Origin of the sequence: Acidovorax sp. GW101-3H11, assembly GCF_001633105.1 — a bacterium.
In the GTDB taxonomy this organism is placed as follows: Bacteria; Pseudomonadota; Gammaproteobacteria; order Burkholderiales; family Burkholderiaceae_C; genus Acidovorax.
On record NZ_LUKZ01000033.1, the window covers coordinates 32,148 to 88,298 of the forward strand.

Annotated in this window: 53 protein-coding genes and 1 tRNA gene (1 of these 54 cut by a window edge); 26 read left to right on the forward strand and 28 right to left on the reverse strand. The window is 65.1% G+C overall.

The features are described from left to right. Positions 1-158: 158 nt before the first annotated feature. Positions 159-1,373 (reverse strand): XRE family transcriptional regulator, encoded by a 1,215-nt coding sequence (locus A1D30_RS25050; RefSeq protein ID WP_082836592.1) that lies wholly within the window; start codon positions 1,371-1,373, stop codon positions 159-161. Then, positions 1,354-2,025, reverse strand: a complete 672-nt coding sequence (locus A1D30_RS22930; protein WP_063463046.1) for a hypothetical protein — start codon at positions 2,023-2,025, stop codon at positions 1,354-1,356. Before A1D30_RS22930 ends, A1D30_RS25050 begins: the two co-directional genes overlap by 20 nt. A gap of 374 nt (positions 2,026-2,399) precedes the next feature. Here A1D30_RS22930 and A1D30_RS22935 point away from each other — a divergent pair, with 374 nt between their 5' ends. Beyond that, complete coding sequence (locus A1D30_RS22935) at positions 2,400-2,786, forward strand: hypothetical protein (RefSeq protein ID WP_131798524.1); 387 nt, start codon at positions 2,400-2,402, stop codon at positions 2,784-2,786. A gap of 126 nt (positions 2,787-2,912) precedes the next feature. Beyond that, entirely contained in the window at positions 2,913-4,574 is a 1,662-nt protein-coding gene (locus tag A1D30_RS25055) for an AAA family ATPase (protein WP_157891351.1), read from the forward strand. A 293-nt stretch (positions 4,575-4,867) separates the two neighbouring features. Here the strand turns inward: A1D30_RS25055 and A1D30_RS22950 are convergent, their stop codons facing one another. Beyond that, complete coding sequence (locus A1D30_RS22950) at positions 4,868-5,101, reverse strand: helix-turn-helix transcriptional regulator (RefSeq protein WP_063463050.1); 234 nt, start codon at positions 5,099-5,101, stop codon at positions 4,868-4,870. A gap of 119 nt (positions 5,102-5,220) precedes the next feature. Between A1D30_RS22950 and A1D30_RS22955 the strand changes: the two genes are divergently transcribed. The 5 genes from A1D30_RS22955 to A1D30_RS22970 all read left to right on the forward strand — a co-directional run bounded on the left by A1D30_RS22955 (position 5,221) and on the right by A1D30_RS22970 (position 8,854). Further along, positions 5,221-5,718 carry a DUF1643 domain-containing protein gene (locus tag A1D30_RS22955; RefSeq protein WP_063463051.1) on the forward strand — a complete coding sequence of 166 codons (498 nt, stop codon included), beginning with the start codon at positions 5,221-5,223 and terminating at the stop codon, positions 5,716-5,718. Positions 5,719-5,876: 158 nt separating this feature from the next. Beyond that, complete coding sequence (locus tag A1D30_RS26270) at positions 5,877-6,305, forward strand: hypothetical protein (protein ID WP_206779313.1); 429 nt, start codon at positions 5,877-5,879, stop codon at positions 6,303-6,305. Continuing rightward, a complete protein-coding gene (locus A1D30_RS22960; protein ID WP_063463052.1) occupies positions 6,302-7,636 on the forward strand; it encodes a site-specific integrase in 1,335 nt (444 codons plus the stop codon). The genes A1D30_RS26270 and A1D30_RS22960 overlap by 4 nt, the downstream gene beginning before the upstream one ends. After that, positions 7,636-8,556 (forward strand): hypothetical protein, encoded by a 921-nt coding sequence (locus A1D30_RS22965; RefSeq protein WP_063463053.1) that lies wholly within the window; start codon positions 7,636-7,638, stop codon positions 8,554-8,556. The genes A1D30_RS22960 and A1D30_RS22965 overlap by 1 nt, the downstream gene beginning before the upstream one ends. 7 nt (positions 8,557-8,563) lie before the next feature. After that, a complete protein-coding gene (locus A1D30_RS22970; RefSeq protein WP_063463054.1) occupies positions 8,564-8,854 on the forward strand; it encodes a hypothetical protein in 291 nt (96 codons plus the stop codon). Between the two features lie 12 nt (positions 8,855-8,866). Here the strand turns inward: A1D30_RS22970 and A1D30_RS22975 are convergent, their stop codons facing one another. The 11 genes from A1D30_RS22975 to A1D30_RS23025 form a co-directional block, all read right to left on the reverse strand. Further along, positions 8,867-9,433, reverse strand: coding sequence for a nucleotidyltransferase family protein (locus tag A1D30_RS22975; protein WP_063463055.1), 567 nt, complete (start codon positions 9,431-9,433; stop codon positions 8,867-8,869). Positions 9,434-9,603: 170 nt separating this feature from the next. Further along, complete coding sequence (locus A1D30_RS25720; RefSeq protein ID WP_131798526.1) at positions 9,604-10,929, reverse strand: hypothetical protein; 1,326 nt, start codon at positions 10,927-10,929, stop codon at positions 9,604-9,606. A gap of 209 nt (positions 10,930-11,138) precedes the next feature. Further along, positions 11,139-11,226 (reverse strand) — tRNA-Ser (locus A1D30_RS22985). A 19-nt stretch (positions 11,227-11,245) separates the two neighbouring features. Next, positions 11,246-11,929 carry an urease accessory protein UreG gene (ureG, locus tag A1D30_RS22990; protein WP_063463057.1) on the reverse strand — a complete coding sequence of 228 codons (684 nt, stop codon included), beginning with the start codon at positions 11,927-11,929 and terminating at the stop codon, positions 11,246-11,248. Continuing rightward, positions 11,926-12,636 carry an urease accessory UreF family protein gene (locus A1D30_RS22995; protein WP_063463058.1) on the reverse strand — a complete coding sequence of 237 codons (711 nt, stop codon included), beginning with the start codon at positions 12,634-12,636 and terminating at the stop codon, positions 11,926-11,928. The genes ureG and A1D30_RS22995 overlap by 4 nt, the downstream gene beginning before the upstream one ends. 119 nt (positions 12,637-12,755) lie before the next feature. Next, the gene (gene ureE / locus A1D30_RS23000; RefSeq protein ID WP_063463059.1) at positions 12,756-13,406 is read right to left on the reverse strand and encodes an urease accessory protein UreE; all 651 of its coding nucleotides are present in this window, start codon (positions 13,404-13,406) and stop codon (positions 12,756-12,758) included. Positions 13,407-13,470: 64 nt separating this feature from the next. Continuing rightward, positions 13,471-13,959, reverse strand: a complete 489-nt coding sequence (locus A1D30_RS23005) for a GNAT family N-acetyltransferase (RefSeq protein ID WP_063463060.1) — start codon at positions 13,957-13,959, stop codon at positions 13,471-13,473. A 7-nt stretch (positions 13,960-13,966) separates the two neighbouring features. Beyond that, positions 13,967-15,685 carry an urease subunit alpha gene (ureC, locus tag A1D30_RS23010; protein WP_063463061.1) on the reverse strand — a complete coding sequence of 573 codons (1,719 nt, stop codon included), beginning with the start codon at positions 15,683-15,685 and terminating at the stop codon, positions 13,967-13,969. Between the two features lie 93 nt (positions 15,686-15,778). Then, positions 15,779-16,084: an urease subunit beta gene (locus tag A1D30_RS23015; RefSeq protein WP_063463062.1), complete on the reverse strand. Its 306-nt coding sequence runs from the start codon at positions 16,082-16,084 to the stop codon at positions 15,779-15,781. Positions 16,085-16,253: 169 nt separating this feature from the next. Beyond that, positions 16,254-16,868, reverse strand: coding sequence for a HupE/UreJ family protein (locus A1D30_RS23020; protein ID WP_063463063.1), 615 nt, complete (start codon positions 16,866-16,868; stop codon positions 16,254-16,256). Between the two features lie 36 nt (positions 16,869-16,904). Beyond that, entirely contained in the window at positions 16,905-17,207 is a 303-nt protein-coding gene (locus A1D30_RS23025) for an urease subunit gamma (RefSeq protein ID WP_044397060.1), read from the reverse strand. A gap of 150 nt (positions 17,208-17,357) precedes the next feature. On the opposite strand from A1D30_RS23025, the gene A1D30_RS23030 reads away from it, so the two are divergent. Together A1D30_RS23030 and A1D30_RS23035 are read left to right on the forward strand one after the other, a co-directional pair. After that, complete coding sequence (locus tag A1D30_RS23030) at positions 17,358-20,966, forward strand: ATP-binding protein (RefSeq protein WP_063463064.1); 3,609 nt, start codon at positions 17,358-17,360, stop codon at positions 20,964-20,966. Between the two features lie 17 nt (positions 20,967-20,983). Further along, the gene (locus A1D30_RS23035; RefSeq protein WP_063463104.1) at positions 20,984-22,051 is read left to right on the forward strand and encodes a response regulator; all 1,068 of its coding nucleotides are present in this window, start codon (positions 20,984-20,986) and stop codon (positions 22,049-22,051) included. A 92-nt stretch (positions 22,052-22,143) separates the two neighbouring features. Here the strand turns inward: A1D30_RS23035 and A1D30_RS23040 are convergent, their stop codons facing one another. Next, the gene (locus A1D30_RS23040; RefSeq protein WP_063463065.1) at positions 22,144-22,830 is read right to left on the reverse strand and encodes a DUF3334 family protein; all 687 of its coding nucleotides are present in this window, start codon (positions 22,828-22,830) and stop codon (positions 22,144-22,146) included. Between the two features lie 193 nt (positions 22,831-23,023). Here A1D30_RS23040 and A1D30_RS23045 point away from each other — a divergent pair, with 193 nt between their 5' ends. Further along, on the forward strand, positions 23,024-24,208 hold the full coding sequence (locus A1D30_RS23045; RefSeq protein ID WP_063463066.1) for a DUF917 family protein: 1,185 nt from the start codon (positions 23,024-23,026) through the stop codon (positions 24,206-24,208). 87 nt (positions 24,209-24,295) lie between these two features. Beyond that, entirely contained in the window at positions 24,296-25,336 is a 1,041-nt protein-coding gene (locus tag A1D30_RS23050) for a sensor domain-containing diguanylate cyclase (RefSeq protein ID WP_063463067.1), read from the forward strand. A gap of 9 nt (positions 25,337-25,345) precedes the next feature. On the opposite strand, the gene A1D30_RS23055 is transcribed toward A1D30_RS23050, so the two are convergent. Both A1D30_RS23055 and A1D30_RS23060 read right to left on the reverse strand, forming a co-directional pair. Next, entirely contained in the window at positions 25,346-25,810 is a 465-nt protein-coding gene (locus A1D30_RS23055; protein ID WP_063463068.1) for a (2Fe-2S)-binding protein, read from the reverse strand. A 20-nt stretch (positions 25,811-25,830) separates the two neighbouring features. Then, entirely contained in the window at positions 25,831-28,101 is a 2,271-nt protein-coding gene (locus A1D30_RS23060; protein ID WP_063463069.1) for a xanthine dehydrogenase family protein molybdopterin-binding subunit, read from the reverse strand. Between the two features lie 347 nt (positions 28,102-28,448). Between A1D30_RS23060 and urtA the strand changes: the two genes are divergently transcribed. The 6 genes from urtA to urtE all read left to right on the forward strand — a co-directional run bounded on the left by urtA (position 28,449) and on the right by urtE (position 35,350). After that, entirely contained in the window at positions 28,449-29,711 is a 1,263-nt protein-coding gene (urtA, locus tag A1D30_RS23065) for an urea ABC transporter substrate-binding protein (RefSeq protein WP_063463070.1), read from the forward strand. Positions 29,712-29,812: 101 nt separating this feature from the next. After that, positions 29,813-31,396, forward strand: a complete 1,584-nt coding sequence (gene urtB / locus A1D30_RS23070; protein WP_063463071.1) for an urea ABC transporter permease subunit UrtB — start codon at positions 29,813-29,815, stop codon at positions 31,394-31,396. 20 nt (positions 31,397-31,416) lie between these two features. Then, positions 31,417-32,556, forward strand: coding sequence for an urea ABC transporter permease subunit UrtC (gene urtC, locus A1D30_RS23075; RefSeq protein WP_063463072.1), 1,140 nt, complete (start codon positions 31,417-31,419; stop codon positions 32,554-32,556). Then, positions 32,553-33,428, forward strand: a complete 876-nt coding sequence (gene urtD / locus A1D30_RS23080) for an urea ABC transporter ATP-binding protein UrtD (RefSeq protein ID WP_063463073.1) — start codon at positions 32,553-32,555, stop codon at positions 33,426-33,428. Before urtC ends, urtD begins: the two co-directional genes overlap by 4 nt. Before the next feature lie 876 nt (positions 33,429-34,304). Further along, positions 34,305-34,607 (forward strand): hypothetical protein, encoded by a 303-nt coding sequence (locus A1D30_RS25935; RefSeq protein WP_157891353.1) that lies wholly within the window; start codon positions 34,305-34,307, stop codon positions 34,605-34,607. A gap of 50 nt (positions 34,608-34,657) precedes the next feature. Next, on the forward strand, positions 34,658-35,350 hold the full coding sequence (gene urtE / locus A1D30_RS23085) for an urea ABC transporter ATP-binding subunit UrtE (protein ID WP_063463074.1): 693 nt from the start codon (positions 34,658-34,660) through the stop codon (positions 35,348-35,350). A 4-nt stretch (positions 35,351-35,354) separates the two neighbouring features. Here the strand turns inward: urtE and A1D30_RS23090 are convergent, their stop codons facing one another. Next, positions 35,355-36,230: a phosphatase PAP2 family protein gene (locus tag A1D30_RS23090; protein WP_109791015.1), complete on the reverse strand. Its 876-nt coding sequence runs from the start codon at positions 36,228-36,230 to the stop codon at positions 35,355-35,357. A 278-nt stretch (positions 36,231-36,508) separates the two neighbouring features. On the opposite strand from A1D30_RS23090, the gene A1D30_RS23095 reads away from it, so the two are divergent. After that, positions 36,509-37,573 carry a diacylglycerol kinase family protein gene (locus tag A1D30_RS23095; protein ID WP_063463075.1) on the forward strand — a complete coding sequence of 355 codons (1,065 nt, stop codon included), beginning with the start codon at positions 36,509-36,511 and terminating at the stop codon, positions 37,571-37,573. 12 nt (positions 37,574-37,585) lie between these two features. Continuing rightward, positions 37,586-38,380, forward strand: a complete 795-nt coding sequence (locus A1D30_RS23100) for a metallophosphoesterase (RefSeq protein ID WP_063463076.1) — start codon at positions 37,586-37,588, stop codon at positions 38,378-38,380. 113 nt (positions 38,381-38,493) lie between these two features. Here the strand turns inward: A1D30_RS23100 and A1D30_RS23105 are convergent, their stop codons facing one another. Beyond that, positions 38,494-39,678 (reverse strand): porin, encoded by a 1,185-nt coding sequence (locus A1D30_RS23105; RefSeq protein ID WP_063463077.1) that lies wholly within the window; start codon positions 39,676-39,678, stop codon positions 38,494-38,496. A 298-nt stretch (positions 39,679-39,976) separates the two neighbouring features. Next, positions 39,977-40,720, reverse strand: coding sequence for a TetR/AcrR family transcriptional regulator (locus A1D30_RS23110; RefSeq protein WP_082836594.1), 744 nt, complete (start codon positions 40,718-40,720; stop codon positions 39,977-39,979). Between the two features lie 170 nt (positions 40,721-40,890). Between A1D30_RS23110 and A1D30_RS23115 the strand changes: the two genes are divergently transcribed. From A1D30_RS23115 to A1D30_RS23130, 4 genes are all read left to right on the forward strand, one after another. Then, the gene (locus A1D30_RS23115; RefSeq protein ID WP_063463078.1) at positions 40,891-41,883 is read left to right on the forward strand and encodes a tripartite tricarboxylate transporter substrate-binding protein; all 993 of its coding nucleotides are present in this window, start codon (positions 40,891-40,893) and stop codon (positions 41,881-41,883) included. Positions 41,884-41,917: 34 nt separating this feature from the next. Then, entirely contained in the window at positions 41,918-42,751 is an 834-nt protein-coding gene (locus tag A1D30_RS23120; protein WP_063463079.1) for a cyclase family protein, read from the forward strand. After that, entirely contained in the window at positions 42,748-43,791 is a 1,044-nt protein-coding gene (locus tag A1D30_RS23125; RefSeq protein ID WP_063463080.1) for a fumarylacetoacetate hydrolase family protein, read from the forward strand. Before A1D30_RS23120 ends, A1D30_RS23125 begins: the two co-directional genes overlap by 4 nt. A gap of 362 nt (positions 43,792-44,153) precedes the next feature. After that, positions 44,154-45,236 carry an adenylate/guanylate cyclase domain-containing protein gene (locus A1D30_RS23130; RefSeq protein WP_063463081.1) on the forward strand — a complete coding sequence of 361 codons (1,083 nt, stop codon included), beginning with the start codon at positions 44,154-44,156 and terminating at the stop codon, positions 45,234-45,236. Positions 45,237-45,264: 28 nt separating this feature from the next. Here A1D30_RS23130 and A1D30_RS23135 read toward each other — a convergent pair whose 3' ends face one another. Next, complete coding sequence (locus A1D30_RS23135; RefSeq protein ID WP_063463082.1) at positions 45,265-45,993, reverse strand: haloacid dehalogenase type II; 729 nt, start codon at positions 45,991-45,993, stop codon at positions 45,265-45,267. A gap of 253 nt (positions 45,994-46,246) precedes the next feature. Between A1D30_RS23135 and A1D30_RS23140 the strand changes: the two genes are divergently transcribed. The 3 genes from A1D30_RS23140 (at position 46,247) to A1D30_RS23150 (ending at position 49,396) form a co-directional block, all read left to right on the forward strand. Continuing rightward, entirely contained in the window at positions 46,247-47,470 is a 1,224-nt protein-coding gene (locus A1D30_RS23140; protein ID WP_063463083.1) for an MFS transporter, read from the forward strand. Positions 47,471-47,630: 160 nt separating this feature from the next. Next, positions 47,631-48,857 carry an alanine transaminase gene (gene alaC, locus A1D30_RS23145; protein ID WP_063463084.1) on the forward strand — a complete coding sequence of 409 codons (1,227 nt, stop codon included), beginning with the start codon at positions 47,631-47,633 and terminating at the stop codon, positions 48,855-48,857. 161 nt (positions 48,858-49,018) lie between these two features. Continuing rightward, positions 49,019-49,396, forward strand: coding sequence for a DUF4288 domain-containing protein (locus A1D30_RS23150; protein WP_063463085.1), 378 nt, complete (start codon positions 49,019-49,021; stop codon positions 49,394-49,396). Between the two features lie 44 nt (positions 49,397-49,440). Here the strand turns inward: A1D30_RS23150 and A1D30_RS23155 are convergent, their stop codons facing one another. From A1D30_RS23155 to A1D30_RS23185, 7 genes are all read right to left on the reverse strand, one after another. Continuing rightward, positions 49,441-49,668, reverse strand: coding sequence for a hypothetical protein (locus tag A1D30_RS23155; RefSeq protein ID WP_131798527.1), 228 nt, complete (start codon positions 49,666-49,668; stop codon positions 49,441-49,443). A gap of 23 nt (positions 49,669-49,691) precedes the next feature. Beyond that, positions 49,692-50,528, reverse strand: a complete 837-nt coding sequence (locus tag A1D30_RS23160; RefSeq protein ID WP_063463087.1) for an urease accessory protein UreD — start codon at positions 50,526-50,528, stop codon at positions 49,692-49,694. A 243-nt stretch (positions 50,529-50,771) separates the two neighbouring features. Beyond that, positions 50,772-52,160, reverse strand: a complete 1,389-nt coding sequence (locus A1D30_RS23165; RefSeq protein ID WP_063463088.1) for an FAD-binding oxidoreductase — start codon at positions 52,158-52,160, stop codon at positions 50,772-50,774. A gap of 102 nt (positions 52,161-52,262) precedes the next feature. Beyond that, positions 52,263-53,048 carry an ABC transporter permease gene (locus tag A1D30_RS23170; RefSeq protein WP_109791018.1) on the reverse strand — a complete coding sequence of 262 codons (786 nt, stop codon included), beginning with the start codon at positions 53,046-53,048 and terminating at the stop codon, positions 52,263-52,265. 131 nt (positions 53,049-53,179) lie between these two features. Next, positions 53,180-54,022 carry an ABC transporter ATP-binding protein gene (locus A1D30_RS23175; RefSeq protein WP_063463089.1) on the reverse strand — a complete coding sequence of 281 codons (843 nt, stop codon included), beginning with the start codon at positions 54,020-54,022 and terminating at the stop codon, positions 53,180-53,182. Between the two features lie 193 nt (positions 54,023-54,215). After that, complete coding sequence (locus A1D30_RS23180; RefSeq protein WP_063463090.1) at positions 54,216-55,214, reverse strand: ABC transporter substrate-binding protein; 999 nt, start codon at positions 55,212-55,214, stop codon at positions 54,216-54,218. An 86-nt stretch (positions 55,215-55,300) separates the two neighbouring features. Continuing rightward, on the reverse strand, positions 55,301-56,151 hold the 3' portion of the coding sequence (locus A1D30_RS23185) for a creatininase family protein (protein ID WP_063463091.1). It continues 13 nt past the right edge of the window; the window shows 851 of its 864 coding nt (coding positions 14-864); its start codon lies off the right edge, out of view; its stop codon occupies positions 55,301-55,303.

Below are 56,151 nucleotides of genomic sequence, written 5' to 3' on the forward strand. Positions count from 1 at the left end.
GAAGACAGGCAAATGGCCGCGAAGGCGGCAAGAAGGGCCTCGGGGCAACCCAAAAGCAAGGCCCACCAGCAGGCAAAAAGGGCGGTCTCTGCGCGATCTGAAAACTGCGGCCTTGTAGCACTCACGAATTCGAGTTGTTCAGGACATCCTTAACCAAGTCACTTTCTGCGATTTAGAAGTGACACCACGGTACCTAGCTGCAGGTCATTGACCTGAGAGCTTTGCTGCATTGGCGCTCTCGCAGACCGAAGCGTTGCTAAATCAACAACACCCGACGGATTTGCGAAATAGTTCTCTCGCAATCTGCACAAGTGCTCAATATCCCTGGCAGATAGACCTAGATAGCGCGGTATGGCCTCAGTAGAAAGGATGCCTGCACTGACGAGAAGCTCCAATGTTCTACGCATTAGTCGCGGCTCTTCCGGTTTCCACTGGTCATCATCGGGCTCTGACTTGGCCCCCCAGCGAGCAGATCGGCGCTTGAAGAGGACTAGCTTTTCCTCGTCGGTGAGCAGACCCAGCGCATGTAAGCGCATCATCATCGCCGCCACAGATGCCCCCCACCGTTTCTTCAGGGTGAGTAAGTTATCCAAGTTGGTCGGAACACGTACTTCATTGGCGAAAGTTTCGGCAGGAAGTAACAACGCACCGGCAAACCGGTGCGCTTGTTTTTCCATTTGATTGTGCCGATCTCGGTCATCAGCCCTCGGTATGTACCGATGCAGTATGAGATGTCCGATTTCATGCGCCAGGTCAAATCGGCTACGAAACCCATTGGCCTTGTCAGCAGAGAGAAAAATGATTGGGCGTCCAAGTATTGCGCTCCAGCTAGACAGTCCTTCGATTGCTGATATCTCGGTTTCTTCACGCGCAATAATGATCCCAGCGCCCTCAGTTGCTAGAGCTAAGTCCTGAATGGGGCCCGTCCCGAGTTGCCAAAGCGCGCGACATTCTTCGGCTGCTGCCTCAATGTCTGCATTGCTAATCTGCTCGGGCTCACGGAAATCTCGCGCAGGCAAATTGACATCTGGGTAGTCCACATGGGCGCTAAGCAAGACTGCGATTTCTTGCACCCATTCCGTGCGTGCTTCTAGCTTTGCCCGGGCCGCCTTAAGAGCAGACGCGTTACTGCGAGCCAGCGGCGGGGATACCGGTTGAAGCATTGGGCGTGTCAGCCATTCAGCTTGCACATTGAGTACGGAGGCAAGACGCTCAAATGCACCTGCCTCAGGCGCCTGAGCGCCTTGGCACCATTTCGTAACAGTGGATGCAGCCACACCCACGAGACTCGCCAATTGCCCCTTTGTCAATTGGCGAGCTGCAAGGGCCTGCTCAAGACGAGCAGGCTGAAGATCACGGATTCCCTTGGTCATTGTCGTTTTGCTTCTTGCGCTGCACTTTGAGTTTCGGCACAGCGTTGTCAGGTTGAACGTTGGCGCTAGTTTGATCGTAGAGTTTGAGGAAGTCAGCCATGGAACTGATATAGAGCCAAGACTTCATGTCAGTAGCTGGCAATGCGACCATTACTTGAGTCAACTGAGCAAGGCCGTTGGTATCAACGCCATCCATCACACCAAGGATGAAAATTGTGCCTACAGCGACTTCACGGGGCTGTTGGGCAAACATGTCACCCTGGACATACTTCCTCTCGATGGCGCTGTTGAGCTCGGCAAGGCGGCTCCGAGTAGCACTACGGCGCAGGTTGACCCATTTGTGCCCCGGCACATTTAGGCGGGCAATATTAAAAATCCCTACCCGACCAACTACAAGTCGCGTGCCACACAACGGGGAGGGAGTTGCTCCATGAGCCTGCAAAGCCTCATGGAACGTCTCGTTGATGAAGAAATGCTTGCTCTGCCCTGCTGCCGACGCCCTATGACCAGATTGGTACGCGGCGGAGTGCTGACGCCCTTGCTGGTCACCTGTTCGGTAGGCATCCTCGCATGCCATTAGCATGTCCTTGGGGACATTCTTCACGACAAGCTGTTCTAGCTCTTTCTTGCTTCCGGCAACAGGGGCGCTCATCGACGAACTCCTTGAGTGTTTCGTATGGGCGGAATTTACCATGAATAAGTTTCGTGTGGCCGGATTTTTTCATGGTTTCACTGAGGTCATCCCCACCTCTAAAGCCTCATCTCCCGCATCGCATAGCGGCCAGTCCCGCACCTCTCCCCCTCGCGCTACCCCTCGCCAGCCCGGCGGTCACCAGGGGTCATACGCCCCTGCTCACCCCCATCCTGTAGGCGGGTGAACCGCCTCTGTGCCTCTCACAGAGTAGACACATATAGATACAAATTCGGTTTTTCCGACGGCGTTGTCCGCGCCTGCTCGCCCGATTCCCTATGTGGCCTGCGCATTTCGCGCTCAAACGCACGCATCCATAGGAGTCATCTCACATCATGAAATATTCAATCTCAATCACTCAATCTCATCGCCCGGCGAATGGGGAAATTTGCAACAAATCGTATCTTGCGCATCGTCCCTGGTCGGCAGTGACAGAACCGGCAGGCTGCGCATCGCCAAAGGAACAGACGATTAACCAAGACCAATTCACCCTCTCCCTGCAAACCGCCTGCCTCATCCAGCAGAACCAGCTGCTCAAACGGCAGAACGCCATGCTGCTCGAAATCCTTGATGGCATGGAGTCGGTAGGCGACCGGCTGTGGCGCGTGGAACGCCGTCTCGCTACCCAGTCGGTCGATCTGGCCGGGACGCGCAAGCGGGCAGCCAAGAAACGCCGTCCGGCCCACGAGCAATCTGTAGCTCGCACGCGCTCAGATAAGTAGTCATGCCCGAAAGCGGTGGGGGCTCCGGTCCCCGTCTATCTGCATGTCGCAGGACGCTCACACGCCAATCTACTGATGGCCGGACGAGACAAGGCAACTACCTGCCCGTCTCACCGCGTCCTGCGCATGCTCACCCAACATTCAATGAGAACGCATATGTCGAATCATCACATCGCCCCCTCTGACAACTCAGGGGCCACTCGCAACCTCAACAACTACGTGGCGAAACAGGTCGTGGCCCAAGCGCTGGGGCTCAATACCAAGCCGAGCCCTATGGAAAACGCGCAGGCGGAAGCCGCTGGCACTCCACCCAGCCAGGAAGCTGAACCGGTGCTCGTGTCCTCGACGGTAGCTCCTGCACCCGAATCTGAAGAGGTGTCTCTGCCCCCGTGTCAATACTCCGGAGAAGCTCAACTCATGGCTGCCATCCTCGATTGGCAGCGCAATCTGCGCAAGAAGCTGGATACCGACAATCAAGCAACCGAGCGCCCGCCTGCTAGCAGTGATGGCGACCACATGGCGAAGCTGGTCGTCGCCCAAGCTGTGGGGCTCCACCCCGAGCCGAGCACGAAGGAAGACGAGCAGACGGAAACCGCTCCCAGCCTGGAAGCTGAACCTCTGCTCACGTCCTCAATGGCGGCACCGGCGCCCGAACTGGAGGAAGCGGCTCTGCGCCATGCATCTACGCCTACGCTCCAATTGCCCGTACCCACGCTGCCGCTCCCGCCGGGGGTAACGCGCTGGTTGCCCACCCATACCTCGCAGGACTTCCGCCACCTGCCTCGGCATGTCTGGCTGGTGCGGGATGTGTTCCATGGGGGCGAGATCATCATCCTGTGGGGCGAGTCCCAGGCGGGCAAGACGGCGCTGCTGCTCGATATGGTGGCAGCAATTGCGAGTGGATCTGACTGGGCAGGGCATCCCGTGACCCGCACGAATGTGATCTATGTAGCTCTGGAAGGGCAGATCGGGGTGCGTACCCGCGTGCAAGCACTGGAGCACGACCGGGGCGTCAGCCACCTGGAAGGCATCCACTATGTCTTCAATCCCTGCAACGTCGCCAGCGAGAATGACGTCAACGAATTGGCGCTAACGGCGCTAAAGCACAGTGCCAAGTTCATCGTGATCGATACGCTGTCGGCGTCCATCGCCGGGATGGCGGAAGAGAACAGCAACACCGCCATGGCCGGGGTAATCGCTAACGTGCAGCGCCTGACCCAGATGACCGGGGCGGCGGTGCTGCTCGTGCACCATTGCGGCAATGACCCTCGGCGGGGAGCGCGCGGCGCGTATGCGCTGCACGCGAATCCGGACGTGTCCATCGAAGTGGGCCGCTCGGGCGAAGATCGCTACTGGCGCTTGGATAAGGGCCGTGATGGTGAACCGGCAGGCGGGCGGTTCAAGATCGAGGGGATCAGTTTCCAGCCTGCGCATGAAGCGGAGCCCCTGAAATCCATCGTAGTGCGACATGTCGAGGATGCAGAGGCTCCGGCGGCCCTGCCATCCCCCAAGACCAAGGCACAGGAGCGAGCCGATGAGGCACTGAAGGCAATCACCTTGCATCTGCGCGTGGCAGGCATCGGCGTCGATGGCGAACAGTCTCCCGGAGAGGCGACCCATGAGGCCATCAGCAAGGTTGTAGCGCAAGCATTCAAGGACAAGTGCGACAGCGGGGAAGAAGGCTATGGCAGCAACCACCGCGCCAAGAATGTGCGCGAGGCGATCCAGTCCCTGATCGATGGCGGACTCCTGATCTTGCATGAGGGTAAGGTGCGTCTGCCACGCTGACCCTAGCCTCCCACTCCCCACGCCCCCTCCCCTAAAGGGGGAGCGGGGGCGGGGGAGCGGGGGACTGGCTGGGAGGTCGAAGGTGGGAAGCCTAGAAGGTGGACCTGGCCCAAACCGGGAAAGCCATCCAGTGCGAAGCTGGCGACTGCACCCTGACGATCAGCAATGGGCGATCCAGATATCTACTGGGCCCAGAAGGGTCCGCTGAGCGATACGCAAATACCTGGGCCAAGGTAAGTATCTCCAGCTGCGCTGTCAGCTTCCTAGCTAACTCCCCCGGAAATGCACTGCAACTACCGCCGACCAAGAGCCCCAGCAATCAACTCCGGAAGCGGCACCTCCAGCGCCTCAGCCACGCGCAGCAACACAGTCAATGTAGGCTGGTTGCGTGCCAGCTCCAGCTTGGCGATGTAGGTCCTATTGATGCCTGCGCGATGGGCCAACTCCTCCTGGGACAAGCGCAGCGCAGCACGCCGGGAGCGAAGCTCGTCGGCGAACGCAGCGATCAATGCCTCGTCCCTGGTCATGGGCAGGGACTGTCCGTTGCCTGACGACTCTATGCACCCGCATATGTGGTACAAAATAATCTGATGCCTGAGCCGGAGCGGACTGGGCAGACGCTACGAATGCCCCTCTGAAAGCCCCCATGTACGACATCTACCAATCCGACCAAAACGACCAATGGCGCTACACGCTGGGCCGCTCCGGAGCCCGTCCGCTGCTGGTCATCGGCCTCAATCCCAGCACTGCCACCCAAGAGAAACTCGACCCCACAGTGACCCGTGTGGAGAAGGTCGCGCAGCAATGCGGATTCGATGGATTTGTCATGCTCAATCTCTACCCGGTGCGGGCCACCAAGCCCCAGGACCTGCCAACCAAGGCCGACCCTGTGGCCTACGAGCGCAATCTGGCGGCCATCGAGAAGGTCGTCGCTCAGTACGCCAATCCCACGCTCTGGGCTGCCTGGGGCGAAACGGTGGTGGATCGCCCCTATTTCCTCCGGGCCCGTGACACGCTGCATGAACGGCTGGCGCAGTACCAGCCCCAATGGCGCAGATTCGGTGAACTGACTGCCAGCGGCCACCCCCGCCACCCCAGCCGCCTCAACTACGCCTGGACGCTGGAACCCTACGAATTGGCCTGAATAGATGGCGGGTAGCCCTACCCGCCGCCCTCCCCTCCATGCTCCCCATCACCGGGGAGTCTCCGTGTCTCGCGTCGCAAGAAAACTCGCTCCCTGTCTCGACCCTCAAGACAGCGCGCCCGCTCCGGATACCCCCTCTCCACATCCGAAAAAAGCTATTGAAAATCAATGACATAGGATTCATTGATATGAAATTGATAGCAGCCAGACCAATAGAATTGGGGAGAGGAGAGCATCGCCTTGCCCCATGCGGGTTCCGGGACGATGACATCGAAATTTCCTGCAAGCCCTCCAAATTCTCCAGAGTGGCGGCCAAGGAGGAAACTCGATTGACTGCACCGAACCCGCCTGCGCCCCTGCAGGTCGTCTATCTCCATCAGCGCGACGCCGGGATGATGGCCCGCTACCGGGCCTGGGCCAACTGGCTCTCCGATGGCCGCACTCGCGCCGTCGAGAGTGAGCTGATCCCCATGGATGGGGGAGACCCTAATCAGGCCCTGGCTCGTGCATCGGTGTGCGAGTGGCAGGTACTGATCTATGAGCCCCCTGGCTATCCCTGTCCTGCATCAGCGGAGGTGCAGCCATGATGCCCCGCGAACCTCGCAAGGAACTGAGCGCAGCCCAGGTCGCCGCCCTCTGGCGCCGTGGCACCAACCATGTCGGCGGTGTGCGTGGCCTGATCCTCAACGTCACGATGTACGGCTCGCGCAGCTGGGTACTGCGCTATCAGGTGGCAGGCAAACGGCGGGACCTGGGCCTGGGCTCGTATCCGTCCGTCACGCTGGCAGATGCACGGGAGGCGGCTCGCGCTGCCCGTGCCAAATTGGCGCAGGGTATCGACCCCATCGAGGACGCACGCCGAGCGCGGGCCCGTCTGGTCGCGGAAATCCACACCAGCATGACATTCGGTGATGCGGCCAAGCGCTACATCGCCTCGCATGAGAAAGGCTGGAAGAACGCCAAGCATGCACAGCAGTGGCAACGGTCGCTGGATATGTACGCCACCCCTGTGCTGGGCAAGATGCCTGTGCGGGACATATCGCTAGCGATGGTGCTCAAGGTGCTGGAGCCGATCTGGTTCAGCAAGACGGAGACCGCTACCCGCCTGCGCGGTCGCATCGAGTCCATCATCGACTGGGCCATCGCACGGGGCTACCGTACCGACTCCAATCCTGCGCGCTGGAAGGGGCTGCTGGACAAGCTGTTGCCTGCTCCGGGCAAGGTGACAAAGACGATGCATTTTCAGGCGCTGCCCTATGCGCAGTTGCCAGTATTCATGGAGCAGCTGGTGGGCCAGGAGGGGATGGGCGCCAAGGCCCTGCTATTCCTGATCTTGACGGCTGCCCGCTCCGGAGAAGTTCGCGGTGCCACCTGGGAGGAAATCGACCTGGCTGCGCGGGTATGGACGATCCCCGCTGAACGCATGAAGGCCAGCAAGGCCCATCGGGTGCCGCTGTCGGATGCGGCCATTGCACTCCTGCAAAAAATGAAAGCGCTCGCTCTCGCAGTGGGACGCACCACGGGCAAGGCGTATGTATTCCCGAGCCCCAACAGCCGTGACCCTGAACTGGGTAGCCAGCTCTCCGACATGACACTCACGGCGGTACTCCGTCGCCTAAAGCTGGAAGCGGTGCCCCATGGGTTCCGCTCTACGTTCCGCGACTGGTGCGCAGAGCAAACCGACTACCCGAACGAGGTCGCAGAAATGGCACTGGCCCACACCGTGGGCAACAAGGTGGAGGCAGCGTATCGGCGTGGGGACCTCCTCGCTAAACGGCAGCAGCTCATGCAGGACTGGGCGGACTACGCCCTCGGTCAGCGCACAGGAAATATGACCGTCGGTCATGGCTCTGACCCGATCGCGTCAACACGGGACAACACACCCGATCAGCACAACAACACAGAGGGAGCAATGTAATGAAGAACTATCTCGCCACCAAATGGAAGTCTCTCACTGCGTGGTCATCGGGCAGATGGAGACAGGGCCGCATAGGCAAGGCCAAGGTGGTGCTGGCGTGGTACGGGCTGGCTGTCGTAGTCATGGCTCCTGTCGCACTGCTCATGCCGGACGCAGAACTGGAACTGCGCCCCGCCATGACCGAGCCTGCCCTGCTGTGCCACCAGCAGCAATCATTCGATGAAATCATCGGAGCCAAGGATGTGACCAACCAAGCTCTGATGGAGAAATTCCGTCACCAACCGGACATGCAAAGACGCATCATCACCAGCGACACCTACATGCAGCGAGATGCAGCGGCATGGAGATTGGAGGCAATGCGCAAGATCGTACGCGGGCAATGTCGCGAGGTGACGCATGGTGACCCCGTGACAGCGGACTGGATCGAGTGGCAAGCATCGAAGGATGCCGCCCGCCTCAAACCCAAACGCATGCTAGTCACCTACCAAGGGAAGACATACTGGACATATTCCGGGCAATGGCAGAAGGCCACCGGCAAAACCGTGGCGGCAGAGAATCGCGCGCCATTCATGGTCTCTCGCAAGGCACCAGACGGGAATGATCGCTCTGCACCGCCTGTGGTGGATGAGTCTCAGGCCCAGGCCACACCCAATCGCCATCCCGTCCCACCATTCGCTCGCAACGAATCCTATGCACAGGTGCGGATCGTACTGATGCGTGATGGCTGGCAGCCTGTGGTCTCCAAAGAGGCAGATCAATGCATGGAGGGTGACAGCCGATGCGAGGGCCGTCCGGAAATGCAGACATGTAGCGGATCAGGGCTAGCTATGTGTAGATTCCGCTGGCAACGGGATGGGCAACAACTGACCATATGCACCGCTGGCGAAGAGCAGGCCATGTTCCACAGCATCTGCGAATGAGGGCACCATGACCATCAACAACATAGCGAGAAGATACCTCTTCGTGCCGCTCTGCATGATCGCAGTGGCCTGGATGGGGGAGGCCATGGCGGGCACCTCAGAGTGCTACGCGATCAAGGATGCGGACAAGCGGGCGTACTGTCTGGCGCAGGTCAAGCGGGACTCTGGAAGTTGCTACCGCATCAAGGATGGTGACAACCGCAACCAGTGTCTGGCGGAAATCAAAGGATCGCGGGATCGCTGCTACGCGATCAAAGACCACGATAGCCGCAAGGCGTGTCTGGCACGCACGCGCTAGGGCTACCAAAAATCAGCCAATCCGCAGCCATGGCCATCGATCTTGGTAGCTGCGTGCCTTGGCCTCAAATTGCCGCGAGTCCGGGTACAAGGGATTGATCCGCAGCACCCCTGCAGCTAGATCCTCCAGCCCATCAGGGGCATATAGCTCCCCTGAAGCCACATCGACCCCCACGCGAGTGCAGGCAACTAGATAGCGATCAATGCCATCACGTGCGTGTTGGAGCTGTGGATACGGTGCATTGAATCGTCTCTCGTACCAAAGATGTACCCTGGCCTGATTCCGCACCTCAACCTTGGCACCTAGGTCAGCAGTTGCCTCCGATACGAGCTGGATAACCCGATCCTCAGCCTCCTCCGTGAGATCGGAATCATCGAAGTAAAACACGTCATAGTCATTGACACCCCAGTCCACAGGAGTGCCTGAACGGTAGTTCCATATCGCCTGAAACAAGCACCCCGCTGTGAGATGGCATTGGGGGATGCGCAGATCGTGAAGACGATGGAGCAGCTCCGAATTGACAGGATTGCGGAGCGCGATTGCGAGGAACTCGGCAGAAGACAACGATGCTGGGTGCATCTGAAAGTTATAGCAGTCCGGTGCCATCGCCGGAGCAATGTGCTGTGTCTCTGAGCGGGACGAGCATTGGCATGAAAGTGTTTAAGAGAGGAGAAACTGCTCGCACAGCGGCCATGAGCGGTAGCCGCTCCCAACTGCCTTCGGGTGATGAGGCTTTTCTAAGCTGTGAACTACGATCTGCTCCCGATGCCTACCTCACTCAATTGAACGCGTAGGGATTCCATTTCATCTCGCTGCTCCATGGCATGTCGAGCAAGCCAATTCGTACCATGTGCATAAGCTCGTCCGTCCAAGATAGACAGCAGAAGGTACTCGATCCAAAGCTGCAAATGATCTTCGGCTACGGCAAGGCTGCCGGGGACACGCCTGCTGAAATTTCTTCCATGTGCCAGTTCATTTCGGAGATCCTTCAGCCCTGGCAAGCCTTGTTCGCCCAGAATCGGCCAGAGACCAGAAATTCCCGACGGATATGCAGCTAGCAATGCTGGAATGATGCGATGCATACCGCCGTTGGCGCTACCAAATTGCCGAGCCAGGCCCTCTAATGCGGCGAAGAGAGCGAGGAAGCGAGACTCGACGGAATGCTTGACTGTCGGATGGAGCGAGTAAATTGCTAGGAAGACTGCATCGCGCTGTGCCTCCCCAAAGCCACTGCTCCGAGAAGAAGCCGACCGGACGAAATTCTCTAGGTAGCTTGGATGGACCAAAAAATCTCTGGAATCTTCCAAACCATTTGCAGCCCTCAGGCGAGAGACAGGCTGATCCCACTCCTCTTGCGTAACGCCCCCGGAGTACGCATGAAAACCGTGCACGACGACTCTCCAGCGAGCCGCGAGTGAAAGTAGCAATGCTGCATTTCGTGCGCTTTGCTCCAATGCATCCAGTGGGGCAGGAGGTGAGTTGGAAGAAGCATTAAAGACCAAGACAGGAGTACTCCTAGCGACAACGGTATCTCCATCGTCGCGGCCTACCCAGTTCCAATAGCGATCCAGCTCAAATACGAAATATCCGCCAGATGGGTCATGCACATGAAGACTAGGAGGGGTGTAGGTATTCCCAAAGCCTCTATTGCCCCTGAAATCCATGCTCCATACCTTTGACGGAATCGCATAGTGCACCTGACTCAATTGAAAGGTCGCACTCTCCACGGAGGAAAGCTTGTGGCATGAGGCTCCCTGTAGATTTCGCCGAATTGTCAAGCGACCGACGTGATCGATTTCCAGAGTGGTGCCTCCCACGCGTCGCCCGAACTGTGTGGACGACGAGCGGATAAGAATGTCGCTTGCCTCGAAGTGGAACCCTGGTGTCTCATCATTCACAAGAGAAAAACCACTGCCGCATAGGTCGTTGTCGAACGGAAGCCCGAAGGCCTGGGCTTCCATTCGGCCATCGTCGGCAGGTTGCTTTGGCAACCAAACTCTGACGTCACAGAGGGGGCCACGTTGGCCCTGTTTCACTAAATAGGCATCGAGCTTGAAATCCGGACGATCATCCATTCGCACCTCAAAGTGGAGATAGGTGGCGTCATCTTCGTCTGCATCAGGCCGCAGTCAAGCAGCGCAGCAAAGTTATCGAGCAGGAAGGAGCCACTAAGCCGTCTCTGTTAACTAGTGCGATGGTGACCTACGCACCACTCACGGCGATAGGTAAGCTGATGGGTAGAAATGCAAAACGGGCCGCGCGGGCCCGTTTTTGTTTGGTGTGGTGGCGGAGACGGTGAGATTCGAACTCACGGACGGTTGCCCGTCGGCAGTTTTCAAGACTGCTGGTTTAAACCGCTCACCCACGTCTCCGGGCACGGAAGCGCGGATTCTAGCTGACTGCAGGCGCTGATTTTTTCAGCATGCCCCGCGTTTCGATGAACCGGATCACCTCGTTCAGCCCGCTCAGGCTCTTCAGATTGGTCATCACAAACGGCTTGAGCAAGCCCTGGGCGTTGGTACGCATGCGGGTGGTGTCGGCGTGCATCACGTCGAGGTTGGCGCCCACGTGCGGGGCCAAGTCGGTCTTGTTGATGACGAACAGGTCGCTTTTGGTGATGCCGGGGCCGCCCTTGCGCGGGATTTTTTCACCGGCGGCCACGTCGATGACGTAGATGGTGAGGTCGCTCAGCTCGGGGCTGAAGGTGGCGGCCAGGTTGTCGCCGCCGCTTTCCACAAACACGATGTCGGCGTTGGGGAACTCGCCCAGCATGCGGTCGATGGCTTCGAGGTTGATGGAGCAGTCTTCGCGGATAGCCGTGTGGGGGCAGCCGCCGGTTTCCACGCCCAGGATCCGTTCGGCGGGCAGGGCGCCGCTCACAGTCAGCAGGCGCTGGTCTTCCTTGGTGTAGATGTCGTTGGTGATGGCCACCAGGTCGTAGTCATCGCGCATGGCCTTGCACAGCATTTCGAGCAGCGTGGTCTTGCCGGAGCCCACGGGGCCGCCGATGCCGACACGCAAAGGGGGCAGTGGTTTGGTGCGGTTCGGGATGTGGTGCAGGGTGCTGGTGGTCATGATCGGAAGAGGCGGGAGTATTGGGTTTCGTGCTGCGCCGACAGGATGGCGAGCATGGGCGAAAAGGCCTGGCGCTCGCTGTCCATGAGGCCGATGGCGTGGTCTGCAGCAGGGGGAATGGCGTCGGCCAGGCGCGCCAGGATGCGCTGGCCTGCGCTTTGGCCCAGTTGCATGGACTTGAGCGCGGCCTGCACCATGTTCTCGGCCCAGCCAAAGGCGTAGGCCAGCAGCACATCGCGCACCGGTGCCTGGGTGATGGAGGCAGCCAGCGCAAAGGCCACGGGGTAGGTGGGGGGCAGGGCGGCCAGGTGGCGCACGGCAGGCATCAGGGTTTCGTCGCCCTGGTGCTGATTGCGCAGCCAGTCGGCCATCGACCTGCCCATCTGCTCGGTCTGCAGGCGCAGCTCGCTGGTCTCGCGGGTGTGTTGCACCCAGTTGTTGAGTTCGCGCACATGCGCCCAGTCGGCGCGGCGCCAGGCGCCCACGGCCTTGGCGATCAGGGCCATGTCGCCGCGTGCCTGGGTGATGTGGAGCTGGTCCAGCAGCCAGTCGCCCACGGCGGCTTCGCTGGCGAGGCCCGCGTTTTCGATGGCGCTCTCCAGCCCTTCGGAATACGAGAACCCGCCCACGGGCAGTGCGGGGGAGGCGAGCCACATCAGCTGCAAGAAGCTGGCGGCGGGCAGGGGGGCGGGGCGGTCGTTGCGCACGGTGAGGTTTCCTCAGTGCTTGTGCCGTACGGGGGCGGCCGGGTGGACGGCATGCAGTGCCCTGGCTTCGACAGGCTCAGCCCGAACGGTGGGGAGGGCGTGCAGCACGGGCATGGGGCTCAGTGGTCGTGGTTGCAGTGCGGGCCGTGCACGTGGCCCTGGGCGACCACGGGGATGGCCACGGTGCGGCCCCGGGCGGGTGCTGAAGCCGCAGCAACTGCTGGCGTTTGTGCGTGCGAATGGTCGTGCTCGTGACCATGCCCATGGTCATGTCCGTGGTCATGCCCACCATGGTGGTGGTGCCCGCCGCCGTGCCCTGCTGCATAGGCGCCGCCTTCGGGCTCAAAGGCCAGGTTCTGCGCGGTCACGATCAGGTGCATGGCGCGCAGCATGTCGGCCAGCACGTGGTCGGGTTCGATCTTGAGGTGGTCGGGCTGCAGCTCGATGGGCACATGGCGGTTGCCCAGGTGGTAGGCGGCGCGCGTCAGGTCGAAGGGCGTGCCGTGCTGCGTGCAGTGCGTGATGACCAGCACGGGCTGGGGCGCTGCAATCACGCGGACCATGGAGCCGTCTTCGGCCACCAGCACATCACCGCCGCGCACCAGCGTGCCGCGCGGCAGGAAGATGCCCAGTTCGCGGCCAGCGGAGTCGGTGGCGGCAAAGCGGCTTTTCTGGCGCACGTCCCAGTCCAGTTCAACCGTGGTGGCGCGCTTGAGCAGCACGGGGGCCAGGCCTTGGCCCTGAGGGAGGAGTTTGGAGGCTTGGAGCATGGAGGTCTGTTCGGTCGGCAAAACGCGCATTGTGGCCCGGGTGGGGCGGTGCGCGGGGGGCTGCTCACACGGGGCGGGTCATGAAGAAGCTGTACGGGTCGAGGCCGTAGTCGGCAAAGGGCCCGCATTCGACAAAGTCGTGCTGAAAGTACAGCTGGCGCGCGGGTTCAAAAAAGGGCTGGGGCCCGGTCTCCAGGCTCACGCGGGTGAAGCCGCGCGCACGGGCCTCTTGCAGCAGGTGGGCCAACACCTGGCGTGCAATGCCCTGGCCCCGGTGGCGGGCGCTGGTGCGCATGGACTTGAGTTCGGCATGGTCTGCATCCAGCCGCTTGAGCGCGCCCGTGCCCACCAGCATGCCGCCATCGGCCCCGGGCAGCCAGGCGGACCAGAAGGCGATACCGGGCTGGCGCAGCTGGTCCATGTCCAGCGCGTGCACGCTTTCGGGCGGCGACACCGCATACATGTCCTGCAGGTGCTCCTGCATGAAGGCTTCGATGCGCGGGTCGCTCAGGTCGTCCAGGCGGATCTGCAGCGGGGCGGGGAGGGCGGCCATGCGTTGTTCAGAACAGGAAGTAGCGCTGCGCCATGGGCAGTACCGTGGCGGGCTCGCAGGTGAGCAGCTGGCCGTCGGCACGCACGGTGTAGGTCTGTGCGTCCACTTCCATCCTGGGCGTGTAGCTGTTGTGCACCATGTGCTGCTTGCGCACGCCACGGATGTTGCGCACGGCCGATAGCTGTTTGCGCAGGCCGAAGCGTTCGCCAACGCCTGCGTTCAACCCGGCCTGCGACACAAAGGTGAGCGAGGTCTTGGCAATGGCCCCGCCAAACGCGCCGAACATGGACCGGTAGTGCACAGGCTGGGGCGTGGGGATGGACGCATTTGGGTCGCCCATCGCGGCCATGGCGATCAGGCCGCCCTTGAGGATCAGCGCGGGCTTCACGCCAAAAAACGCGGGTTTCCAGATCACGATGTCGGCCCATTTGCCGACTTCGAGCGAGCCCACCTCATGGGCGATGCCGTGGGCAATGGCGGGGTTGATGGTGTACTTGGCCACGTAGCGCTTGATGCGCGTGTTGTCGTTACGGGCGCTGTCGCCCTGCAGGCTGCCACGCTGCACTTTCATCTTGTGTGCGGTCTGCCAGGTGCGCAAGATGACTTCGCCCACGCGGCCCATGGCCTGGCTGTCGCTCGACATCATGCTGATGGCGCCCAGGTCGTGCAGGATGTCTTCGGCGGCGATGGTTTCCTTGCGGATGCGGCTTTCGGCAAAGGCGAGGTCTTCGGCGATGCTGGCATCGAGGTGGTGGCACACCATGAGCATGTCCACATGCTCGTCCAGCGTGTTCTGGGTGTAGGGCATGGTGGGGTTGGTGGAGCTGGGCAGGAAGTTGTCCTCGCCCACCACGCGCAGGATATCGGGCGCATGCCCGCCGCCCGCGCCTTCGGTGTGAAAAGCGCAGATGCCGCGCCCGCCCACGGCGGCGATGGTGTTCTCCACAAAGCCCGATTCGTTGAGCGTGTCGCTGTGGATGGCGACCTGCGTGTCGGTGGCCTCGGCCACGTCCAGGCAGTTGCTGATGGCCGAGGGCGTGGTGCCCCAGTCTTCGTGCAGCTTGAGGCCGATGGCCCCGGCGTTGATCTGCTCGTGCAGCGCGTCGGGCAGGCTGGCGTTGCCTTTGCCGAGGAAACCCAGGTTCATGGGGAAGGCGTCGGCCGCCTGCAGCATGCGTTCCATGTTGAAGGGGCCCGACGTGCAGGTGGTGGCCAGCGTGCCGGTGGCGGGGCCGGTGCCGCCGCCCAGCATGGTCGTCACGCCGCTGGCCAGGGCTTCTTCGATCTGCTGCGGGCAGATGAAGTGGATGTGGCTGTCGATGCCACCTGCGGTGACGATGTTGCCCTCGCAGCTGATGACCTCGGTGCCGGGGCCGATGATGATGTCCACGCCCGGCTGCACGTCGGGGTTGCCCGCCTTGCCGATGGCGGCGATGCGGCCCGCGCGCAGACCGATGTCGGCCTTGACGATGCCGGTGTGGTCGATGATGAGGGCGTTGGTCAGCACGGTGTCCACCGCGCCTTGGGAATTGCTGCGCTGGCTCTGCGCCATGCCGTCGCGGATGGTCTTGCCGCCGCCAAACTTCACTTCTTCGCCATAGCTGCCCGCGCGCAGGGTGTAGTCGGCCTCCACCTCCAGGATGAGGTCGGTGTCGGCCAGGCGCAGGCGGTCGCCCACCGTGGGGCCGAACATTTCGGCATAGGCGCGTCGTCCAATGGTTGCCATGGTGAGGGTGCTCCGCGAGAACTGGTTACTCTGTTTTTGATAGCTGCTAGCGCTTATGGGGTGCGCGCAGAAGGCTGTTTTGGCTTGAAATTTTTACAGCGCGCCCTGCGTCAGGCCCTGAAAACCGAACACCTGGCGGTCGCCCGCGTAGTCCACCAGCTCCACCGTGCGCTCCTGGCCGGGCTCGAAGCGCACGGCCGTGCCGGATGCAATGTTCAGCCGCATGCCGCGCGCGGCCGCGCGGTCAAAGCCCAGGGCGTTGTTGGTCTCGGCAAAGTGGTAGTGCGAGCCGACCTGGATGGGGCGGTCGGCCATGTTGCGCACCACCAGCGTGAGGGTGCGGCGGCCGGTGTTGAGCAGGTGTTCGCCGGGTTCGGTGAAGAGTTCGCCTGGGATCATGTTCAGTTCTCCATCCTTGGATTTACTCCCTCTCCCCTCGCGGGAGAGGGTCGGGGAGAGGGGGGGTGCGATGTGAGCAATGCGCCAGTTTTACCCCCTCTCCCCAACCCCTCTCCCGCCAGGGGAGAGGGGCTTGTGTGCCTGTCAAACGCAGAGCGGACTTGAGCCATCACGCCATCTGCAGCAGCAGTGCGCCGCCGAATGCCGCCACGCCCGCACCGGCGGCGCGTGCCAGCCACACATGGCGGTTGCGCAGTGCCCAGCCCGCCGCCAGGCCCGCGCCGTGCAACAGCACGGTGGCGGTCAGCATGCCTGCCAGGGTCAACCAGGCGCTGTCGCTGCCTGCCAGCTCGTAGCCGTGCGCCACCCCGTGGAAGACGGCGAACACGCCTACTCCCAACGCCGCCACCAGGCCGGGCACGCGCAAGCGCGACACGACCAGCAGACCTGTGACCAGCAGCGATGTGGCAATCATCGGCTCGACCGCAGGCAGCGCCACGCCCTGCAGGCCCAGCACGGCACCCAGCAGCAGCATGGCCGCAAAGCCCACGGGGCCCCACAGCAAATCGCGCCCGGCGCTGCGCGCGGCCAGGGCGCTCCACAGGCCCACGGCCACCATGGCGGCCAGGTGGTCCAGGCCGAACAGAGGGTGGGCAAAGCCGCTCAGGAAACTGTTGTGGATATGGGATTCAGCACCTGTATGGGCGCTGGCGCCTGTACTGATTGCGCTGGCAGCTATGAAAAAGAGAGCGGCTGTGTGGCGGTGTGAGAGTGCGATGCGCATGGGGGCTCCACAGAGAGAAAGGGGGGAGAAAACGGGTCAGACGATCGGCTGGTGCACGGTGACGAGCTTGGTGCCATCGGGGAAGGTGGCCTCGACCTGGATGTCCGGAATCATCTCGGCGATGCCTTCCATCACATCGGCGCGGGTCAGCACGGTGCGGCCTTCGCTCATGAGCTGCGCCACGGTCTTGCCGTCGCGGGCGCCCTCCATCACGGCGGCGCTGATCAGGGCTACGGCCTCGGGGTAGTTGAGCTTCAGCCCCCGGGCCTTGCGGCGCTCGGCCAGCAGGGCGGCGGTGAAGATCAGCAGCTTGTCTTTTTCTCTGGGGGTGAGTTCCATGGTGTACGCCGATGTGATCTTGTGAAAGCGGTTCGATCATAGGCAGCAAGCCCCGTGCCCGCCATACGCCAGAGGGCGAAGACGGGCGGGGCGCGGAAGGCGCCGGTGGCATGGAAACTGCACTTGCACGGGCCTCCATCCCCTGTGCCCATGCCCCCCACCACCGCCTCCCTTGCCCCGCCTGACGCGGCCTCGGCCCCCGTGCTGGGGCCGGATGCCGACGCGCAGGCACCGCAGCAGGTCGTCAAGGTCCGGCGCGACTACAACAGCTGGGTGGCCACCGAGACCATGGAGGACTACGCGCTGCGCTACACCCCCCAGCGCTTTCGCAAATGGTCTGAATGGCGCGTGGCCAACACCGCGTTCGGCGCGGCGTCCTTCCTGATCCTCGAAGCCGTGGGCGCCACGCTGCTGGTGCAGTACGGCTTCATCAACGCCTTCTGGGCCATCGTTGCCACGGGGCTCATCATCTTTCTGGCGGGGCTGCCCATCAGCGTGTATGCCGCGCGCTACGGGGTGGACATGGATCTGCTCACGCGCGGCGCGGGCTTTGGCTACATCGGCTCTACGCTCACCTCGCTGATCTACGCGAGCTTCACTTTCATCTTCTTCGCGCTCGAAGCCGCCGTGATGGCCTACGCGCTGGAACTGGCGCTCGACATCCCGCCCACCTGGGGCTACCTGATCTGCGCCATTGTGGTGATTCCGCTGGTCACCCACGGCGTGTCGGCCATCAGCCGCCTGCAGGTGTGGACGCAACCGCTGTGGCTGGTGATGCTGGTGGTGCCATTTGTGTATGTGCTGATGCGCGATCCTGGTGCATTCTCGGGCGTTGTGCACTATGGTGGTGAATCGACGCGCGGTGCCACGTTCCAGTTGCCCCTGTTTGGTGCGGCGCTCACCGTGGGCATTGCGCTCATTACCCAGATGGGGGAGCAGGCCGACTATCTGCGCTTCATGCCCGCCCGCACCGCCACCACGCGCGGGCGCTGGTGGCTGGGCGTGCTGGTGGGGGGGCCGGGCTGGGTGGTGCTGGGCGTGCTCAAGATGCTGGGCGGTGCGCTGCTGGCGTGGCTGGCGCTCAAGCACATGGTGCCGGTGGACCGCGCGGTGGACCCGAACCAGATGTACCTGGTGGCTTACGAATATGTGTTCCCGCACTACGGCTGGGCGGTGGCGGCCACGGCGCTGTTTGTGGTGGTGTCGCAGATGAAGATCAATGTGACCAATGCCTACGCAGGCTCGCTGGCCTGGTCCAACTTCTTCTCGCGGCTCACGCACAGCCATCCGGGGCGGGTGGTGTGGGTGGTGTTCAACACGCTGATCGCCTTCATGCTGATGGAGATGAACGTGTTCCGCGCCATGGGCGAGGTGCTGGGGCTGTACTCCAACATCGCCATCGCCTGGATCATGTCGGTGGTGGCCGACCTGGTCATCAACAAGCCGCTGGGCCTGTCGCCCAAGGGCATCGAGTTCAAGCGCGCGCACCTGTACGACATCAATCCGGTGGGCGTGGGCGCGATGGCGTTGGCATCGGTCGTGTCCATCAGCGCGCACCTGGGGCTGTTCGGCCCGCTGCCGCAGGCGTTCTCGGCCGTCATTGCGATGGCGGTGGCGTTTGTGGCTGCGCCGCTCATCGCCTGGGCCACGCGCGGCAAGTACTACATCGCGCGGCAGAGCGAGCCGGTGGCTGTGCCTGTGGCGGAGCCTGTGCCCGGCGCGCGGGCTTCCGACGTAGGCAGCTACCAGCGCTTCACGGTGCAGCGTTGCGTGATCTGCGAGCGCGAATACGAAGCGCCGGATATGGCCCAGTGCCCCGCCTACCGGGGCGCCATCTGCTCGCTGTGCTGCACGCTGGACGCGCGCTGTGGCGACCTGTGCAAGCCGCACGCGAGCATGGCCGTGCAGTGGTCGGCCGCGCTGCGCTGGGTGCTGCCGCGCGCCATCTGGCGTTACCTGGACACGGGCCTGGGCCACTTTCTGCTGCTGATGCTGGTAATCGCGCCGCTGCTCGCGGCCGTGATGGGCCTGCTCTACCACCAGGAACTGAACACCATCGCCCAGGCCACGACGGACACCGAAGTGGCGGCCGCGCCGGAGGTAGCCTTGCGCTCGGGCCTGCTCAAGGCCTATCTGGCGCTGCTGGTCATCTCGGGCATCGTGGCGTGGTGGCTGGTGCTGGCGCACAAGAGCCGCCAGGTGGCGCAGGAAGAATCCAACCGCCAGACAGGCCTCTTGGTGCGCGAGATCGAGCTGCACCGCCAGACCGACGAAGCCCTGCAAACCGCGCGCAGTGTGGCCGAGCAGGCGCGCCAGCAGGCCGAGGCCGCGCGTGCCCTGGCCGACCAGGCCAACCAGGCCAAGAGCCGCTACATCAGCGCCATCAGCCACGAGATCCGCACGCCGCTCAATTCCATCCTGGGCTACGCTCAGCTCATGGGCGAGGACACGGGCGTGCCGCCACACCGCAAGCAGGCGGTGCATGTGATCCGGCGCGGGGGCGAGCATTTGTTGTCGCTCATCGAAGGCACGCTGGATATTGCACGCATCGAATCGGGCAAGCTCACTCTGGATGTCGCGCCCATGCGCTTTGCGGACGGCCTGCATGAGATGGCCAGCCTGTTCGAGCTGCAGGCCGCCGCGAAGGGCCTGGCGTTCACGTTCGACGTGCAGGGGGTGATCCCGGAGGTGGTGCGCGCCGACGACAAACGCCTGCGCCAGATCCTCATCAACCTGCTGGGCAACGCCGTCAAGTTCACCGCACAGGGCACCGTCACGCTGCGCGTGCGCTATGCGCGCGAGATGGCGCGCATCGAGGTGCAGGACACGGGGCCGGGCCTCACGCCCGGCGAGATCGAGCGCATCTTCGAGCCCTTTGCGCGCGGCGGCTCGGCCGGTGCGCCGTCGGCCCCCGGCGCGGGGTTGGGGCTCACCATCGCCAAGATGCTCACCGCGCTCATGGGCGGCGAGCTGACGGTGAGCAGCACCCCGGGCGTGGGCTCGGTGTTCCAGGTCAAACTGTTTCTGCCCGAGGTGCATGCCGAGGCCCTGGGCAAGGCCGCCGCGCCGGTGGCCGTGCAGGCCCGGCGGGCGCGCAAGGGCTACGCGGGCGAGCGCCGCCGCATCCTGGTGGTAGACAACGAAGAGCCCGACCGCGAGTTGCTGGTGCAACTGCTTGAACCCCTGGGCTTCGAGCTGCGCCAGGCCGCCAGTGGCCACGATGCGCTGGACCTGCTGGCCACCGGCTACCGCCCGCACGCGATCTTCATGGACCTAGCCATGCCGGGCATCGACGGCTGGGAGACCTTGCGGCGGGTGCGGCAGATGCATCTGCCCGATGTCCAGTGCGCCATCGTCTCTGCCAATGCGTTCGACAAGGCGCTGGACAACGACGTGGACATCCGCCCCGAGGACTTCATCGTCAAGCCCGTGCGCCACACCGAGCTGCTGGACTGGCTGGAGCGCCGCCTGGGGCTGCAATGGTGGTACGAGGGCGATGCGCTGGCGCAGCCCACAGCCCCGCAGCCCCCGCACCCGGCATTCCCCACGGCCGAGCCATTGAGCTACCCCAACGCCGCCGCCCTGGCCGCGCTGGCCCAGGCCGTGGCGCTGGGCTACTACCGGGGCATCCTCAACACCCTGGACGAGATCGAGCGCAGCCAGCCCGCGCACCAGGCGTTTGTGCACACCATGCGGCAGATGGCGCGCGAGTTCCAGTTCGACGCCATGGGCCAGATCCTGGAGCAGGCCCCTTCGTGACGATGACCACCACCCCCATGACCGCGACCTTGCCCCCTTCCACCCCGGCCACCCCCGCGCTGGCCGCACTGGACCGCAGCGACAGCGACGTGGTGCTGATCGTGGACGACGTGCCCGACAACCTGGCCGTGCTGCACGACGCGCTCGATGAATCGGGCTACACCGTGCTGGTGGCCATGCACGGCGAAGCCGCGCTGCAGCGTGCCGCGCAGGCGCTGCCTGACATTGTTCTGCTCGACGCCATGATGCCCGGCATGGACGGCTTTGAAGTCGCCCGGCGCCTCAAGGCATCGCCCACCACCGCGCACATTCCCATCATCTTCATGACCGGCCTCACCGAAACCGAGCACCTCGTGGCCGCGCTGGAAGCGGGCGGCGTGGACTATGTCACCAAGCCCATCAAGCCGCGCGAGGTGATGGCGCGCATGGGCGTGCACCTGGGTGCCGCGCGCAAGGCCCGGCAGGATGCGCGCCAGGCCCGCGAGGCGCGCAATGCGCTCGATGCCTTCGGCTACGCCAGCATCACCGTGCGCGCGGTGGACGGCCGCATCGTGTGGCAGACCCCGCTCGCGCGCGAGCTGCTGCAAAGCTATTTTTGCGAGGTAGGCCCCGATGGCGCCCCCACCGCCTTTGGCCAGTGGGCGCCCGAGCCCGTGCAGGCCTGGCTGCGCCGCCACGTGCTGGCCGACAACGCCGCCGAGCTGCTGGCCGCATCGCTGGCCGAGCCGCCGCGCCTGGCGGTGGAGCAGGGCGCCCGTCGGCTCACCTTCCGCCTGCACCAGCAGGCGGGCGACAGCGCGGGCGGCGGCGACTGGCTCATCGTGATGCGCGAGGTGTCGGACGCCAAGATCATCGAATCCATGAGCCTGTCCTTCAAGCTCACCGCGCGTGAGGCCGAGGTGCTGTACTGGGTGGTCAAGGGCAAGATCAACCGCGACATCGGCGACATCCTGGGCGCCAGCCCCGCCACGGTGAAGAAGCACCTGGAGCGGGTGTTTGCCAAGCTGGGTGTGGAAACGCGCACGGCGGCGGCGGCGATGGCCATGAACCGCATCCGCCAGCTGCACCCGCAGTTTGAGGGATGAGAAGGTTTTTGGCCTTCTGCGCGCGCTGGTAAAGGGTTTTTAGCTATCTATTTTGAATAGATAGCGCCCCTGGCGCGGGCGCTTCTTGCTTCTTACATCCCCAGCGACTTGAGCAGCGCGTCGGTATCATCCTGCCCGGCAGGTGGTGGCGCGGGCACCGGGGGGCCTTCCTGCGACTGGGCCATCAGGGCGTCGGGGTCGGGGGCTTCCTGGGCTTCGAAGTCGTAGAGCTTGATGAACTCGGTGCGGTCAATCGCCAGTTCCAGGTAGAAGATGTTGTTGTTGGCAGTGTAGAAGGTCACGCGCCGGGCCTCGGGCTTGTCCAGGTTGGCGTCTACGCTGAGCTGCACCTGCTTGTTCAGCACCAGCATCTTGGGCTGGTTCTGGGTGATGTGGGTCTGCAGCTCGCGCCGCACCTTGCCGGTGAAGTCGCCCACCACCTGGTTCATCAGCTCGCCCATCACGTTGCTGACTTCGTCCGAGGTGTAGGAGCTGACCAGGTCGTCCTTGGACATGCCCATGTTCAGCAGGTAGTTGGCATACAGCTCCATGGCCGCCTGGCCGCTGAAGTTGATGATCACCAGGCCCGAGAAGCCGCCGTCGAACAGCACAAAACAGCCGATTTCGGGCCGCAGGCAGGTCTTGCTGATGCGCTGCACCATGCCGGAGTAGTGGATCTGGCTGTGGGTGGCCACGCCCAGCACCCGGGTAACGGAGTTGCACAGACTGATCAAGAGGTCTTCGGTGCTGTAGACGGAGGGTTTTTCGGGGGTGCTCATGGTGGGGTGTGGCTGTCAGCCAGAAAACGACTTGTTGCACAGCATAGGCGATGACGCCCCCGGAAACCAGAGTGTTGGCCCTGCCGTGGCGCGCGCTGCCACCCGGTGCGGGGGGAGCACAACGCCAATTGACTTTCGACCCGGCTTGGGTATCGTGCTTTCCATCCAACAACAGAGAGGAGAGGGGCGCCTGATGGGCAACGTCTATTCCTATGGCCTGACCGATTTCCAGGCGATTGCCACCGGGGCGGCCGTGCTGGCCAGTGGCGGTGGCGGCAGCTACCACGACGCCTGCGCCATCGTGCAGCAGCTGGCAGACCAGGGCTACACCGGCACGGTGCAGGTGCAGGACTACGACGGTGCCACCAACGCCTGCGTGCTGGCCATCATGGGCTCGCCCGACGCGGCCGACAACCTCACTCTCACGGCGGTGCAGAACTCCATCAGCAACACCGTGGCCGTGATGCAGGCGTACACCGGCATGCAGCCGGGCGCCTTCATCCCGGTGGAGATCGGGCCCATCAATTCGCTGGTGCCGCTGATCGGCGCGGCCATGTCGGGCGGCAGCATCTGGGTGGTCAATGGCGACGGCGCGGGCCGTGCCGTGCCCGAACTGCCCCAGACCACCTTCACCGCCCCCGCCGGGCCAGCGCCCAGCCCCGCCGTGCTGGCCAGCGATGCGCCCACGCTCGTCGCGGCGGAATATGCGGTGCTGGGCTCCGCCACGGCGTCGGGCATCGAGTCGCTGGCGGGTGGGGTGGTGGGTGGTTTTGGCGGGTATTCGGGCATTGCGATGTGGCCCTCCAACGCTGGCAACCAGTTTGCGTTGTCAGGCAGCTACATCCCGGGCACGCTGGAGCAGGCGCGCCAGCTGGGCCTGCAGCTCTTGCAGGCCGTCACGCCGCTGAGCACCCAGGCGGTGGCGGCGGGCATTGAGGAGATCACCGGCCGCGCCGCGCGTGCCGTGGTCAGCAACTTCTATATCACCTCGGTCACGCAGTCCACCTCCAGTGCGTCACTGGATTCGGGCATCATCCGGCTGGACAATGCGCCGGACCCGGCCCAGAGCACCGAAACGCACTACCTCTACAACCTCAACGAGAACCTGATCATGTATTCGGCGGCGAGCACCACCCCCGACATCATTGCGCCCGACTCGATCTGCTATTACTCCGAGAGCACGGGGCGCGGGTTCTCGAACGCCAGCGACGACCTGGCCCAGTATTTCGATGCCACCACGGGCCGCAGCACCGGCAACATGGTGAGCGTGATTGCGGTGCAGACCGCCCCCCAGCTCTACAACACCCCGGGCGTAGTGGCGTCGTTTGCGGCGCTGTTGCGCAACATTGGCTACGCAGGTGGCATGCCCCCGGCCTGAACCTGGGGCGAAGACGAAAACCCGAAGCCTGGCGCCTGGCGCAAGATATCTGAACGAAACGGAACGCTGTGAACAATGGCCACGGGTATGGGTGAAGTAGACCTGAACAAGGAGCGGCTGGAACTGGCCCTGGAGGCTGCCGGGCTGGACCTGTGGGAGAACGATCTCATCACCGGCAACGTCACGCGCAAGGCCACCAAGACCTTCGAGGAGCTGGGGTTCACCGAGGAGGAAATCGTCTCGGGCGTGCAGGACATCTACGGCCTGTTCCACCCCGACGACATCGACACCGTGCGCCAGGCGGTGGCCGACCACCTGACGGGCGTCACGCCGCAATACCGCTGCGAGTTCCGGCTGCGCTCCAAAAGCGGCGAGTGGGTCTGGTTTGCCAACTATGGCCGCATCATGGACGGCCACAGCGATACGCCGGGCAAACGCCTGATCGGGGTCACCTTCAACATCCACGACCGCAAGTGCCGCGAGACCGAGATCGCGCAGATCAACCAGCAGCTCACCGAACAGAACCGGCTGCTGCAGCAGCTCAACACCGCGCTGGAGCGGCTGGCCGCCAACGACTCGCTCACCGGCCTGTCCAACCGCCGCACACTGATGGAGATGGGTGCCAAGGAGTACAAGCGCACCGAGCGCTTTGGCCACCCGCTGTCGCTGCTGGTGGTGGACATCGACCTGTTCAAGGCGGTCAACGACGTCTTTGGCCACCTCGCGGGCGACCGCGTGATCTGTGCCGTGGCCCAGGCCTGTGCCGTGCGCAAGCGCAACGGTGTGGACATCGTGGCGCGGTTTGGTGGCGAGGAGTTTGTCATCGTGCTGCCGGAGACCGACGGCCCGAGCGCACTGCGCGTGGCAGAAACGCTGCGCCAGGACGTCGAGGCGCTGCGCGTGGCGGTGGGCGATGCGGGGCAGGATGTGGCGGTCACCGTCAGCATCGGGGTGGCCACCCTGCACAAGGGCTCGGGGCTCGACTTTGAAGAGCTGGTGAACCGTGCCGACAAGGCGCTCTATCAGGCCAAGGGCACGGGGCGCAACGCTGTGTACGTCGCTGATGCGCAGACCGATGGCGGCAGCATGGCTGCACCGACGCAGCTGGACCTGGGCGGCGGGATCTAGAGAAGATTTCTAGCCTTGGCGCGGTGCCTGGGCCGCCTGGTGGATGGCCGCGCGGATGCGCGGGTAGGTGCCGCAGCGGCAGGCGTTGCCCGACATCGCGGCGTCAATCTCTGCATCGCTGGGTTTGGCGGTTTTCTTGAGCAGCGCGCAGGCCGACATGAGCTGCCCGCTCTGGCAGTAGCCACACTGCGCCACGTCCACCGCCGTCCACGCGGCGCGCAGGGCGGTGGCTTCGGGGCCCTGCAGGCCCTCGATGGTGGTCACGTCGGCATCACCCACGGCCGCCAGCGGCGTGATGCAGGCGCGCACGGGCTCGCCGTTCAGGTGCACGGTGCAGGCGCCGCACAGCGCCATGCCGCAGCCAAACTTGGTGCCGTTCATGTGCAGCTCGCCACGCAGCACCCACAGCAGTGGGGTGTCGGGTTCGGCGGCGACGGAGACGGCTTTGCCGTTGATGCGCAGGGTGGTGGACATTGGGGGTTCCTCGAATCGGGTCAGGCAAGTTTGAGCGGCAGGGCGCGCAGGCGCTGGCCGGTCAGGGCAAACAGCGCGTTGGCCACCGCCGGCGCAATGGGCGGCACGCCGGGCTCGCCCACGCCTTCGGGGGGCTCGGCGCTGGCGATGATGTGTGTCTCCACGCGCGGGCAGTCGGCCATGCGCAGCAGCGGCACATCGTGAAAATTGCTCTGCTGCACCTGCCCGTTCTCGAAAGTGACCTCGCCATACAGCGCCGCCGTGAGGCCGAACACCACGGCGCTTTCCATCTGCTGCGCGATCAGGTTGGGGTTGATGGCCGCGCCGCAGTCGATCACGCACACCACGCGGTGCACGCGGATGGCCTTGTCGGCGCCCACCGACACCTCGGCCACCTGCGCCACGATGGAGCCAAACGACTGGTGCAGCGCCACGCCGCGCGCCCGCTGCACGCCCAACGCATCGGGCGGCAGGGGCTGCCCCCAGCCCGCCAGCTCGGCCGCCTTTTGCAGCACCTTCAGGTGGCGCGGGTGTTTTTGCAGCAGCGCGGCGCGGAAGGCCACCGGGTCTTTCTTGGCCGCGTGGGCCGCCTCGTCCACAAAACTTTCCTTGAAGAATGCCTGGTGTGAATGCCCCACCGAGCGCCAGAAGCCCACGGGCAGCGGCAGGTCGATGATCTCGTGCGCAATGCGCGCGTGAGGCCATTCGTAGGGCTGGTCAAACGCGCCTTCCGATGCAGTCTTGTCCGGCCCCGCGCCGGGCAGCCCGAAGGTGCGCGCCAGCACCTGCGGCACGATGGCCTGGCCCACCGACAGGTTGTGCCACGCCACCAGCTGCCCCTGCGCATCAAAGCCCGCCTTGAAGCGCGCCATGCAGGCGGGGCGATAGAAGTCGTGCTGCGTGTCCTGCTCGCGGCTCCACAGCGTCTGCACGGGGGCACCGCCTGCGGCCTGGGCAATCGCGGCGGCCTGGGCGACATAGTCCACCTCCAGCCGCCGACCGAAGCCGCCACCCAGCAGCAGCTGGTGCACGGTCACTTTTTCTTCGTCCATGCCCAGCGCCTTGGCTGCGGCCATGCGCGCCAGGCCTGGCACCTGGGTCGATGTCCACACCTGGGCGCCGCCGTCCTTGACCTGCACCGTGCAGTTGATGGGCTCCAGCGCCGCGTGCGCCAGGTAGGGCGCGCGGTAGTCGGCGGTGATGCTGGTGGCCGCGCCCTGCATGGCCTGGTCCACATCGCCCGCGCTGTGGTAGCCAAAGCCCTTGGTTTCGTCCAGCGCCTGCGTCAGGCGTGCCATCACGGTGTCGCTCGACAGTGTGGCGGCGGGGCCGTGGTCCCATTCCACGGTGACGGCAGCGGCCGCCTTCTTGGCGTGCCAGGGCGTGTCGGCAATCACGGCCACACCGCCCGTGCCGCCGTGGTAGGGCGCCACGGCCAGCACCTGCTTCACGCCCGGCAGCTTTTGCGCGGCGGCCGCGTCAAACCGGGCCACCTTGCCGCCCCGGGTGGGGCACATCACCACGCTGGCGTGTTGCAGGCCGGGCGGGTTCGCATCAATGCCGAACACGGCACTGCCGTCGAGCTTGCTGGGCGCCTCTATGCGCGTGAGGGGCTTGCCGATCAGCTTGAACTGAGCAGGTTCTTTGAGGACGACCTTGCCCGGCATGGGCTGCTGCGCGGCCAGCGCGGCCAGTTCGCCAAAGGTGGCGCGCCGGCCTGCGGCATGCTCCACCCAGCCCGCGTTGGCCGTGCACTCTGCGGCCTGCACCTTCCACTGCGCAGCGGCAGCGCGGACCAGCATGGCGCGCGCATGCGCCCCGGCTTCGCGCATGGGCAGCCACAGGTCCTTGATGCTGCTCGACCCGCCCGTCATCATCACGCCCACCTCGCGCATGGTCTTGGCCGTGAGCCAGCCTGCCACGGCTTTCATCGAGCCGTCGTTGTCGGGGTGAAAGGGCAGGCCGTCCACCACGGTGGCCAGGTTGTTGTAGATGTCGTCGATGGGCGCCATCGCCAGCCGCACCTGGGCCCAGTCGGCGTCCAGCTCCTCGGCCAGGATCGCGGCCAGGCCGGTGTGCGTGCCCTGGCCCATTTCAGACTTGGCCATCATCACCGTCACGGTGTTGTCGGTGCCCACCTTGAGCCAGCCGTTGAGCGCGGCCTGGCCCGGCGTGGCGGGCAGCGGGTCTGCGGGGTGCAGGCGCTGGCGCGGGGGCATCACGCCCCAGCCAATCACCAGCGCGCCCGCTGTTGCGGCGCCGCCAAGCAGCACTGTGCGTCGTTTCACCATGGGTCGGGTCCTTTGTGGCTGAGCGTGGGGCCGTGGCCGCCATCGTAGGCGGGGCGGGCATTTCCCCCACGGCGCTGTGGTTGCTGAAGATTTTGACTATTTTTGGCCGTTACCGCGCATTGGGTATGCCCTAATAGCTATTAAATGCATAGCGTTTCGCCTACCCGACACAGGCGTTGCTTGCAGGCTGCACATTGCTGTGGGGGTGCCCGCGCGTACGCCACCCGGCGTATTTCCCAAGCAGGCCCTGCTCTCCAGAATCCATTCCATCGCACTACACAGCCCACGGGAATCCACCGGGGGCCAGGGCGAGGCGGTTTGAACCCTTACCTACCGGAGAAGCACACATGCAACGTCGTTATTCCCTCAAGGCCCTCGCGGCTGTCGCTACGCTCGCTGGCCTGTCTGCGCTGCCAGCCCATGCGCAGGAGACCATCAAGGTCGGCATCCTGCACAGCCTGTCGGGCACCATGGCCATCTCCGAGACCGTCTTGAAAGACACCGTGCTCATGGCGATCGACGAGATCAACGCCAAGGGCGGCGTGCTGGGCAAGAAGCTCGAACCCGTGGTGGTGGACCCGGCCTCCAACTGGCCCCTGTTTGCCGAAAAGACCAAGCAGCTGCTGGGCCAGGACAAGGTTTCGGTCATCTTCGGCTGCTGGACCTCGGTGTCGCGCAAATCGGTGCTGCCCGTCGTGGAAGAAATGAACGGCCTGCTGTTCTACCCCGTGCAGTACGAAGGTGAAGAACTCTCCAAGAACGTGTTCTACACCGGCGCAGCGCCCAACCAGCAGGCCATCCCTGCGGTGGACTACCTGATGAGCAAGGACGGCGGCAGCGCCAAGCGCTGGGTGCTGCTGGGCACCGACTACGTGTACCCCCGCACCACCAACAAGATCCTGCGCGCCTACCTCAAGAGCAAGGGCGTGAAGGATTCGGACATCGACGAGAAGTACACCCCCTTCGGCCACTCTGACTACCAGACCATCGTCGCCGACATCAAGAAGTTCAGCCAGGGCGGCAAGACGGCCGTGGTGTCCACCATCAACGGCGACTCCAACGTGCCCTTCTACAAGGAACTGGGCAACGCAGGCCTGAAGGCCAAGGATGTGCCGGTTGTCGCGTTCAGCGTGGGCGAAGAGGAACTGCGCGGCGTGGACACGAAACCGCTGGTGGGCCACCTCGCCGCCTGGAACTATTTCCAGTCCATCAAGAGCCCTGAGAACACCGCTTTCATGAAGAAGTGGGCGGACTACGCCAAGGCCAAGAACATCGCTGGCCACAAGGACAAGCCGCTCACCAACGACCCGATGGAAGCCACCTACATCGGCATCAACATGTGGAAGCAAGCGGTTGAAAAGGCCAAGAGCACCGACGTGGACAAGGTGATTGCCGCCATGGCCGGCCAGACCTTCAAGGCACCGTCGGGCATCGTGAGCAAGATGGACGAGAAGAACCACCACCTGCACAAGAGCGTGTTCATCGGCGAGATCAAGGCCGACGGCCAGTTCAACGTGGTGTGGAAGACGCCCGGCCCCGTCAAGGCCAAGCCATGGTCCCCCTACATCGAAGGCAACGACAAGAAGAAAGACGAGCCCGAAAAGAAGTAAGCACCTGCAGTGTGCCCAAGAGGGGAGGGCGCCTGTGTGAGCCCTCCCTTTTTCTTTGACACCCGCCTGCCACAGAGAGCAGGCCGAACGGAATTCTTCTTATGTTGCGATGTTTTCTGGCCATGCGCTGGTGCCTGGTCAGCCTGCTGTGCCTGGCGGGCAGCGCCCACGCCCTCACTGCCGAGCAGGCCCTGGCCATGGCCACGGGCGAGACCGACGACCGCGTGGCGGCCGTGCAGCAGGCCGTGGTCGAGCCCAGTGATCGGGTCGCTGCCTTTTTGCAGGCCCTGGCCGACGACGCAGTGCGCGTGGCGGGCGGCAAGGCACTGATCGTGAAGGGCGACAAGGGCATCGACCCCGTGACGGGTGCAGAGGTGCCTGTGCCCGCCGACGCCGAAGACATCATCAACAACAACCGCATGCGCGGCGAGATCGACACGGCCCTGGCGGGCCTGGCGCTGTTTGGCAAGGACGAAACCCAGCGCATGGCAGCCGCCAAGGCGCTGACCAAGGAGCCTGATGCAGGCCGCCTGCCCTTGCTCGACAAGGCGCTGGCGCAGGAGACCAGCGACAAGATCAAGACCCAGCTGGAGTTGGCGCGCGCCGCTACCTTGCTGGGCAGCGACGATGCCGCGCAGCGCATCGCCGCCGCGCAAGCGCTGTCGGCCAGTGCCACGCCCGACACGCGGCTGCTGCTCAACGAGCGCGCCACGGTCGAAGAAGACGCCAAGGTCAAGGCCGCACTGCAAGCCGCGCTCAAAGCCATCGACGGCCAGCTCGCCTGGGGCGAACGCCTGGGCGCTGCGTTCTCGGGCATCAGCCTGGGCTCCATCCTGCTGCTGGTGGCGTTGGGCCTGGCCATCACCTACGGCCTCATGGGCGTGATCAACATGGCCCATGGCGAGCTGATGATGATCGGCGCCTACGCCACCTACGTGGTGCAAGGCATCTTCCAAAAGTATTTTCCAGGCGCGTTTGACTGGTACCTGGTCGCCGCGCTGCCGCTGGCGTTTGGCGCATCCGCCGCCGTGGGCGCGGTGCTGGAGCGCGGCGTGCTGCGCTTTCTGTATGGCCGCCCGCTGGAGACACTGCTTGCCACCTGGGGCATCAGCCTGGTGCTGATGCAGCTGGTGCGCACCATCTTCGGCGCGCAGAACGTGGGCGTGGAAAACCCCGCGTGGATGAGCGGCGGTGTGCAGGTGCTCTCCAACCTCACGCTGCCCTACAACCGCCTGGTCATCATCGGCTTTGCCATCGCGGTGCTGCTGGGCATGGGCTACCTGATTGCGCGCACCCGCCTGGGCCTGTTCGTGCGTGGTGTGACGCAAAACCGCCCCATCGCCTCGTGCATGGGCGTGAACACCGCCCGCATCGACACCATGGCCTTTGCACTGGGCTCGGGCATTGCAGGCCTGGCCGGTTGCGCGCTGAGCCAGGTGGGCAATGTGGGGCCGGACCTGGGCCAGAGCTACATCGTCGATGCCTTCATGGTGGTGGTACTGGGCGGTGTGGGCCAGCTGGCGGGCACGGTGTATGCCGCGCTGGGCCTGGGCATCCTGAACAAGTTCCTCGAAGGCTGGGCGGGCGCAGTGCTGGCCAAGATTGCGGTGCTGGTGTTCATCATCATCTTCATCCAGAAGCGGCCCCAGGGCATCTTCGCGGTCAAAGGGCGTACGGCCGACTGAAGCACCAGAGACGACAGATCATGACTACGCCAACCTCTCCCAACATCCAACTGCCCGCACCCGCGCCGCTGCTCACGCGCGGCGGCTGGTCGGCCTTCATCGTGGCGCTCATCGTGGTGTGCGCCGTGGCCCCTGTGCTCAACCTGTGGGTGCCCGCAGGCAGCATGTTCCACCTCAGCGACTACGCCGTGGCGCTGCTCGGCAAGATCATGTGCTACGCCATCTGTGCGCTGGCCATGGACCTGATCTGGGGCTACACCGGCATCCTGAGCCTGGGCCATGGACTGTTTTTTGCGCTGGGCGGCTACGTGATGGGCATGTACCTCATGCGCCAGATCGGCCGCGACGGCAACTACAAAAGCGACCTGCCGGACTTCATGGTGTTCCTGGACTGGAAGGAGCTGCCCTGGCACTGGGCGCTGTCCGACAGCTTCATCGCCACGCTGATCCTCATCGTGGCCGTGCCGGGTGTCATCGCGTTTGTGTTCGGCTACTTTGCCTTCCGCTCGCGCATCAAGGGCGTGTACTTCTCCATCATCACGCAGGCCATGACCTATGCGGCCATGCTGCTGTTCTTCCGCAACGAAACCGGCTTTGGCGGCAACAACGGGTTTACCGACTTCAAGCGCATCCTGGGCACGCCCATTGCCACGCAGAACATGCGCATGCTGCTGTTTGTGATGACCGGGCTGGCTTTGCTGGGCTTCTTCCTGCTGGCGCGCTGGCTGGTGCGCAGCAAGTTTGGTCGTGTGCTGCAGGCTGTGCGCGATGCCGAGAGCCGCGTCATGTTCTCGGGCTACTCGCCGCTGCCCTACAAGCTCACCATCTGGACCATCAGCGCCATGATGTGCGGCGTGGCGGGGGCGTTGTATGTGCCCCAGGTCGGCATCATCAACCCCGGCGAGATGAGTGCCGCCAACTCCATCGAAATCGCCGTGTGGGCGGCCGTGGGCGGCCGCGCCACGCTGATCGGGCCCATCGTGGGCGCGTTCATTGTCAATGGCGCCAAGAGCTGGCTCACGGTGACGGCGCCGGAGTTCTGGCTGTACTTCCTGGGTGCGCTGTTCATTGCCGTCACGCTGTTCTTGCCCAACGGCGTGGTGGGCCTGGTCAAGAAGTTGAAAGATGGCAACAACAACAAAAAGGGAGCTGCGCAATGACGCCCGATCTGATGGAAGAAGGCGCGCGGCGGTTGCAGAAGACGCTGGCGCCCGCTGTGCTGGGCCAGACCGAATCCGGCGGCCGCGCTGCAGGGTTTTCGCGCATCGCCGTGCCCGGCGAGGTGGATGTGACCCATGGCCGCATCCTGTACCTGGAAGACGTGCATGTGAGTTTTGACGGCTTCAAGGCCATCAATGGCCTGAGCCTGGACATTGCGCCCGGCGAGTTGCGCTGCATCATCGGCCCGAATGGCGCGGGCAAGACGACGATGATGGACATCATCACCGGTAAGACGCGGCCGGACAAAGGCACGGTGTTTTTTGGCTCGACGATTGACCTGCTGCGCCACAACGAGCCTGAGATTGCCAGCCTGGGCATCGGCCGCAAGTTCCAGAAGCCCACGGTGTTCGAGCAGCTCAGCGTGTTTGAGAACCTGGAGCTGGCGTTGAAGACGCACAAGGGCGTGAAGTCGAGCATGTTCTTCCGCCTTGATTCCGCGCAGTCGGACCGCCTGGCCGAGATCCTGCACACCATCCACCTGGCCGACAGCGTCATGCGCCAGTCGGGCAATCTGAGCCATGGGCAAAAGCAATGGCTGGAGATCGGGATGTTGCTGATGCAGGACCCGAAGCTGTTGTTGCTGGATGAGCCAGTGGCGGGGATGACGGACGAAGAAACCGCCCGCACGGCGGAGCTGTTTCTCACGCTCAAGGGCAAACATTCGCTCATGGTGGTGGAGCACGACATGGGCTTTATCCGCACGATTTCGGAGAAGGTGACGGTGTTGTGTGATGGCTCGGTGTTGGCGGAGGGAACGCTGGACCAGGTGCAGGCGGATGAGCGGGTGATTGAGGTTTATCTGGGGCGGTGATGGTGGTGTCTCCCTCGGTTCCTGTCGAGTGGCTTGGTGCTCTTGAACCGTTCGGGCTGAGCTTGTCGAAGCCTGGGCGCTGCCTCGGAGCCGTTCGGGCTGAGCCTGTCGAAGCTGGGGTGTGCTGGTTTGGAAGGCGTGCTGGGGTTGAGGGCGGGAGCCGGGTTGTCGCCCCGGCAGGCGACTCACTTTCTTTTGCTTCGCCAAAAGAAAGTAAGCAAAGAAAAGGCGACCCCCAGTCTGCGACCCCTGCGCTGCGCTACGGGGCAAACCNTTTGGAAGGCGTGCTGGGGTTGAGGGCGGGAGCCGGGTTGTCGCCCCGGCAGGCGACTCACTTTCTTTTGCTTCGCCAAAAGAAAGTAAGCAAAGAAAAGGCGACCCCCAGTCTGCGACCCCTGCGCTGCGCTACGGGGCAAACCTGCGTCGGGGCGATTGCGGGGTGCGCCGTGGAACTCGCTTTGCGCTGCGCGCGCCGCTCGGACAACCACGGCGAGTCAGTTCACGAAGCATGGGCGCTTCGACGCCCATGCCACCCCACAACCGCCCCGCCGCAGGCGCAGCCAGCAGGGGGTGGACAGCCGAACATCCGCACGGGCCATCGCTTTGCTCGGCCCCGCCTGCGCAGCGCGTGGCGCTTGCGCCCGTGAGATGGGGCCAAGCGCAGCGATGGCCCGTGTGGATGTCCGATTCGCGGGTCCCCTTCACGATGCGCCGAGGAGCGCAGGGCGTGGGGCGGCACGGGCGTCGGAGCGCCCGTGCTTCGTGCTCTGACTCGCCGTGGTTGTCCGAGCGGCGCGCGCAGCGCAAAGCGAGTTCCACGGCGCGCCCCACGCCTGAGCACCGCAGGTTGCCCGCAGCGAAGCGAAGGGACGCAGCGTGCAGGGTCGCCTTTTCTTTGGTGACTTTCTTTTGGCGAAGCAAAAGAAAGCCACTGCGCCGCCGGGCGCACACCCCGGCCTCCGCCCTGAACCCAAGCATGCTTGTCAAACCAGCACGCCAAGGCTTCGACAAGCTCAGCCCGAACGGGCGGATGTTGCACCCAGCTTCGACAAGCTCAACCCGAACGGTTGGGTTGTGTGCCTCGGCTTCGACAGGCTCAGCCCGAACGAACAGCAAGCGCCACAGCATCGCAACGCCCTTTCCTGCGATGGTAAAAAACGCTCTCAAATCAATAGCTAAAACCGCTTGCTAGACAGGCGCAAACGGCCAAAAAATCTCAAAAATCCACCATGCTCACCGTCCAAAACATCAACCAGTACTACGGCGGCTCCCACATCCTGCGCGACGTGAGCCTCACCGCCACCCCCGGCAAAGTCACCGTTCTGCTCGGCCGCAACGGCGTGGGCAAAACGACGCTGCTCAAAAGCCTTATGGGCCTCGTGCCCATCAAAAGCGGCAGCATCCAGTTCGACGGCAAAGCCATTGACAAAGCCACCCCCTACGACCGCGCCCGCGCAGGCATCGGCTTCGTCCCCCAAGGCCGCGAAATCTTCGGCCGCCTCACCGTGGAAGAAAACCTGCGCATGGGCCTGGCCTACAAAAGCGGCTCCACGCCCGTGCCGCCGCACCTGTACGAACTCTTCCCCGTGCTCAAGCAAATGCTCAAGCGCCGGGGTGGCGACCTGTCGGGCGGACAACAGCAGCAACTGGCCATCGCCCGCGCCCTGGCCCCCGGCCCGCGTTTGCTGATCCTCGACGAGCCCACCGAAGGCATCCAGCCCAGCATCATCAAAGACATCGGCCGCGTGATCCGCATGCTGGCCGACAAGGGCGAGATGGCCATCCTGCTGTGCGAGCAGTACTACGACTTCGCAGAGGAACTGGCCGACGAATACCTGGTGATGGAGCGTGGCGAGGTCATCGCACGCGGCCCGGGCAGCGAGATGGAAGCCAAGGGCATTCGCAACCTCGTGGCCATCTGACGGCTCAAGGGCGTTGCGCCGCAGCGGTGGCAAGGGCCGGACTGCGCCACCGCGACACGCTCTCCATGATCAGCACCGTGCACACCATCCACGTTCCACCCAGCAGCCACCCGGCCAGCACGTCGCTGGCGTAGTGCACCTGCAGCACCACGCGGCTCCAGCCGGTGGTGAAGATCAGCGCACCGGCCAGCATCGCGGCGGGCAGGTGCCACCCGCGCGGCAGCAACCGCGTGGCCAGGTAGGCCAGCATGGCATAGGCCACCATCGACGCGCTGCTGTGCCCGCTGGGAAAGCTGTAGCCGCTGGCCTCGGCAATACCGTGCGTGTGCTCGGGCCGCACGCGCGCGAAGAGGTTTTTCAGCACCTTGGTGAGCGCGCCATTGCCCGCCATGGCCACCAGCCAGCCCATGGCCAGCAGGCGGTGCTGGTGCCACCACAGGGCGGCGGCCACGGCCAGCGCCAGGGCCGCCAGCACCCAGGTGTCGCCCAGGTGGGTGAGGGTGGCAAACACCTGCAGCACGGTGGTGTCGGCCTGTGCGCGCAGGCTCGCGGCAATGGTGTCGTCCAGCACGCCCCAGGGGCCCTGGGTGCGGCCGCTCTCGGCCAGTTCGGCCATCGTGGCGCCCGCCAGCACCAGCACGCAGGCCGAGGCGGCCATGGCCACCAGCATGAGGGTGGGGGCCTGCGCAGGAAAGAAGCGGTTCAGTGGCGGCCCCGCGTGGTGGCGCAGGGCGCGCAGGCCTGTTAGCGCGGCGGCGCCCAGCAGCGCCAGGGCCAGCATGCCCGCCAGCCACCAGCCCACAGGGTGCTGCGCCAGCAGGGCGCCCAGCTCGGATGCGGTGGGGGTCGTAGATGCGGCGGCAGGGGCGGTCATCGTCATGGTGCGGGGTGGTCCTTTCACTTTCGGTTTCCAAGGTCTTGCAGATGCAGTTGCCTGCACCACCATGGAAAGAAGCCGCAGGTTGTACCGAAGTTCCCAGCATCCCGCGCCGTGGTGGGTGTATTGCGAGCACCGTGGGTGTATGTGTCGGCGCAGGCTGACACGGCAAGGGCGCTGCGACCGGCTGCGGGCGCCGTGCCCGGCTGCGACCATGGGCGACCCTGCGGCTCCGCCCCTTCGTGGCGTGGGGTTGCTCTTGTTTGTTGCAGAGTTTTTGCATGACCCCTTCCGACCACCCCCATCCTCCAAAGCCCGGTGGCCCCATTCACCTGGTGGTGCCCAAGCGGCCCGGGGCCGACCTGGACCTGCTGCGCGCCAAGCTCGAGGGCGTGGCGGCATTGCGGGCGCACGACGTGGTGTGGCATGTGCCCCACCAGCGCGGCGACATCGTGCAACTGGCGCGCGCCGCTGCCGAAGCCGCACGCACCAGCGGCGGCCTGGTGGTGGCCGCAGGCGGCGATGGCACCATCAACGCCGTGGCGGCGGCCGCGCTGCATGCGGGCGTGCCCATGGGGGTGGTGCCCATGGGCACCTTCAACTACTTCAGCCGCGAGCATGGCCTGGCGCTGGACCCGGAGCAGGCGGTGCAAGACCTGTTGCAGGCGCTGCACGCGGGGGACATGCGCCCCGTGCAGGTGGGCCATGTCAACCGCCGCATGTTCATCGTCAACGCCAGCGTGGGCCTGTACCCCAAGCTGCTGGCCGAGCGTGAGCGGGCCTCCAAGCGGTTTGGCCGCTCGCGCTGGGTGGCGGTGGCATCGGCGGTGTGGAGCCTGTTCCGCCCCGCAGCAGGCCGGCGCTGGCGCGTGGTGATGAGCACCCACCACGGCGCCGAGGTGCGGCACGAGGAGCACCTGGTCACGACCCTGTTTGTGGGCAACAACCCGCTGCAGCTGGACCGCATGGGCCTGCCGCAGGCCCAGCAGGTGGCCGATGGCGGGCACCTGGCGGTGGTGATGCTCAAGCCCCAGAACCGCTGGGCCACGGCCCGCACGGTGTGGAACGCCGCCACCGGCCAGCTGGACAAGGACGATGCCGTGACCAGCATTGCCTGCACCGAACTGACCGTGGCCCCGGCCAGCTGGCGCCCGCCACAGGTCAAGGTGGCGTTTGATGGCGAGCGCGAGTGGATGGCGCCGCCGCTGCACTTTCGTGTGGGCACACGCCCGCTGTGGCTGGTGGCGCCGTCGCCGCTGGTGCGCGATGATGCGGCGCAGCCTTCACTGGCGGCGGCAGTGGCCGAAACTGGCGCACCGCCCGCCCCCGGACTGATACCCGCCTGACCACCCACCGCCATGCCCGCCTTGATGCACCTGTCCGACCTGCACTTCGGGGCGCACGACCCCGAGGTGTGCGCCGCCGCGCAGCGCCTGGCACAGCGGCTGGGCGTGGCCCTGGCCGTGGTGTCGGGCGACCTCACTCAGCGCGCCACCGCCAGCCAGTTTGCCCAGGCCGCGCGGTTTGTGCAGGGCCTGCATGCGCGCAGCAGCCTGGTGCTGGCAGGCAACCACGATGTGCCGCTGTTTGCCTGGTGGTTGCGCTGGGGCCGCGCGTACGAGCGGTTTGCCGAGCAGTTTGGCGTGGACCAGGAGCCTGTGCGGCAGATGGGCCCCTTCTATGTGGTGGGCGTGAACACCACGCGCGCCTGGCGGCACGAGCGGGGCAGCCTGTCGTCAGCGCAAATCGATCATGTGGCGGCCCTGCTGGCGCGCGCCCCACCCGACGCGTGGCGCATCGTGGCCAGCCACCACCCCCTGGTGGCGCGCGATGCCAACGACCGCGCCCACCGCCCGCACCGTGCCGACGAGGCCCTGCAGCGCTGGCGCACCGCCGGTGCGCAGATGCTGCTGTCGGGCCATGTGCACGAGCCCGGTGTGCTGCAGCCCCTGCCCGGCCTGTGGGCCAGCCGCGCGGGCACGGCGGTGTCGCGCCGCCTGCGGCACGGTTGCCCCAACAGCCTGGTGGTGCTGCGCGAAGAAGTGTCGGGCGAGTCGCCCAGCCAGCGCCTGCGGGTGGTCGAGCGCTGGGACTACGACAGCACCATCGGAGAGTTCGCCTGTGTGCAGCGCCAGCCTGTGATGCCCGGTTGAATGCCCGGTTGAAGCGGTCTTCCGTGCTGCCACCCAAAAAAAGGGCACCCGAAGGTGCCCTGAAACTTGGAGACAACCGTTGTGCGTTGTGATGTGGGCCCGTTCACACCTTCTTAGAACCGGTGGCGCACCCCCACCGCAAAGCCGGTGCCCTGTGCGCTGACCACTGAGGGTGGTGCTGGCAGCGTGCGGGTCTGGGTGCTGTCGCGCATCACCATGGCATACAGGTCCGTGCGCTTGGACAGGAAGTAGTCATACCCCAGTGTGAACACCTTGCGCTCCACATTGCCACCCGCCACCGTGGCGGGCACGGGGCCCACGGTGTCGCTGGTGCGGCGCACTGCGTAGCCCGCCAGCACCCGGCCTGCGCCCACGGGCACGGCGGCGCTCACATCCCACACGCGGTATGCCACGTTGAGCGGCGCAGCGGCCGTGCCCCGGTTGTCGATGCGGCCCAGGTGGGCAAACAGCTTGACCACCTCGAAGTCGTACGACGCCGCCAGCTGCCAGGCGCGCGTGTCGTTGGGCGAGGTGCCGTCGGCAAAGGTCCCGGGGTTCTTCTTCACGCTCTGCCACGCCAGCGATGCGGCCCAGGGGCCTTGGGCATAGGCCAGCCGGGCCGCGCTGTTGCCGCCGCCCTGGCCTTCTGAAAGCGCGTGTGCCACCGAGGCATTGAAGCCCGCGACGGTGGGGCTGTCATACACCACCGAGTTGGCCCAGCCGGTGCCACCGCTGAGCGGGCTGGCGATGAAGGTCACCAGGTTCAGTGGCCCCAGCACGGTGGAGTCGCCAAACGCGTTGGAGGTGATGGAGTTCAGGAACAGCAACGACGTGACATTGCCCAGCCGCACGCGGCCCCAATCGCGGTGCGACACGCCCACCCAGGCGGCGCGCGAGAACACGGGGTCGGCCCCCACATTCACCGGTGCCGGCAGTGCGTCGCTGCGGCCGGTGGCGCCGGAGTCGTTGCGCACAAAGGATGACAGCTCAAACTGTGCCGACAGCCCGCCGCCCAGGTCTTCGGTGCCACGCAGGCCCCAGTGGCTGGTGGACATGCCGCCACCGTCCAGTTTGGTCACGGCGCGGTCTTGCGCATTGATGCCTGCAGCGGGGCCCGCAAAGCGGCCCACGGCGGCATCGACCAGGCCATACAGCTGCAGGCTGGGGCCCGGTGCGGGCTGGGCCTGCGCGGCGAGTGTGGTGGCAGACAGGGCGGCGGCGGTGCCCAGAGCGCGTGTCCAGCGTTTGCGGGCGAGCGAGCGTGAAGATTTTGGGGCGAGGGAGGTGCGGGGTTTCATGGTGTCTTTCGATGGGTGAGGGCAAGTGAAGGGCGAACCGGCCCACGGCGCAGCCAGGGCTGTTCCGAAAACGCAGTTCAACGGGGGGAAGGCGTCAGCGCGTTGTGTGCGCCGGGGGCATGGCGGCTAGGGCGCGCCGGTCTGCCGCGCCGACGCCTGGGGTGGGGCGGCGGCGCAGGGCCCCAGCCACCGGGGGTGGCGGTGGGCGGGGGCCAGAAAAATGGGCGTGGCTGTGCCTGGCATGCGGCGCTCGTGCGGCAGTGCTGTGGTGGGAGCGGGGGATGTCAGCGGCGGGGCGTCAGTGCACCGCGCCTTCACAGGCGCCACGCATGCCTTGCGCAATAAAACGCACCAGCAGTGGCCCCGCTGCAGCCTCGTCGCCGGGCTGGTTCTGGCCGTAAGACAGGCGCTCGATGCGCTGGTCGTTCACATGGTGCAGCAGCGCGCCCAGCGCAAACTGGTAACACCACGCGGCCTGGCTGCGCGTGGCCTGGGGCAGGGCAGCGGCAATCGCGTCGATGAACGCATGGGCCAGTGGGTCGAACAGCTCGCGGATGATGGGCTCGTCTTCTTCCAGGTGGTCGTTCATGCCACGCGACAGCAGGCGCAGAAAGTGGTGGCCTGCGGGCTGGCGGGCGACTTCGAGCACCGGCAGCACAAAGGCTTTCACGATCTCTTCCAGCAACTGTCCGGGCGGTGCAGCCGTTTGCGCCTGGGCCAGCGACTGCAGCCGCACGTCGATGTAGCCCGCATGTGCGCGGAAGATGGCGTGGTACAGCGAGAGCTTGGGGCCGTAGTAGTAGCCCACCAGCGCCAGCGGCACACCGGCTTCGTCCGCAATGTCGCGGATCGACACGCCATGAAAACCGCGCGTGGCAAACAGCCGCTCGGCCGCCTGCAGGATGTTGGCCTGGCGATTGGGGGCCAGCGCTTCTTCGCTGTTGGCGCTGCGGGCGGCAGCACGCTTGCGCGCCGGGGCTTTCGCGACAGGGACGGCGGCCACGGTGGCCGCAGTCTGGGGGGTGGATCGGGATTTGGGCATAGGCTGGTTTATACAGTTGTATAAATTTATTGAACACTCGTACAAACCCCAGTTCATTTGAAATTTGTACGTTCGTATAATTTTTTCATACCGCCCGCTGCAAGCCTGGTCGCACCAGGCTGGCGGGGCTTCGCTGCAACCACCATCCAATCCCACAGGAGACAGACACCATGATCACCCGCCGCCGCTTCACCCAGCTTTCTGCCGCCCTGCTGCCCGCCCTGGGCAGTGCCCCTGCCGCCTGGGCGCAGGCTGGCAAGGACGCCCTGCCCGACATGGCGCGCATCATCTCGGGCTTTCCGGCTGGGGGCACGGCCGATGCGCTGGCGCGCCGTGTGGCCGACCGCATGCGCGGCCACTACGCAGCATCCTTGGTGGTAGACAACAAGCCCGGCGCAGGCGGGCAGATCGGCGTCCTCAACCTGCGCGACAGTCCGGCCGATGGCACCAGCCTGCTCGTCACGCCGTCGTCCATGCTGTCCATCTACCCCTACACCTACCCCAAGCTGCGCTACACGCTGGACGACGTGGCGCCCGTGTCGCTGGGCGCCATGTTCGACCACGGCCTGGCCGTGGGCCCTGGCGTGCCCGAGAGCGTGCGCACGCTGGCCGACCTGCTGGACTGGATGCGCGCCAACCCCGGCAGCGCCAACTACGGCAGCCCCGGCGCGGGCTCCATGCCGCACATGGTGGGCGTGCTGCTGGGCCAGTTCAGCAAGATAGACATGCGCCACATTGCCTACCGGGGCACGGTGCCCGGCATGCAAGACCTGCTGGGCGGGCAGATCCCTGCGTTCTGGGGGCCGATTGGCGACTACCTGCAGCATGGCAAGGGCGGCAAGCTGCGCGTGCTGGCCATTGCGGGCAGCAAGCGCTCGCCGTTTCTGCCGCAGGTGCCCACGCTGACGGAGCTGGGCTACCCGCTCAAGGTCAGCGAGTGGTACGGCTTCTTCCTGCCCGGCAAGGCCACGCCCGAGACCATCAAGCGCGCATCCGATGCCCTGCAGGCCGCATTGAGCCAGCCCGAGGTGGTGGAGTACGGCAAGCAGTACGGCCTGGAGGTCAAGCCCTCCACCGCCGCGCAGCTGGCGCAGATGCTCAAGGCCGATGCCGACCAGTGGCGCGGCCTCATCAAGCAGACCGGCTTCACGGCCGAATCCTGATCGCCTTGTTTCGACCTTTCCACCCGACCCCGCCATGACCACCACGCTCGCCACACCTGCGCGCCGCATCGTCGATATCTCGATGCACCTTGAAAACGATGTTGTCTCTGACCCGCCGGGCCTGGGCCCGCGCATCCACTACATCGACCACCAGATGAGCTTTGCGGACCTGGCGCAGTTCTTCCCCGGCTTGAAGAAAGAAGACCTGCCCGATGGCGAATCCTGGGCGGTGGAGGAGGTGCAGCTCAACACCCACAACGGCACGCACCTGGATGCGCCTTACCACTTTGCCTCCACCATGGACGGCGGGCAGCGCGCGCTGTCCATCGACGAGGTGGATTTGAACTGGTGCTTCCAACCCGGCGTGAAGCTGGACTTTCGGCACCTGCCCGACGGCTACGTGGTGCAGGCCGCCGATGTGGAGGCCGAACTCGCGCGCATAGCCCACACACTGCAGCCACTGGAGATCGTGGTGGTCAACACCCGCGCGGGCAGCGCCTATGGCACACCCGGCTATACCCGTGCGGGCTGCGGCATGGGCTACGAGGCCACCATGTACCTGCTGGAGCGCGGCGTGCGCCTGACCGGCACCGATGCCTGGAGCTGGGATGCCCCCTTCGCCTACACCGCGCAGCGCTATGCCGAAAGCGGTGACGCATCGCTGATCTGGGAGGGCCACAAGGCCGGGCGCGACATTGGCTACTGCCACCTCGAAAAACTGCACAACCTGGAGGCGCTGCCTGCCACCGGTTTTTATATTTCGTGCTTTCCCGTCAAGGTGCGCGGCGCCTCGGCGGGCTGGACGCGGGCCGTGGCCATCTTCGACCCGGTGCTGCCGCTGCAGCAGGCGGCCGGAGTGGCGCCATGAAACTCGCCACCTTGCGGAACGGCCAGCGCGATGGCCGCCTGGTGGTCGTGTCGGACGACGCGCGCCGCTGCATCGACGCCAGCCCCGTGGCCCCCACGCTGCTCGACGCCCTGGAGCGCTGGAGCGTGGTGGAGCCCGCTCTGCACGACCTGGCCCGCACCGTGAACGCGCCCGCCGCCCTGGGCGCCATGCCCTTTGATGCGCGCCAGTGTTTGGCACCGCTGCCACGCACCTGGCAATGGCTGGACGGCTCGGCCTTTCTGAACCACGGCCACCTCATGGAGCGCGCGTTCAAGGTGCCGCCGGTGGCCGACTTCGACACCATTCCACTCATGTACCAGGGCGCAGCCGACGACTTTCTGGGCCCACACGACGATGTGCCCCTGCCGTCCGAAGCCGACCAGATCGACTTTGAGGGCGAGTTTGGCGTGGTGCTCAGCGAAACCCCCCTGGGCGTCACCGCCGAAGAGGCGCTGCAGCATGTGCGCCTCATCGTGCTCATCAACGACTGGAGCCTGCGCGCCTTCGGCCCGCGCGAGGCCAAAAGCGGCTTCGGCTTTGTGCAGGCCAAGCCGTCCACGGCGTTCGCGCCCATCGCCATCACGCCCGACGAACTGGGTGCAGCATGGAACGGCGGCCGCGTGCACCTGTGGCTGCAGACGCAGCGCAACGGCGAATGGTTTGGCCACCCGCACGGCGGCGCCATGCACTTTGACTTCGGCCAGCTCATCGCCCATGCAGCGCGCACGCGCACGCTGTCGGCGGGCACCCTGATTGGCTCGGGCACCGTGTCGAATGCGGATGTGGCCGTGGGCTCGTCCTGCATCGCCGAGCGCCGCATGGTCGAGGCGCTGGCCGACGGCGCGCCGCACACACCGTTTCTGCGCTTTGGCGAGCGGGTGCGCATGGTGGCGCTGGACGGGCAGGGCCAGCCCGCGCCGTTTGGCGTGATCGACCAGATGGTGGTGCCGTGCTGCGCGGCGGGCCAGGGCCGGGTGACGATTGCGGATGCTACTGATTTGATAGCTTTTGGGGCATGATGGTCGCGCGGTAGAGGCCAAAAAACCTTGAATTTTTCTCTCTCCAGTTCATCCGGCCTTACCTTGGGTCGGGTCGGGTCGGGGCGGCCGCCCCTGCTTCCACGGCCCGCAGCGCCGGGTCTTTCTCCCTCTCCCCCCGCGGGAGAGGGTTGGGGAGAGGGGGTTGGTCGCTCTGGGGCCCCGCGCCTCCCCTCTCCCCCGGCAACTCCCACCAGGGGCGAGGGGTCACGCCAAGCCAGCTTCAGCCACACGGCCCCGGGGTGTTTTCACCGGTTGACCAGCCGCTGGGCGGCGCCTATTCTGGCTGGCAGGGGGTCGGTGATGCCCCGCATACCAACAAACTCCCCCACCTTCCTCGCGCCATGCACAAAGAATTCCACCACGACGCCGTGCGCCGCCTACAGTCGCTGATCGAGCGCGAGACCGGTACGACCCTTTCAGACGCGGCGCAGGCCGAGATGGCCAGCATCCTGCACGGCATGCAAAGCCCCGATGGCGGTGCCAGCGAGGGCCTGGACGTGGTGCCGCGCGAGGTCACCATCCTGCTGGCCGACCTGCGCGGGTTCACCGCGCTGTCGGGCTCGCAGCCCGCAGCCGTGGTCATTGCGGCGCTCAACCGCTGCCTGGCGCGGCTGTCCGAAGTGGTGTTCAAGTACCAGGGCAGCATCGACAAGTTCATGGGCGACTCGATCATGGTGCTGTTCGGCGCCCCCGTGGCGCGCGACGATGATGTGGACCGCGCGCTGCTCTGCGCGGTAGAGATGCAGATCGCCATGCGCGAGCTGAACCTGGCGCACCTGCGCGAGCGGCTGCCCGAGGTGTTCCTGGGCATTGGCGTGAACACGGGCACGGTGATGGCGGGGCGTTTTGGCTCGGACGTGTACTCCGAATACACCGTGATCGGCGAGGCCGTCAACCTGGCCTCGCGCATCGAGGCGCTGAGCCTGCGCGGCCAGGTGCTCATCAGCGACACGACGTACCAGCGCTGCTGGGGGCTGGTGTCGGCATCGGCGCCCATGCAGGTCTACGTCAAGGGCCGCACGCAGCCCGTGAGCCTGCGCGAGCTGATCGCCATCCCCTCGCAAAAGCTCAAGGTGCCGCGCCAGGAGTTCCGCCGCAGCCACCGCGTGGATGCGCGCCTGCCCTGCCTGTGCCAGCGCATGCAGGACAAGATCGTGGTGCCCCACATCGTGCACGGTGCCATCCGCGACATCGGCTACCACGGCCTGCTGGTGGAGCTGATCGAGCCGCTGGAGCCGCACAGCGAGATCAAGCTGGAGTTTGAGCTGCCGCTGGTGGACTACCGCGTGGCCGATGTGTATGCGCGCGTCATCACACTCAAGCCAGAGGGCGACGAATGGGTGGCAGGGCTGGAGTTCACCTCCATCAGCGCCGAGTGCCACGCCAAGGTGCAGATGTTTGTGCAGCTCTTGGTAGCGCACTGACCGGCGCGGGTGCGCCCCCGGCGCACATTCAGCAGCCCAGCATTTGTGCCAGATCGTTCAGGTCTGTGGCGTGCAGATCGTTGCCCGGCTGTGGCGTGCCGTCCTTGGGCCGGGCGGCGCCCAGCTCCAGGGGGCGCTCGATGTAGGCGGTGCGCAGGCCGCAGGCCCGCGCGGCGGCCAGGTCGTCATGGTGGGTGGCCACCAGCGCCACCTGCTCGGGCGGCACATCAAACACACGGGCCACACCCAGGTAGGTGTCGGGGTGGGGCTTGTAGGCCTTGAAGACCTCGGCGCTCAGCACACAGTCCCACGGCAGGCCGGCGTGCTTGGCCATGTTGGTCAGCAGGCCGATGTTGCCGTTCGACAGCGAGGTGATGGTGAAGCGTTTTTTCAGCCGCGTCAGGCCTTCGACACTGTCGGGCCAGGCATGGAGCCGGTGCCACACGCGGTTGAGGTGGCGGCGCTCGGCCTCGGGCAGGTGCGCCAGGCCAAAGCGCGGCAGGATCTCGTCGAGGATGCTGCGGTGCAGGTCGTCCACCAGCGTCCAGCCCCGTTCGCCCCGCATCACCTGCGCCATGGCAGGCTGGTAGCCCGCGCGCCAGGCCAGCGCAAACGCATCGCCATCCACCGCCGGGTACAGCGCCTGCATCTCGCGCACGATGCTGCCGTGCCAGTCCACCACGGTGCCAAAGATGTCGAAGGCCAGCACCTGGACGGTGCTGGCAATGGTGTCTGCGGTGCTCGGGGTGGTGTGCATTGGCCGTCCTTGCAAAAAAGGGGAGGGGGCGGGTAGGGGTGTCAGCCTAGCAGCCCTGGCGATGGGCGGTTTCCCCAGGCGACGCATGCCCCCGCACCTGCAAGGCCGCGCGGGGCATGTTATGGTTACCGAATTCGGGTTTACCCCTGTAACTGCGTTTCTTCTTCGGGCCCGTTCCCGCCCCAAATTCTGTTTGTTTCTTGCGCTGCGCCGCCATCTGCCGGGGCCGCTTGCCCCTGTTGTTGCCCTTGCCATGACTGCGCCTCTTCCCTCCACGACCATCGATTCCACCCCCACCGACGACCGCACCCTGGTGCGCGCCGTGCTGGCCCTGGGGGTGGGCGGCTTCTCCATCGGCACGGGCGAGTTCGTCATCATGGGCCTGCTGCCCGAGGTAGCGCGCGACATTGGCGTGAGCATTCCGCAGGCGGGCCACGTCATCAGCGCCTATGCCCTGGGCGTGGTGGTGGGCGCACCCGTGCTGGCCGTGCTGTGCGCCCACTGGGGGCGGCGCGCGCTTCTCATGGCGCTGATGGTGGTGTATGCGCTGGGCAATTTCGCATCGGCGCTGGCGCCGGGCTATGGCTCGCTCACCGCCATGCGGCTGTTTACCGGCCTGCCACACGGCACTTACTTTGGTGTGGCCGCACTGGTGGCGGCTGCACTGGCGCCCCCCGGCCGCCGGGCACGCGCCGTGGGCTGGGTCATGCTGGGGCTGACCACCGCCACGCTGGTGGGCGTGCCCATAGCCGCTGCGTTGGGCGAGGCGTTTGGCTGGCGCGCGGCCTTTGTGTTTGTCGGGCTCATTGCCGTGGCCGCCGTCGTCATGGTGCGCCTGTGGGTGCCCGCCATGCCCGCATCGCACGGCGCCAGCCCGCTGCGTGAGTTGGGCGCGCTGGCGCGCAAGCAGGTGTGGTTCACATTGGGCATTGGCGCCATCGGCTTTGGCGGCATGTTTGCGGTGTTCAGCTACATCAAGCCCACCTTGCTGGAGGTGGCAGGCATGCCACCCGCACTCATGCCCTTTGTGCTGTCGCTGTTTGGCCTGGGCATGGTGGCGGGCAACATCGTCGGCTCGCGCATGGCCGACAAGGCGCTCATGCCCGCCATCGGCAAGGTGCTGCTGTGGTCCATCGTGGTCATGGCGCTGTTTGTGCCCGCCGCGCACCACCCTGCCAGCGCCGCAATGGCCACGTTCCTTTTGGGCACCGTGGTGGCCATCGGCCCCGCGCTGCAGATCCGCCTGATGGACGTGGCGGGCGACGCGCAGACCCTGGCCGCTGCACTCAACCACTCGGCCTTCAACGCTGCCAACGCATTGGGCGCATGGCTGGGCGGCGTGGCCATTTCGGCGGGCCTGGGCTGGACGTCTACCGGGTGGGTGGGCGTGGTGCTGGGCCTGGGGGGCGTGGCTATCTTTGCGTGGTCGTGGGGCAGCGAAAAGGCCACGGCGGCACGCGCCTCTGCCGCTGCATAACGTCAACCACGGGCCGGCCGCCGCGTAGCGGCCGTGCGACAGCCGCGCGCAAAGTGGCTGGCTGGTGCGCCCGGTTGTGCGTTACATTGGCTGCGGGCCGGCCTTTCTGCCAGCCACGTCGCTCGGACGGTTCCGGGCGCTTACGTGAAAGTCACACCGCATGTCTGCATCGCAGGGCAAGCGCCGTTTTGCGCGCATCGATCGCCTCCCTCCCTACGTCTTCAACATCACGGCCGAGCTCAAGCTCGCCGCCCGCCGCCGGGGCGAAGACATCATCGACATGAGCATGGGCAACCCCGACGGGGCCACACCACCGCACATCGTCGCCAAGCTCACCGAAGTGGCCCAGCGGCCCGACACCCACGGCTACAGCGCCAGCAAAGGCATCCCGCGCCTGCGCCGCGCCATCAGCCACTGGTACAAAGACCGCTACGCGGTGGACATCCACCCCGACACCGAGGCCATCGTCACCATCGGCTCCAAGGAAGGCCTGGCCCACCTCATGCTGGCCACGCTGGACCGGGGCGACACCGTGCTGGTGCCCGACCCCAGCTACCCCATCCACATCTACGGCGCGGTGATTGCTGGCGCTGACATCCGGAGCGTGCCCGTGGCACCCGATGTGGACTTTTTTGCCGAACTGGAAAAGGCCATCCGGGGCAGCTACCCCAAGCCCAAGATGATGATCTTTGGCTTCCCGAGCAACCCGACCGCGCAGTGCGTGGAGCTGTCGTTCTTCGAGCGCGTGATCGCCCTGGCCAAGAAGCACGACATTCTGGTGGTGCACGACCTAGCCTACGCCGACATCGTGTACGACGGCTACCGCGCCCCCAGCATCATGGAAGTGCCCGGCGCCAAGGATGTGGCGGTGGAGTTTTTCACCCTGAGCAAAAGCTACAACATGGCCGGCTGGCGCGTGGGCTTCATGGTGGGCAACCCCGACCTGGTGGCCGCGCTCGCCCGCATCAAGAGCTACCACGACTACGGCACCTTCACGCCTCTGCAGGTGGCTGCCATTGCTGCGCTGGAGGGCGACCAGCAGTGCGTGAAAGACATCGCCGCCCAGTACCAGCGCCGCCGCGACGTGCTCTACAAGGGCCTCACCGAAGCGGGCTGGGCCGTGGACTGCCCCAAGGCCAGCATGTACATCTGGGCCCGCATCCCCGAGCCGTATCGCGCACTGGGCTCGCTGGAGTTTGCGCGGCAACTGCTGGACAAAGCCAAGGTGTGTGTGTCGCCGGGCATCGGGTTTGGCGACCAGGGGGATGAGTACGTGCGCTTTGCGTTGATCGAGAACGAGGCGCGGATTCGGCAGGCGGTGCGGGGGATTCGCGCCATGTTCAAGGCGGATGGGTTGTTGAAGGTGCCAACGGTGGCGTCAGCTTGAACTAGCTCGGCCAGCCGGACTTCGATCAAACTAAAAGCAGATTCCGAAAGGTTGGCTTTGAATCGTGCCACCGTTGAATCTAGGAAAAGCCAGCTGCTCAATGCCTCTTTTGAGCGGCTGGTTCTCTATTTGGCCCGGGCCACATTCATGAGAATCGTTGCATGACATACGACAAGAACCTTTCACCGGTGGGCTGGTATTTGGTTTCTTACCTGCTGCGCTTCGTGGAGTTGAATGACGACAGGAAAGACGATGATGAAGCTCGATTCCTGTCTTGGGAAAACACCGTTCTTGTACGTGCGTCGAACCTCGATGAAGCCTATCAAAAGGGTCTGTCGGTTGCTCGCGAGAACTCGAAACCCTACAAGGGTGGGTCCGAAGGTGTACCTGTTCAATGGAAGTTGGTAGGTGTCACCGATGTCCTGCCTATCTACGAAGAGCTGAGAGATGGGGCGGAAATCATGTGGACTGAGCGTGCCCCTCGAAAGCTCAAGAACCTCAAACAGATGGTCAGGCAGAAGGGGGATTTTCGGCAGTAGTTGCCAATCCCGGCGCGGAGGCGGGAAATCATCGGCTGTCGAAATCAATCCCTGGGGATGCTTTCCCAAATCAACCCTGCGCCAAAGCTGAATATCACCAGCAACACGCCGTACCACCCGGTGAACCAACTGATGTTGGTAGCCAATAAGACAGCTGAAATCAGCGCTATAAGCACCGCGAGTCCAATGCGCCAGTGAAGCGCCAACATCGTGATGAGTTCAAAAAAGGCGTCCATACAACCCTTCAATTCAACCGGATTGTCGTCGGCCACATGCGCCGCCTCACGCGGCCCACCTACATCGCCCAAATCCTAGGCGCCTCCCCCTCCAACCCCCACAACACCTCCCGCCAAGCCACCCGCACCGCCTTGAGCAGCTTCATCGCAGGCTCCACCTGCGGCGCCAGCACACGCACCACCACCATGCGGTCGTTGGGGCTGGTGGCGCCTGCGGTGGCCTTGACCTGGGGGTGTTGATCCATCACCGCGCGGGCCGCGTCCAAGGCCGCGTCGCGGCGCGTACGGTCGAGGGGCGTGCCTGCGGCAAAAAACATGCTGGCCATGCAGCGGTGGCCTGCCAAACCCAAAGGGCTGCTCAGCAGCCGGTCATCGGCGGCGTCGATCACGCCGCGCTCCAGCCACAGGCCGGGCACTTCCAGGTGTTGGGTGAAGCGGCCTTGTTCAAACGGCTGGCCCGCGTGCGGCAGGCCCAGCGCCGTCACGTCCCAGGCGATGCATTCGGCGCCGGGGGCGAGGTTCAGCGTGAGGTGGTTTTCGGCGTGGCAGGCGCTGTAGCACAGGGCTTCGAGTGGCAGCCATTCCAGCCGTGCGCCTTCGGCCAGGGTGAGGTGGCTGCGCTGCAAGGCCAGCGGGCCGGTGGAGCGGTAGAAGCGCGTGGCGCCGGGCGTGGTGACCAGGCCGTGGGCGCCGGGGCCCACGGTGGTGGTGATGTCCAGCGTGTCGCCGCCCACCAGGCCGCCGGGCGGGTGCACCAGCACGTTGTGGCAGATGGCGTCGCCCTCGGGGTACAGGCTTTGCAGGATGCGCAGCGGGCCGTTGTGCTCGTAGCGGGCGACGGTGCGGGCGTTATGTTCTGCCGTGTAGTCGAGCTGAAGGCGAGCGTGCCAGGGCATGGTGCGGGCGGTTTGCTATTAAATGAGTAGCTGATTATGCCCTGTGGACGCGCGGAAGGGGGCGTTTTGGCTGCATGTTTGCGCTGGGCCGGATGCGGTGGGGTGTTGGGCTCCCTCGCCCCTTGTGGGAGAGGGCGGGGGGAGAGGGGGTTGTGGCTTGGGGACGCTGCCCCCTCTCCCCGGCCCTCTCCCGCGAGGGGAGAGGGAGGAATACCGGGGGCGTGCGGTGTGGGCTGTGGATAGTCAGGCGGTCTGTCGTGCGGGCGCTGCTGCGGGGGCCGACTGCCCGGCTGAGTACCAGCTGCGCAGCTTGCCGGGGTTGAGCAGGCCTTGCGGGTCAAAGCGGCGCTTCATTCCCACCACGGCCGGGTCCAGGTTGTTCTGCTTGCCGTCTTCCACGATGTACACGTGCGGGTTGTTGATCTGCACGCCGTGGTCGCGGTAGATCTGCATGATCTGGTTCAGGCGCTCTTCGGTGGTGTAGCGGATGATCTGCAGGCCGCTGCAGTTGAAGGCGCCTTCCTTGGTGCGCAGGAACTCCAGGTGCATCATGACTTCGCCCTTCAGTGCGGCCTCCAGCGCCTTCACCTGCTTGAGGCGGTGCATGGGGTTGAAGCCGCTCTGGATATAGGTCAGGCCCTTGTCCACCTTGAGGGCGTGCAATGTGGTGTGGTTCCAGGTGTATTCGAGCAGCGTCTTGTGGCTGCTGGCCACTTCATCGGCCGTCTTGCGGTAGGTGACCTGGCCGCCGTGCTGCGCCACCATGTCGCGCATGCCTGCCTCGGAGTGCGGGGCCACCAGCAGCAGCACCGCGTGCTGATCAGCGGGCAGGTGCTCGGCCAGGCTGGTGAAGTATTGCGGGATGGGGGCGGCCACAAAACACACCTCTTTTTTCTCCAGCCCGGGCGCGCTGCCAAAGCGGTCGGCAAACTCCAGCGCGGCGTCGAACTGCTCGAAGGTGGCGATGCATTCGGTCCACTCCACGGCAGGGGTCAGGGCCACTTCCAGCTCCAGCACGATGCCGTTGGTGCCGTAGGTGTGGTGCAGCAGCATGGCCTCGGGGCCGCGCAGTTCGATGACTTGGGGCTCGGGCTCCACCGTCATTGCGCGCACGGCCAGCACGTTGCCGGGCGCGGCCAGCGGGCCGTGGTTGATGGAGCCCGCACCGCCAAAGCCACCGCCAAACAGCCCGCCCAGCGTGGCGCTGCGGTAGGTGCTGGGCAGCCAGCGCAGCTCTTGCCCCAGGGGCTTGGCCTGCGCATCAAAGTCTGCCAGCCGAATGCCCGACTGCGCGCGGCCCACGCCGCCGCGCACCCAGCCAAAGGCGTTGTAGCCCGACAGGTCCAGGATCACGCCGCCGTGCAGCGGTGTGCTCTGGCCATAGTTGCCAGTGCCGCTGCCACGCACGGTGAGGGGGATGCCCGCGCTGGCGCATGCCGCTACCACCTGGCGGATTTCGTCTTCGGTGCGCGGGCGCACGGCGATGTCGCCGCGCTTGCCTGCCAGGTCGCGCTTGAGCACGGGGCTGAACCAGGCAAAGTCCTGCGAGAGGCGGCCCACGCGCAGCGGGTCGGCGATCCAGTCGAGGTCGGGCAGCAGGTCGGGCAGTTGTTGGGCGGTGGTGGCGGTCATGTCGTATCTCCAGGGGGCTCGATGGGGGCCGTTTTGGGCAAAAGGGGGCCTGCACCGCGCAACCTGAAGTTGGTGCGCGGTGTGGTGTCGGAAGTGTTGGGTTCAGTCCTGCGAGTTTTCGGAGGCGTGCCAGCCGCCGAGTGCTACGCGCGTCAGCCATGCCATCAGCACGAACAGCGCGACACCGGTGAGCGAGATCAGCAGCAGCGCAGCAAACATGCGCGGGATGTTGAGCTGAAAGCCCGCCTGCAGGATCTGGTACGCCAGCCCTGCGCCCTGGCCCCCGGTGCCCGCCACAAACTCCGCCACCACCGCACCGATGAGCGCCAGGCCGCTGGAGATGCGCAGCCCGCCAAAGAAGTAAGGCAGCGCGCTCGGGATGCGCAGTCGCAGCAGCGTCTGCAGCCGCGTGGCGCGGTTGAGCTGGAAGTAGCTTTGCAGGTCAGGCTCCACACTGCGCAGGCCCAGTGTGGTGTTGCTGATGATGGGGAACAGGGCCACCAGTGCGGCGCAGATCACCATCGATGCTGTCGGGTCCTTCACCCAGATGATGATGAGCGGCGCCACGGCCACGATGGGCGTGACCTGCAGCAGCACCGCGTAGGGGAAGAGCGCCGTCTCGATACGCTTGCTTTGCACAAACAGGAACGAGATCAGCACGCCCGCCACCGTGGCCACCACAAAGGCCAGCACCGTGATCTTGACGGTGACCCACAGCGAGCCGCCCAGGGCGGCCCAGTCGGTGAACAGCGTCTTCATCATCAGGATGGGCGAGGGCACCAGGTAGGGCGGCAGCTCCATGGCCGTGACCAGGCCCTGCCACAGCGCGATCAGCACCAGGCCGACGAGCACGGGGTACACCACGCGCTGTACGCGGGGCTGGGCCATGAGCGGCGGGCGTTTGGGCGTTGTCTTGGTGGCAGGTTTGGCAGCGACAGGTGCAGGCGCCGAGCGCGAGGCGGCTGCGGGGTGCGCGGTGACCACGGGCGACGCCATGGGTGCGGAAGGGAAGGGGGTGCTCATGCCACGGTCTCCTCGGTGTCCACGCTGGCGCGCAGCAGGCTGTCTTGCAGCAGCTTGGCGTAGCGGCTGAATTCGGGCGACACCATGAAGTCGGCCGTGCGGGGGTAGGGCGCGTCGATGCGGAACTCTTCGACCACGCGGCCCGGGCGCGCGGCCATCATGACCACGCGGCTGGAGAGGAACACCGCCTCGTGGATCGAGTGCGTCACAAAGATCACGGTGAGCTTCTTCTTGCGCCACAGATCCAGCAGGTCAGCGTCCAGTTTGTGGCGCGTGATTTCGTCCAGCGCGCCGAAGGGTTCGTCCATCAGCAGCAGGTCGGGCTGGGTGACCAGGCCGCGCGCAATCGATACGCGCATCTGCATGCCGCCGGACAGCGCGCGGGGCAGGGCGTTGGCAAATTTCGACAACCCCACCAGTGCCAGCGCCTCGGTCACACGCGCATCGGCCTCGGCACGCGGCACGCCCGCCAGGTCCAGCGGCAGGCGCACATTGGTCTGCACACTGGCCCAGGGCATGAGCGTGGGCGACTGGAAGACAAACGCCATCTTCTTGCCGCTTTCGTCCAGCTGCGCCACGGGCTTGCGCCACAGATGCAGGCGGCCGTCGGTGGGCTCCAGCAGGCCAGCCACCATTTTCAGCAGTGTGCTCTTGCCGCAGCCCGAGGGGCCGAGCAGGGTGACGAATTCGCCTTCCTCAATGGTCAGGTCCACCGGCAGCAGGGCCTGGGTGCCGTTGGGGTAGGTTTTTTCAGCGGAGAGCACCTCCACGGCGGGCGTGGAATGGGGCAGCGGTGCCTGGGCGTGTGCCAGCGGCGGAGATTCAGCGGGGGATGTCATGGTCGCCTTTCGATGGATGCGGCCGTGGGGTGGGGTGGGGCGGCTGTGTCAGGGCTGGGGTGGCAGCGGGGGCGCGGGTGATCCACCGGGCTTCACTCCACACACTGTTCGGGCTGAGCCTGTCGAAGCCTTGTGCGGCGCTTCGACAGGCTCAGCGTGAACGGTGGGGGTGGATGGAAGCCCGTGAATCGAATCAGGGAAGAACCTTGAGGTCCTTCACAAAGGCCGTGTTGTAGGTCTCGGCCAGCTTCACCTTGGCCGGGTCGATGAGCTTGGCGTCCACCAGGAAGTCGTAGCTGGCCTTGGCGCGTGCGTCGGTCATGATGCCGATGCCCATGGTGGTGGCGTCACCGCCGGTGGCCATGCCCATTTCCTTGAGCTTGGCCACGCTGTAGGCGAGCTGCTCGTCGGTCATGTTGGGGTTGTCCTTCTTGATGAGCGCGTTGGCGGGTGCTGGGTCGGCCAGGTAGCTCTTCCAGCCTTCCATCGAGGCCTTCACGAACGATGCCACGGCGGCGCTGCGGTCCTTCACCGTCTTTTCCATGCACGAGATGGTGGTGGCGTAGGCGGGGTAGCCCTGGTCGCTGAACATCAGCGTGTTGGCCTTGACGCCGGCCTTGGCAATCGCAAACGGCTCGGAGGTCAGGTAGCCCTGCTGGGCGGTGTTCTTGTCGGCGACGAAGGGCTGGATGTTGAAGGTGTAGGGGCGGGTCTGCGAATCGGTGAAGCCGTACTTGGCCTTGAGCCAGGGCCAGTAGCCGCGCTGTGCCGACGAGGCGATCAGGATGGTCTTGCCCTTGAGGTCTTCGAACTTCTTCACGTCGTCATGCGCGATGAGCACCTGCGGGTCCTTCTGGAACACCGCGGCCACATTGACCACGGGCACGCCGCCTTCACGCATCTGAATCATCTGCAGGTCGCTCGACCCCATCACGCATTCGGCTTGGCCTGCGGCCATCATCTGCACGATGTTGACCTGCGGGCCGCCCATCTTGATGGTCACATCCAGCCCGTACTTTTTGTACAGGCCCGTAGCCACCGCCTGGTAGAAGCCGCCATGCTCGGCCTGCGCGTACCAGTTGGTCATGTAGGTGAACTTTTCCTGCGCGTGGGCCTGCATGGTGCCGACGGCACCAAGAGCGAGCAGCGCGGCTGCACCAAGCTTGGAAAGGCGGGAGGCGGTCTTCATCATGGTGGTACTCCGGTAGGGTGGTGGAGGTGAAACGAAGGGACAACGAAGGGGAAGGCGAAAAGGTTTTGCGGTGGCGTTCGCAGGTTTCAGGCCAGTGCGGACGGGTGCTCGATGTGGCCGGTGTGTTGGGCGCGGCCCCAGGTGGGCTCAGCGCGCGGTGCCCACTGCAGCTTGTGCAGTTCGGTGATGGCGGCGGCCCAGCTCACGGCCAGCGATTCGAGGATGGCGTGGCCCTGCTCAGCCGTGGCGGGCAGCGGGTCGCCAATGATTCCGCTGGGGCCAAAGTCACGCGCGCTCCAGGCGCAGGCCGGGCGGCCGTCGGGCGAGAGCAAGGGCGAGTCAAAAACGGGCGGGTAGTTGACCACCGCACGCTCCATGTGCACGGTGTCGGGGGCCAGGGCCAGCATCAGTGCGGTTTCGCCGTGGCCCGCATGCATGGCCAAGCGTTTTTCCTTGTCGGAGAGGAACTTGCCCGCCACATGCGGCACCCGCCAGGTGAAGCTGGGCACCACGATGAAGTCGCCATGGCGCAGGCGCAGCTCGCGGGCGCACATCTCCATCACCTGCGGCTGGCCGCCGTGGCCGTTGACGAACAGCAGCTTGCGAAACCCCGCGCGGTACACCGACTCGCCCACCTCGTTCATGGTGGCCAGCAGGGTCTCGCCGCTCAGCGTGACGGTGCCGGGGAAGTGCAGGTGCTCTTCGGACTTGCCGTAGGTGATGGGGGCCATCGCAAACGCAGGCACATCGGCCGGCAGGCGGGCCAGTGCATGGCCCACCACCCCCGCGCTGATCACCGTGTCCACCGCACACGGCAGGTGCGGGCCATGCTGCTCTGTGGCGCCCGTGGGCAGCACGATGACGGTGTTTTCCTTGTCGGGCAAATCGGCGATCTCGGTCCAGCTCAGGTAGGGCAGGTAGCGGTGGGGCGGGTTGT

Coding starts and splice junctions, on each gene's coding strand:
- A1D30_RS25050 (WP_082836592.1), bottom strand. CDS start 1,373: ATGACCAAGGGAATCCGTGATCTTCAGCCTGCTCGTCTTGAGCAGGCC.
- A1D30_RS22930 (WP_063463046.1), bottom strand. CDS start 2,025: ATGAGCGCCCCTGTTGCCGGAAGCAAGAAAGAGCTAGAACAGCTTGTC.
- A1D30_RS22935 (WP_131798524.1), top strand. CDS start 2,400: ATGAAATATTCAATCTCAATCACTCAATCTCATCGCCCGGCGAATGGG.
- A1D30_RS25055 (WP_157891351.1), top strand. CDS start 2,913: ATGCTCACCCAACATTCAATGAGAACGCATATGTCGAATCATCACATC.
- A1D30_RS22950 (WP_063463050.1), bottom strand. CDS start 5,101: ATGACCAGGGACGAGGCATTGATCGCTGCGTTCGCCGACGAGCTTCGC.
- A1D30_RS22955 (WP_063463051.1), top strand. CDS start 5,221: ATGTACGACATCTACCAATCCGACCAAAACGACCAATGGCGCTACACG.
- A1D30_RS22960 (WP_063463052.1), top strand. CDS start 6,302: ATGATGCCCCGCGAACCTCGCAAGGAACTGAGCGCAGCCCAGGTCGCC.
- A1D30_RS22965 (WP_063463053.1), top strand. CDS start 7,636: ATGAAGAACTATCTCGCCACCAAATGGAAGTCTCTCACTGCGTGGTCA.
- A1D30_RS22970 (WP_063463054.1), top strand. CDS start 8,564: ATGACCATCAACAACATAGCGAGAAGATACCTCTTCGTGCCGCTCTGC.
- A1D30_RS22975 (WP_063463055.1), bottom strand. CDS start 9,433: ATGCACCCAGCATCGTTGTCTTCTGCCGAGTTCCTCGCAATCGCGCTC.
- A1D30_RS25720 (WP_131798526.1), bottom strand. CDS start 10,929: ATGGATGATCGTCCGGATTTCAAGCTCGATGCCTATTTAGTGAAACAG.
- ureG (WP_063463057.1), bottom strand. CDS start 11,929: ATGACCACCAGCACCCTGCACCACATCCCGAACCGCACCAAACCACTG.
- ureE (WP_063463059.1), bottom strand. CDS start 13,406: ATGCTCCAAGCCTCCAAACTCCTCCCTCAGGGCCAAGGCCTGGCCCCC.
- A1D30_RS23005 (WP_063463060.1), bottom strand. CDS start 13,959: ATGGCCGCCCTCCCCGCCCCGCTGCAGATCCGCCTGGACGACCTGAGC.
- ureC (WP_063463061.1), bottom strand. CDS start 15,685: ATGGCAACCATTGGACGACGCGCCTATGCCGAAATGTTCGGCCCCACG.
- A1D30_RS23015 (WP_063463062.1), bottom strand. CDS start 16,084: ATGATCCCAGGCGAACTCTTCACCGAACCCGGCGAACACCTGCTCAAC.
- A1D30_RS23020 (WP_063463063.1), bottom strand. CDS start 16,868: ATGCGCATCGCACTCTCACACCGCCACACAGCCGCTCTCTTTTTCATA.
- A1D30_RS23025 (WP_044397060.1), bottom strand. CDS start 17,207: ATGGAACTCACCCCCAGAGAAAAAGACAAGCTGCTGATCTTCACCGCC.
- A1D30_RS23030 (WP_063463064.1), top strand. CDS start 17,358: ATGCCCCCCACCACCGCCTCCCTTGCCCCGCCTGACGCGGCCTCGGCC.
- A1D30_RS23035 (WP_063463104.1), top strand. CDS start 20,984: ATGACCGCGACCTTGCCCCCTTCCACCCCGGCCACCCCCGCGCTGGCC.
- A1D30_RS23040 (WP_063463065.1), bottom strand. CDS start 22,830: ATGAGCACCCCCGAAAAACCCTCCGTCTACAGCACCGAAGACCTCTTG.
- A1D30_RS23045 (WP_063463066.1), top strand. CDS start 23,024: ATGGGCAACGTCTATTCCTATGGCCTGACCGATTTCCAGGCGATTGCC.
- A1D30_RS23050 (WP_063463067.1), top strand. CDS start 24,296: ATGGGTGAAGTAGACCTGAACAAGGAGCGGCTGGAACTGGCCCTGGAG.
- A1D30_RS23055 (WP_063463068.1), bottom strand. CDS start 25,810: ATGTCCACCACCCTGCGCATCAACGGCAAAGCCGTCTCCGTCGCCGCC.
- A1D30_RS23060 (WP_063463069.1), bottom strand. CDS start 28,101: ATGGTGAAACGACGCACAGTGCTGCTTGGCGGCGCCGCAACAGCGGGC.
- urtA (WP_063463070.1), top strand. CDS start 28,449: ATGCAACGTCGTTATTCCCTCAAGGCCCTCGCGGCTGTCGCTACGCTC.
- urtB (WP_063463071.1), top strand. CDS start 29,813: ATGTTGCGATGTTTTCTGGCCATGCGCTGGTGCCTGGTCAGCCTGCTG.
- urtC (WP_063463072.1), top strand. CDS start 31,417: ATGACTACGCCAACCTCTCCCAACATCCAACTGCCCGCACCCGCGCCG.
- urtD (WP_063463073.1), top strand. CDS start 32,553: ATGACGCCCGATCTGATGGAAGAAGGCGCGCGGCGGTTGCAGAAGACG.
- urtE (WP_063463074.1), top strand. CDS start 34,658: ATGCTCACCGTCCAAAACATCAACCAGTACTACGGCGGCTCCCACATC.
- A1D30_RS23090 (WP_109791015.1), bottom strand. CDS start 36,230: ATGACGATGACCGCCCCTGCCGCCGCATCTACGACCCCCACCGCATCC.
- A1D30_RS23095 (WP_063463075.1), top strand. CDS start 36,509: ATGACCCCTTCCGACCACCCCCATCCTCCAAAGCCCGGTGGCCCCATT.
- A1D30_RS23100 (WP_063463076.1), top strand. CDS start 37,586: ATGCCCGCCTTGATGCACCTGTCCGACCTGCACTTCGGGGCGCACGAC.
- A1D30_RS23105 (WP_063463077.1), bottom strand. CDS start 39,678: ATGAAACCCCGCACCTCCCTCGCCCCAAAATCTTCACGCTCGCTCGCC.
- A1D30_RS23110 (WP_082836594.1), bottom strand. CDS start 40,720: ATGCCCAAATCCCGATCCACCCCCCAGACTGCGGCCACCGTGGCCGCC.
- A1D30_RS23115 (WP_063463078.1), top strand. CDS start 40,891: ATGATCACCCGCCGCCGCTTCACCCAGCTTTCTGCCGCCCTGCTGCCC.
- A1D30_RS23120 (WP_063463079.1), top strand. CDS start 41,918: ATGACCACCACGCTCGCCACACCTGCGCGCCGCATCGTCGATATCTCG.
- A1D30_RS23125 (WP_063463080.1), top strand. CDS start 42,748: ATGAAACTCGCCACCTTGCGGAACGGCCAGCGCGATGGCCGCCTGGTG.
- A1D30_RS23130 (WP_063463081.1), top strand. CDS start 44,154: ATGCACAAAGAATTCCACCACGACGCCGTGCGCCGCCTACAGTCGCTG.
- A1D30_RS23135 (WP_063463082.1), bottom strand. CDS start 45,993: ATGCACACCACCCCGAGCACCGCAGACACCATTGCCAGCACCGTCCAG.
- A1D30_RS23140 (WP_063463083.1), top strand. CDS start 46,247: ATGACTGCGCCTCTTCCCTCCACGACCATCGATTCCACCCCCACCGAC.
- alaC (WP_063463084.1), top strand. CDS start 47,631: ATGTCTGCATCGCAGGGCAAGCGCCGTTTTGCGCGCATCGATCGCCTC.
- A1D30_RS23150 (WP_063463085.1), top strand. CDS start 49,019: ATGACATACGACAAGAACCTTTCACCGGTGGGCTGGTATTTGGTTTCT.
- A1D30_RS23160 (WP_063463087.1), bottom strand. CDS start 50,528: ATGCCCTGGCACGCTCGCCTTCAGCTCGACTACACGGCAGAACATAAC.
- A1D30_RS23165 (WP_063463088.1), bottom strand. CDS start 52,160: ATGACCGCCACCACCGCCCAACAACTGCCCGACCTGCTGCCCGACCTC.
- A1D30_RS23170 (WP_109791018.1), bottom strand. CDS start 53,048: ATGGCCCAGCCCCGCGTACAGCGCGTGGTGTACCCCGTGCTCGTCGGC.
- A1D30_RS23175 (WP_063463089.1), bottom strand. CDS start 54,022: ATGACATCCCCCGCTGAATCTCCGCCGCTGGCACACGCCCAGGCACCG.
- A1D30_RS23180 (WP_063463090.1), bottom strand. CDS start 55,214: ATGATGAAGACCGCCTCCCGCCTTTCCAAGCTTGGTGCAGCCGCGCTG.